At 60.5% G+C, this 42,315-nt stretch carries 37 protein-coding genes and 1 pseudogene; 26 read left to right on the top strand and 12 right to left on the bottom strand.

The features are described from left to right. The 4 genes and pseudogenes from ACIOYV_RS23530 to trxA all read left to right on the top strand — a co-directional run. Positions 1-192, top strand: a pseudogene (locus tag ACIOYV_RS23530) (hypothetical protein); the annotation flags it as partial. Between the two features lie 63 nt (positions 193-255). After that, positions 256-720: a hypothetical protein gene (locus tag ACIOYV_RS23525; protein ID WP_290024437.1), complete on the top strand. Its 465-nt coding sequence runs from the start codon at positions 256-258 to the stop codon at positions 718-720. Continuing rightward, a complete protein-coding gene (locus ACIOYV_RS23520) occupies positions 717-1,373 on the top strand; it encodes a class I SAM-dependent methyltransferase (RefSeq protein ID WP_401327445.1) in 657 nt (218 codons plus the stop codon). The genes ACIOYV_RS23525 and ACIOYV_RS23520 overlap by 4 nt, the downstream gene beginning before the upstream one ends. 371 nt (positions 1,374-1,744) lie before the next feature. After that, positions 1,745-2,617 carry a thioredoxin gene (trxA, locus tag ACIOYV_RS23515; protein ID WP_401327442.1) on the top strand — a complete coding sequence of 291 codons (873 nt, stop codon included), beginning with the start codon at positions 1,745-1,747 and terminating at the stop codon, positions 2,615-2,617. Positions 2,618-2,683: 66 nt separating this feature from the next. Here trxA and ACIOYV_RS23510 read toward each other — a convergent pair whose 3' ends face one another. After that, positions 2,684-3,034: a hypothetical protein gene (locus tag ACIOYV_RS23510; RefSeq protein ID WP_401327439.1), complete on the bottom strand. Its 351-nt coding sequence runs from the start codon at positions 3,032-3,034 to the stop codon at positions 2,684-2,686. Positions 3,035-3,169: 135 nt separating this feature from the next. On the opposite strand from ACIOYV_RS23510, the gene ACIOYV_RS23505 reads away from it, so the two are divergent. From ACIOYV_RS23505 to ACIOYV_RS23485, 5 genes are all read left to right on the top strand, one after another. Continuing rightward, positions 3,170-3,742, top strand: a complete 573-nt coding sequence (locus tag ACIOYV_RS23505; protein WP_265041174.1) for a DUF2796 domain-containing protein — start codon at positions 3,170-3,172, stop codon at positions 3,740-3,742. 136 nt (positions 3,743-3,878) lie between these two features. Beyond that, complete coding sequence (locus tag ACIOYV_RS23500; RefSeq protein ID WP_401327435.1) at positions 3,879-4,589, top strand: ABC transporter ATP-binding protein; 711 nt, start codon at positions 3,879-3,881, stop codon at positions 4,587-4,589. Between the two features lies 1 nt (position 4,590). Further along, positions 4,591-5,856 carry an ABC transporter permease gene (locus ACIOYV_RS23495; protein WP_054052304.1) on the top strand — a complete coding sequence of 422 codons (1,266 nt, stop codon included), beginning with the start codon at positions 4,591-4,593 and terminating at the stop codon, positions 5,854-5,856. A gap of 11 nt (positions 5,857-5,867) precedes the next feature. Continuing rightward, a complete protein-coding gene (locus ACIOYV_RS23490; protein ID WP_054052301.1) occupies positions 5,868-6,380 on the top strand; it encodes a DUF3299 domain-containing protein in 513 nt (170 codons plus the stop codon). A 245-nt stretch (positions 6,381-6,625) separates the two neighbouring features. Beyond that, entirely contained in the window at positions 6,626-7,324 is a 699-nt protein-coding gene (locus ACIOYV_RS23485; protein ID WP_163911435.1) for an OmpW family protein, read from the top strand. 235 nt (positions 7,325-7,559) lie between these two features. Here the strand turns inward: ACIOYV_RS23485 and ACIOYV_RS23480 are convergent, their stop codons facing one another. Together ACIOYV_RS23480 and ACIOYV_RS23475 are read right to left on the bottom strand one after the other, a co-directional pair. Then, positions 7,560-8,489, bottom strand: a complete 930-nt coding sequence (locus ACIOYV_RS23480) for an NAD-dependent epimerase/dehydratase family protein (RefSeq protein WP_401327430.1) — start codon at positions 8,487-8,489, stop codon at positions 7,560-7,562. Further along, complete coding sequence (locus ACIOYV_RS23475) at positions 8,482-9,366, bottom strand: sugar nucleotide-binding protein (RefSeq protein WP_054052295.1); 885 nt, start codon at positions 9,364-9,366, stop codon at positions 8,482-8,484. The genes ACIOYV_RS23480 and ACIOYV_RS23475 overlap by 8 nt, the downstream gene beginning before the upstream one ends. A gap of 345 nt (positions 9,367-9,711) precedes the next feature. On the opposite strand from ACIOYV_RS23475, the gene ACIOYV_RS23470 reads away from it, so the two are divergent. Beyond that, on the top strand, positions 9,712-14,037 hold the full coding sequence (locus tag ACIOYV_RS23470) for a DNA glycosylase AlkZ-like family protein (RefSeq protein ID WP_401327427.1): 4,326 nt from the start codon (positions 9,712-9,714) through the stop codon (positions 14,035-14,037). Positions 14,038-14,212: 175 nt separating this feature from the next. Here the strand turns inward: ACIOYV_RS23470 and ACIOYV_RS23465 are convergent, their stop codons facing one another. Then, entirely contained in the window at positions 14,213-16,333 is a 2,121-nt protein-coding gene (locus tag ACIOYV_RS23465; protein ID WP_401327425.1) for a mechanosensitive ion channel family protein, read from the bottom strand. A gap of 310 nt (positions 16,334-16,643) precedes the next feature. Here ACIOYV_RS23465 and ACIOYV_RS23460 point away from each other — a divergent pair, with 310 nt between their 5' ends. From ACIOYV_RS23460 to ACIOYV_RS23440, 5 genes are all read left to right on the top strand, one after another. After that, the gene (locus tag ACIOYV_RS23460) at positions 16,644-17,846 is read left to right on the top strand and encodes an MFS transporter (RefSeq protein ID WP_054052289.1); all 1,203 of its coding nucleotides are present in this window, start codon (positions 16,644-16,646) and stop codon (positions 17,844-17,846) included. 209 nt (positions 17,847-18,055) lie between these two features. Next, the gene (locus ACIOYV_RS23455; protein WP_401327422.1) at positions 18,056-18,982 is read left to right on the top strand and encodes a DUF72 domain-containing protein; all 927 of its coding nucleotides are present in this window, start codon (positions 18,056-18,058) and stop codon (positions 18,980-18,982) included. Further along, a complete protein-coding gene (locus tag ACIOYV_RS23450) occupies positions 18,979-19,776 on the top strand; it encodes an endonuclease/exonuclease/phosphatase family protein (protein ID WP_401327420.1) in 798 nt (265 codons plus the stop codon). Before ACIOYV_RS23455 ends, ACIOYV_RS23450 begins: the two co-directional genes overlap by 4 nt. Then, positions 19,773-21,065 carry a cardiolipin synthase ClsB gene (clsB, locus tag ACIOYV_RS23445; protein WP_401327417.1) on the top strand — a complete coding sequence of 431 codons (1,293 nt, stop codon included), beginning with the start codon at positions 19,773-19,775 and terminating at the stop codon, positions 21,063-21,065. The genes ACIOYV_RS23450 and clsB overlap by 4 nt, the downstream gene beginning before the upstream one ends. After that, entirely contained in the window at positions 21,052-22,047 is a 996-nt protein-coding gene (locus tag ACIOYV_RS23440; protein ID WP_401327414.1) for a lysylphosphatidylglycerol synthase domain-containing protein, read from the top strand. The genes clsB and ACIOYV_RS23440 overlap by 14 nt, the downstream gene beginning before the upstream one ends. Positions 22,048-22,154: 107 nt before the next feature. Here ACIOYV_RS23440 and ACIOYV_RS23435 read toward each other — a convergent pair whose 3' ends face one another. From ACIOYV_RS23435 to ACIOYV_RS23425, 3 genes are all read right to left on the bottom strand, one after another. Further along, positions 22,155-22,913, bottom strand: coding sequence for a S9 family peptidase (locus ACIOYV_RS23435; RefSeq protein WP_054052279.1), 759 nt, complete (start codon positions 22,911-22,913; stop codon positions 22,155-22,157). Next, positions 22,903-24,012 carry a DUF3182 family protein gene (locus ACIOYV_RS23430; protein WP_401327412.1) on the bottom strand — a complete coding sequence of 370 codons (1,110 nt, stop codon included), beginning with the start codon at positions 24,010-24,012 and terminating at the stop codon, positions 22,903-22,905. The genes ACIOYV_RS23435 and ACIOYV_RS23430 overlap by 11 nt, the downstream gene beginning before the upstream one ends. Positions 24,013-24,313: 301 nt before the next feature. Further along, a complete protein-coding gene (locus ACIOYV_RS23425; protein WP_401327410.1) occupies positions 24,314-25,309 on the bottom strand; it encodes a GlxA family transcriptional regulator in 996 nt (331 codons plus the stop codon). A gap of 101 nt (positions 25,310-25,410) precedes the next feature. On the opposite strand from ACIOYV_RS23425, the gene ACIOYV_RS23420 reads away from it, so the two are divergent. From ACIOYV_RS23420 to ACIOYV_RS23375, 10 genes are all read left to right on the top strand, one after another. Further along, entirely contained in the window at positions 25,411-25,959 is a 549-nt protein-coding gene (locus tag ACIOYV_RS23420; protein WP_401327408.1) for a cysteine hydrolase family protein, read from the top strand. A gap of 270 nt (positions 25,960-26,229) precedes the next feature. After that, positions 26,230-26,811 (top strand): YjfI family protein, encoded by a 582-nt coding sequence (locus ACIOYV_RS23415; RefSeq protein ID WP_152981122.1) that lies wholly within the window; start codon positions 26,230-26,232, stop codon positions 26,809-26,811. 24 nt (positions 26,812-26,835) lie between these two features. Next, positions 26,836-27,534, top strand: coding sequence for a PspA/IM30 family protein (locus ACIOYV_RS23410; protein ID WP_054052268.1), 699 nt, complete (start codon positions 26,836-26,838; stop codon positions 27,532-27,534). Positions 27,535-27,684: 150 nt separating this feature from the next. Further along, complete coding sequence (locus ACIOYV_RS23405; RefSeq protein ID WP_401327403.1) at positions 27,685-28,248, top strand: rhomboid family intramembrane serine protease; 564 nt, start codon at positions 27,685-27,687, stop codon at positions 28,246-28,248. Positions 28,249-28,308: 60 nt separating this feature from the next. Continuing rightward, on the top strand, positions 28,309-29,343 hold the full coding sequence (locus tag ACIOYV_RS23400; RefSeq protein WP_163911364.1) for an ion channel: 1,035 nt from the start codon (positions 28,309-28,311) through the stop codon (positions 29,341-29,343). Further along, complete coding sequence (locus ACIOYV_RS23395; RefSeq protein ID WP_401327400.1) at positions 29,330-30,010, top strand: DUF2491 family protein; 681 nt, start codon at positions 29,330-29,332, stop codon at positions 30,008-30,010. Before ACIOYV_RS23400 ends, ACIOYV_RS23395 begins: the two co-directional genes overlap by 14 nt. Positions 30,011-30,025: 15 nt before the next feature. Beyond that, entirely contained in the window at positions 30,026-30,454 is a 429-nt protein-coding gene (locus ACIOYV_RS23390; RefSeq protein WP_401327398.1) for a DUF350 domain-containing protein, read from the top strand. 21 nt (positions 30,455-30,475) lie between these two features. Further along, a complete protein-coding gene (locus ACIOYV_RS23385; RefSeq protein ID WP_265041201.1) occupies positions 30,476-31,204 on the top strand; it encodes a DUF1190 domain-containing protein in 729 nt (242 codons plus the stop codon). An 11-nt stretch (positions 31,205-31,215) separates the two neighbouring features. Beyond that, the gene (locus tag ACIOYV_RS23380; RefSeq protein ID WP_401327396.1) at positions 31,216-32,373 is read left to right on the top strand and encodes a glutathionylspermidine synthase family protein; all 1,158 of its coding nucleotides are present in this window, start codon (positions 31,216-31,218) and stop codon (positions 32,371-32,373) included. 147 nt (positions 32,374-32,520) lie between these two features. Next, a complete protein-coding gene (locus ACIOYV_RS23375) occupies positions 32,521-34,725 on the top strand; it encodes an OsmC domain/YcaO domain-containing protein (RefSeq protein ID WP_401327393.1) in 2,205 nt (734 codons plus the stop codon). Between the two features lie 73 nt (positions 34,726-34,798). On the opposite strand, the gene ACIOYV_RS23370 is transcribed toward ACIOYV_RS23375, so the two are convergent. Together ACIOYV_RS23370 and ACIOYV_RS23365 are read right to left on the bottom strand one after the other, a co-directional pair. Next, on the bottom strand, positions 34,799-35,326 hold the full coding sequence (locus ACIOYV_RS23370; protein ID WP_010467282.1) for a single-stranded DNA-binding protein: 528 nt from the start codon (positions 35,324-35,326) through the stop codon (positions 34,799-34,801). A gap of 9 nt (positions 35,327-35,335) precedes the next feature. Then, on the bottom strand, positions 35,336-36,733 hold the full coding sequence (locus ACIOYV_RS23365; RefSeq protein ID WP_163911352.1) for an MFS transporter: 1,398 nt from the start codon (positions 36,731-36,733) through the stop codon (positions 35,336-35,338). 191 nt (positions 36,734-36,924) lie between these two features. On the opposite strand from ACIOYV_RS23365, the gene uvrA reads away from it, so the two are divergent. Next, entirely contained in the window at positions 36,925-39,759 is a 2,835-nt protein-coding gene (uvrA, locus tag ACIOYV_RS23360) for an excinuclease ABC subunit UvrA (RefSeq protein ID WP_123509954.1), read from the top strand. Positions 39,760-39,834: 75 nt separating this feature from the next. Here uvrA and bfr read toward each other — a convergent pair whose 3' ends face one another. From bfr to ACIOYV_RS23345, 3 genes are all read right to left on the bottom strand, one after another. Beyond that, entirely contained in the window at positions 39,835-40,299 is a 465-nt protein-coding gene (bfr, locus tag ACIOYV_RS23355) for a bacterioferritin (RefSeq protein WP_007933692.1), read from the bottom strand. Positions 40,300-40,454: 155 nt separating this feature from the next. After that, positions 40,455-41,903, bottom strand: a complete 1,449-nt coding sequence (locus ACIOYV_RS23350) for a catalase (protein ID WP_163911349.1) — start codon at positions 41,901-41,903, stop codon at positions 40,455-40,457. Between the two features lie 241 nt (positions 41,904-42,144). Further along, positions 42,145-42,315, bottom strand: a 171-nt coding sequence (locus ACIOYV_RS23345) for a bL17 family ribosomal protein (RefSeq protein ID WP_401327572.1), incomplete at its 5' end; no start/stop codon positions are given.

Here is a 42,315-nt window from a genome sequence, read left to right as displayed (position 1 = left end):
TGGGTCGTGTTGTTCGGCGTGGCCATGTTGTACTTCGTGCCGCGCCTGGGGAAAGTCGGGCAGGAACAGGCGAATGCGCGGTCGATGATGACCTTGGTGTCGTTGGCACCGCAGAAGGGACAGTGCATGGTGGCAGGCAACAAAAAAAGGGAGGGCCATGGTAGCGCATCCCCGTGGCAAGACAAGCCATAGGGTTTGCGGTATACAGACGAGCTATATGTTTGATTCATGGATTTCACCTTGCTGGAGCCACACATGTCGCTACGACCGCTCGTCCTGCTCAGTGTTTTAAGCCTGCTGGTGGCCTGTGGCAGCGATGCGCCCAAGCCCCAGCCGCCGACACCCGGCCCCGCGCCGCAACAGGCGCAGAAGAAAGCCAAGGAATCGGCTGACCTCGGCCCGCTACCGGCCTTTCAGCGTGAATTGAGCGGCACCCTGCAAGGTGTGCCCGCCGGTGCCGAAGTCGAACTGGCGTTGCTGGTGATCGACGATAAATCCCGTCCGCAACAATTGCTCGCCAGTTCCAGCCTGATCGGCACGAACCAGGCGTTGCCGTTTCGCCTGCGTTTCAACCCGGAATCCTTCCCGGTCGGCGCCCGCGTTGAATTGCGCGGCCGCGCCAGCCAGTCCGGCCAGTTGATTCTGCACCTGCCGTCGCAAACCATTAGCCAACCGACGACCCAGGCTTTGGGCCAACTGCAATTCGTCAAAGCCCCATGATTGCACCGCTCGACCTGCAACAGGCGTTGGGTGAACTGCTGGGTGATGCGCAGCTCGTCGCCTGTGCGTTACCGGACACCGACCTGAAACTCTGGCTGATCGACGGCGACAACATGGACCGCGCCTTCAGCCAGGATGAAATCCAGCGGATTCTGCATGAACCGCCGTACTGGAGTTTTTGCTGGGCCAGTGGCCTGGCGGTGGCGCGCTATCTCGCTGAGTTTCCGCAATGGGTCAAAGGCAAGCGCGTGCTGGATTTCGGCGCCGGTTCCGGGGTGGCGGGGATTGCCGCATTGAAGGCCGGGGCGCTGGAAGTGGTGGCCTGTGACCTGGACCCGCTGGCGATTGCGGCGTGTCGGGCGAATGCTCGGCTTAATGACGTAGAACTCAATTATTCGACGGATTTCTTTGCCGAGGCAGATCGCTTTGATCTGATCCTCGTCGCCGACGTGTTGTACGACCGGGCGAATCTGCCGCTGCTCGATGAGTTTTTGAGTCGCGGCCAGGAAGCCTTGGTGGCGGATTCTCGGGTGAGGGATTTTCGTCATCCGTTGTACCGGCGCATCGAAATGCTGGAGGCGATGACCTTGCCTGATCTGGCCGAGCCTGAAGAGTTTCGGTATGTGAGCCTTTACCATGCGCGCCGCTCTTAAAAGCTTCGCGGGCAAGCCTCGCTCCTACAGGGTTTGTGGTGATTTCGAATTCGACGTGGACCTGGGTTTGTGGTGATTTCGAAAATCCGCGCGGCCCCGTGGTTTGTATTGATTCGAAATCCGCGCGGACCCTGGGTTTGTGGTGATTCGCAATCGGTGCAGACCCGGGGTTTGTATTGATTTCGAAATCCGCGCGGACCTGGGTTTGTGTTGATTCGAAATCGGTGCAGACCCGGGGTTTGTGTTGATATCGACGCGGACCTGTAGGAGCGAGGCTTGCCCGCGAAGGCGGCCTGTCAGACTGCCCACACTTCCGGCCGCACCCCGCCAAGCCTTATAGTGACCTCATTCACGCTTCCAAGAGATCCCCCATGAGTCAGGAAACGCCGTACATCTTCGACGCCACGACTGCTGATTTCGACCAGTCGGTGATCGAGAACTCTTTTCACAAACCGGTGCTGGTGGATTTCTGGGCCGAATGGTGTGCGCCGTGCAAGGCGTTGATGCCGATGCTGCAAACCATCGCCGAGAGCTATCAGGGCGAGTTGCTGCTGGCCAAGGTCAATTGCGACGTCGAGCCGGACATCGTCTCGCGCTTCGGCATTCGCAGCCTGCCGACCGTGGTGCTGTTCAAGGACGGTCAACCGGTGGACGGGTTTGCTGGTGCACAACCGGAATCCGCAGTCCGCGCCATGCTTGAACCGCATGTGCAGATGCCGCCACCGGCCGCTGCGGATCCGTTCGAACAGGCTCAGGCATTGTTCGACGAAGGTCGTTTTGCCGACGCCGAAGCCATTCTCAAAGTGCTGCTGGGCGAAGACAACACCAACGCCAAGGCGCTGATCCTGTATGCCCGCTGTCTCACCGAACGTGGCGAACTGGGCGAAGCGCAAACCGTGCTCGACGCGGTCAAGACCGATGAGCACAAGGCTGCGCTGGCTGGCGCCAAGGCGCAGATCCAGTTCCTCGGTCAGGCCAAGGATTTGCCGGATGCCGCCGATCTGAAAGCACGCCTGGCGAAAGACCCGCAGGACGATGAAGCGGTGTATCAACTGGCGATCCAGCAACTGGCCCGTCAACAATACGAACCGGCGCTGGATTCGTTGCTGAAGCTGTTCATCCGCAACCGCAGCTACAGAGAAGGCTTGCCGCACAAGACTTTGCTGCAGGTGTTCGAACTGCTGGGCAATGATCACCCGCTGGTGACCACGTACCGCCGCAAGTTGTTTGCAGCGTTGTATTGATTTTGTAGGAGCACGGCTTGCCAGCGAAGGCGTCCTCAAGATCGCCATCGCGAGCAAGCTTTGCTCTTACGCGGGGTTCACCCAGCTATACAGCGGCGTATCTCCACCGCTCACCACCTTCACATCCGCGCAATGGCGCAAGCGCACCAACAACCGCTTGCCCGACGCCGCGCTTCCCGTCAGCCCTTCCAGCTGTTCCAGCAAATCCGGCCCGCTCAATTGCCCGGCCTTGCGCAGCAGGTCCTTGGCGATCTGCCAAAGCGCGTCATCCTGATTCAACGGTTTGGCCGCTGGGGCACTGACTTCCTCGGTTTTGCTGACCTGCAACTGCGCGCCAAGCCGTGCCCAGTCGCCGTCGTCCATTTCCAGGGTCAAATCCACCGGCCAGTCGCCGATGCTTCCGCGTATTCGCAACATGAGTCTGCTCCTGCACATTTCTGACCTGCATGCTCCCATGGGTCTTGTGCAACGCCAAGCGGGCGGGCAAACTCTCCGCACTTTCGTTATAAGATTACATAACAAACCTTTCACTTTACTTTCCGGAGACCCGCCATGCGTCGTCTGCTTCTCGCTCTGCCGTTTGCCCTGTTGCCGCTGGCCGTCGCCCATGCCGCTGATGAACACGGTAGCCTCGGCGCTCATGAACATGGCGTCGGTCGCCTGAACGCGGCGCTGGACGGCCAGACCCTGGAACTGGAACTGGAAAGCCCGGCGATGAACCTGGTGGGCTTCGAACACGCCGCCACCAGCGACGCCGACAAAGCCAAAGTCGCCGCCGCCAAGGCGAAGCTGGAAAACCCGCTGGCGCTGTTCAATCTGCCAAAAGCCGCCGGTTGCAAAGTCGCAACCCAGGAACTGGAAAGCCCGCTGTTCGGTGACAAGCCGGACGCCGACGATGACCACGACGAAGCGGACAAGGACGGTCACGAGCATCACCACGACCACAGCGAAATCCACGCCCACTACCAATTCAGCTGCTCGGCACCCGGCGCGTTGAAAACCCTGGACCTGGCGACGATCTTCAACACCTTCCCGGCGACCCAGAAGATTCAGGTACAACTGATCAGCCCGAGCGGCCAGCAAGGCGTTGAAGTGACAGCCAAGGCTGCAGCCCTGAAGTTCTGATCCACCCCAACCCCCTGTAGGAGCGAGGCTTGCCCGCGAAGGCGTTCTGTCAGTCGACATCTCTGTTGAATGTTATGACCTCTTCGCGGGCAAGCCTCGCTCCTACAAAGGTTCACACTTACCTGACCGGTTTCACATGACCCAAGCACTCATCGAACTGTCCGACCTGGGCTTCAGTTGGCCCGGTCACCCGCCGCTGCTGGATATCCCGGCGTTTCGCCTGGAGCCCGGTGAAACCCTGTTCCTCAAAGGCCCCAGCGGCAGTGGCAAGACCACCCTGCTCGGCTTGCTCGGCGGAGTGCAGAAGCCGGATCGCGGCAGCATCCGTTTGCTCGGCCAGGAACTGACCGACCTCGGCGCCGGTGCGCGGGATCGTTTTCGTGTCGATCACACCGGCTACATCTTCCAGCAGTTCAACCTGCTGCCGTTTCTCTCGGTGCGCGAGAACGTCGAGTTGCCCTGCCACTTTTCCAAATTACGCGCCGAACGCGCGAAACAGCGCCACGGCAGCGTCGATCAGGCCGCCACCACCCTCCTCGCGCATTTGGGTTTGAAGGATGAAAGCATCCTCGGCCGTCGTGCCGATTCATTGTCCATCGGCCAGCAACAACGGGTTGCCGCCGCTCGGGCGTTGATCGGCCAACCGGAACTGGTGATCGCCGACGAACCGACTTCGGCGCTGGACTACGACGCTCGCGAGAATTTCATTCGCCTGCTGTTCGCCGAGTGCCGCGAGGCGGGTTCGAGCCTGCTGTTCGTCAGCCATGACCAGAGCCTCGCGCCGCTGTTCGACCGAAACCTGTCGCTGGCCGAGCTCAATCGCGCCGCCACCCCGTTCGAGGTCTGAGATGTATTTGTTTCGTCTAGCCCTGGCCAGCCTGGCTAACCGCCGCTTCACCGCGATCCTCACCGCGTTCGCCATCGCCCTGTCGGTCTGCCTGCTGCTGGCCGTAGAGCGCGTGCGCACCGAAGCTAAGGCCAGTTTCGCCAGCACCATCAGCGGCACCGACCTGATCGTCGGCGCCCGTTCCGGCTCGGTGAATCTGTTGCTGTACTCGGTGTTCCGCATCGGCAACGCCACCAACAACATCCGTTGGGACAGCTTCGAACACTTTGCCAACAACCCGAAAGTGAAGTGGGCAATCCCGATGTCCCTCGGCGATTCCCATCGCGGCTACCGCGTGATGGGCACCACCGAGGCCTACTTCGAGCACTACCAGTACGGCCATCAGCAACACCTGGAACTGGCCGACGGCCGTGCCTTCGCTACCGATCCGTTCGAAGTGGTGCTCGGCGCCGAAGTCGCAGATGCGCTGCATTACAAACTCGGCGACAAACTGGTGCTGTCCCACGGCGTGGCGGTGATCAGCCTGGTCAAGCACGACGATAAACCGTTCACCGTGGTCGGCATTCTCAAACGTACCGGCACCCCAGTGGACCGCACGTTGCACATCAGCCTCGGCGGAATGGAAGCGATCCATATCGACTGGCACAACGGCGTGCCCGCTCAGGGCAAAGGCCGGATCAGCGCCGATCAGGCGCGCAACATGGACCTGACGCCGCAAGCGATCACCGCGTTCATGCTCGGACTCAACAGCAAGATTTCGACCTTCGCGGTACAGCGTGAAATCAACGAATTCCGTGGCGAACCGATGCTGGCGATCCTGCCGGGCGTGGCGTTGCAGGAGCTGTGGAGTTTGATGAGCACCGCCGAAAAAGCCTTGTTTGTGGTCTCGCTGTTTGTGGTGTTGACCGGGTTGATCGGCATGCTCACGGCGATCCTCACCAGCCTCAACGAACGGCGCCGCGAGATGGCGATCCTGCGTTCGGTGGGCGCGCGGCCGTGGCATATCGCGACGCTGCTGGTGCTGGAAGCCTTTGCCTTGGCGCTGTCCGGGGTGATTGCCGGCGTGGCGTTGTTGTACGTGTGCATCGCCGCCGCCCAAGGTTATGTGCAAGCCAATTACGGCTTGTACCTGCCGCTGTCGTGGCCGAGCGAATATGAATGGACGCTGCTCGGTGGCATCCTGATCGCCGCGCTGCTGATGGGCAGCGTGCCGGCCTGGCGCGCGTATCGCCAATCATTGGCCGATGGCCTGTCGATCCGTTTATGAGGACGTTGAAGATGCCCCGCGCTCTGCTCGCGCTGTTGATGCTGGTCGCCCTGCCCCTGTGGGCGGCCGAGCCGAAGGATTTGACCTGGTCGGAAATGATCCCGCCAGACGCCCCGGCGGAAGTGCCGAACATGACGCCGCTGCACGATCTGTCGCAGATGAGCAGCACCCTGGAGTCGGCGCCCGCCGCCAAGCAAGACCTGCCGAATGCGCCGGTGGTGAAGAGCCTCGATGGCCAGAACATTCGCTTGCCGGGTTACATCGTGCCGCTGGAAGTGAGCGAGGAAGGACGCACGACGGAGTTTTTGCTGGTGCCGTATTTCGGCGCCTGCATCCACGTGCCACCACCGCCGTCGAACCAGATTGTGCATGTGAAAAGCGAAGTCGGCGTGAAGCTGGATGAGTTGTATCAGCCGTACTGGATTGAGGGTTCGTTGCAGGTTAAAGCGTCCAGCAGCGAGTTGGCGGATGCGGGTTATCAGATGGAGGCGGACAAGATTTATGTGTATGAACTGCCGGAGTGAATCCGTGGTTCTGTGTTGATTGTAAGGACGCCTTCGCGGGCAAGCCTCGCTCCTACAAGGGTGTGTCGTTCCCATTTTTGGCGATCGACACAACCCTGTAGGAGCGAGGCTTGCCCGCGAAGGGGCCCTCAAAGGTTCCACAAAAAACAGGCCCATCACTGTTTCATTGAGCTGCATCAAAAGACCGTATCAGATGGCTCTTTACCATTGGACATCGAACATTTTTAACGTCCTTTGGAGCCCCCATGAACAAGTCCTTGCTCAGCGCCTCGCTGTTTGCCCTCGCGCTCGCAGCCCCGCTCGCCCACGCCCACGAGGCCGGCGACATCATCGTTCGCGCCGGTGCGATCACCGTCAACCCGAAAGCCGACAGTTCCAGCGTCAAGGTTGACCAGGGTCCATTGGCGGGCGCCGATCTGGGTGGCAAGGCCACCATGAGCAGCGACACGCAACTGGGTTTGAACTTTGCCTACATGATCGACAGCCACTGGGGCATCGAATTGCTCGCGGCCTCGCCGTTCGAGCATGACGTGAAGATCAAAGGCACCGCCCTGGGCGCGGCCAACGGCAAACTCGGCACCCTCAAACACCTGCCGCCGACCTTGAGCGTCGTGTACTACCCACTCGACGCTAAGTCCGCGTTCCAACCGTATGTCGGCGCCGGCATCAACTACACCTGGATCTACGACGAACACGTCGGCAGCGAAGCCCAAGCTAACGGCTTCAGCAACTTCAAGGCTAAAAACTCTTGGGGTATGGCGTTCCAGGTCGGTGCCGACTACATGATCACCGACAACATCATGCTCAACGCCCAAATGCGCTACATCGACATCGACACCCGCGCGACCGTGGAAAACGACGCCGTAGCGCCGGGCACTCGGGCCAAGGTCAATGTGGACGTTGATCCATTCATCTACATGGTCGGGCTTGGTTACAAGTTCTAAGGCCCCTGCCCTAAGAATGCAGGAGATCCCTGTGGCGAGGGGACTTGCCCCCGTTCGGCTGCGCAGCAGTCGTAAATCCGGTTAGCGTGGTGTATCTGAAGAAACGAGGCGGATGGTTTTGGGTCCGCTTCGCAGCCCGACGGGGGCAAGCCCCCTCGCCACAGGTGTTGAGTCGGCCCAGGAAGTGAATTCCAAGCCATAAAAAAGGCGCCTCAACAGGCGCCTTTTTTTTCGATCAGCGGCCGAGCAACCGCGCCAGCCCCACACACATCGGAGTCTGCTCTGGATAGGTAAACCGCTCCAGCAACCGACGGTTGTTCGCCCGCGAGTGACGGATATCACCGGAACGCGCCGGGCCGTAACTCACTGGTGGCAACTCACCGACCACTTGCTGCAACGCTTCGAGCATCTGCTTGAGCGTCGTCGCCTGATTCCAGCCGACATTCACCGCGCCGACTTCGATCTGCGGCTTCTCGATGGCCTGCACCAGCAAATCCACCAGATCCTCGACGTAGACGAAATCCCGAGTCTGCTCACCATCGCCAAACACGGTGATCGGCAGGCCTTTCTGCGCGCGTTCGCTGAAGATGCTGATCACCCCGGAGTACGGCGAGGACGGGTCCTGGCGCGGGCCGAAGATGTTGAAGAAGCGGAACACCACCGGTTCCAGGCCATGCTGGCGGCGGTAGAAATCGAAGTAATACTCGCCGGCCAGTTTGTCCGAAGCGTATGGCGTCAGTGGCGCCTTGGCGGTTTCTTCGTCAATCGACTCGCCTTCGCCATTGTTGCCGTACACCGCCGCACTGGAGGCGAACAACACCCGCTTCACGCCGGCCTGGCGCATCGCCTCGCAGACATTCAGGGTGCCGATGAAGTTGCTCTGGTGGGTTTTCACCGGATCGTCCACCGATGCTTGCACCGAGGCCACCGCCGCCAGGTGCGCCACGGCGCTGCAACCGAGCATGGAACGGGCGACCAATGCCGCATCGGCGACGTCGCCGACGATCAGCTCGACCTTGGGGTTGTCCAGCGGCAGGTTGCTGCGTTTGCCGGTGGAGAGGTCATCGAGAATCCGCACCGAGTGGCCCTTGGCGAGCAAGGCATCCGTGAGGTGCGAACCGATGAAACCGGCGCCGCCGGTGATGAAAACTGGGCCGTCAGCCATGGCGATAGAACCTATCCAGTAAGCCCGGGAGCGCCGCGCGCCAGGCGCGGGGCTTGATCCCGAAGGTGTGCAGAATTTTCTTGCAGGCCAGCACCGCGTGTTGCGGCTCTTCGGCAGCGTCGGGCCGGGCGGCGTGAGCCTGGGCGGTCGGCGCGTCGATGGCCAGTTCATGCAGGTTGCGTGCTTCGGTGATGATCGCCTGCCCCAATGCCAGCGGCGTGGTCGCCTCATGTCCGGCGTAATGATAGGTGCCCCACAGCGGCGCCGCACAATCGAGTTGCTTGAGCACCGAGATGATCACCCGGGCCGCATCGTCCACCGGTGTCGGATTACCCCGGCGGTCGTCGGCCATCAGCAGTTCTTCCGGTGTTTCGGCCCGCGCGAGGAAGCGCCCGAGGGTGCCGTCGGGGCTGTCGTCGAGCAGCCAGCCGAAACGCAACAACACATGTTGCGGGCAGGTAGCGCGCACGCTTTGTTCGATCCGCCACAAGGCCTGACCACGCAGGCCCAGGGGCACCGGTTCGTCTTTTTCGCTGTAGGCCGTGGCCCGCGAGCCGTCGAATACCCGATAGCTCGACGGTTGCAGCAACACGATGTTGTGGTGCTGGCACAGTTCGGCCAGACGCTCGACCGCGCGTTCCTGCCCGGCCAGACGCTGTTCGCTGACCGCCTCCGCCTGGAACCAGTCAAAGTAATAGGCGAGGTTGATCAGCGCGTCCGGACGGGTGTCGTCGAGCAGTTGCGTCAAGCTCGCGGCGTCCCAGCCGTCTTGTGGTGGGCGGGGGGCGAGGAAGCCGATGTCTTCCTCCGCACCGAGGCGAATCAGCGCCTGCCCAAGGGCATTTCCGCCGCCCAGTAACATAAGGCGCATTCGCATAGAGTCAGCAGGCCCAGTCTGATTGGAACAATGGTTTTATCGACACCGCCCGCAGGCAATGTCGTCGATAGATGCCGGAATCGTTGCATTTTGCGGGTTTAGTGCGCAACCGTCATCCGTAAAGTGTAGATCCCCGATTTTCGCAGTGCCCCTGTGGCGAGGGGGCTTGCCCCCGTTGGGCTGCGCAGCAGCCCCAAAACAAGCAACCGCATTTCATCTGACGCACCGCGTCGTCAGGTTTTACGACTGCTGCGCAGCCGAACGGGGGCAAGCCCCCTCGCCACAGGGATACCGGTCGGCTTCCAAGACTTGCATCTTCCCCACCCCGCCCGCATAAATTAACCCATGAATCTGCCCATCCCTGCAGACAGCGCCCTGGCTGGCTTCCATCCCGCCGTCAGCGCCTGGTTCAGCAAGACCTTCCCGACGGTCACCGCCGCCCAGGCCCGAGCGTGGCCGTTGATTCGTCAGCATCGCTCGACGCTGATCGCCGCGCCCACTGGCTCCGGCAAAACCCTGACGGCGTTCCTCGCCGTGCTCGACGCGCTGGTGCACCAAGGCCTGGAAAACAACGGCGTGTTGCCCGACGAAACCCTGGTGGTCTACGTCTCGCCGCTCAAAGCGCTGTCCAACGACATCCAGATCAACCTGCAAAACCCGCTGGCCGGGATCACCGAGCAACTGCGCCTGATGGGCCTGCCCGAATTGCAGATCAACACCGCCGTGCGCACCGGCGACACCCCGCAAAAAGACCGCTCGGCGATGCGCAGGACGGCGCCGCACATTCTGGTGACCACCCCGGAATCCCTTTACGTGCTGCTCGGCTCCGATTCCGGGCGAAAAATGCTCGGCACCACGCGCACGGTGATTGTCGATGAAATCCACGCCATCGCCGCCAGCAAACGCGGCAGCCACCTGGCACTGAGCCTGGAGCGTTTGCAGGCGCTGTGTCCGCAACCGATGATGCGCATCGGCCTGTCCGCCACGCAGAAGCCTATCGAAGCGGTCTCACGGTTCCTGGTCGGGCGTGATCGTGAGTGCGAAATCATCGACATCGGCCACGCCCGCCCACGGGATCTGGGCATCGAAGTGCCGCCGGTGCCGCTCTCGGCAGTCATGGCCAATGACGTCTGGGAACTGGTCTACGACCGCCTCGCCGCCCTCGCCCGCGAACACCGCACCACGCTGATTTTCGTCAACACCCGGCGTCTCGCCGAACGCCTGAGCCGGCACCTGAGCGAGCGCCTCGGTAAAGAAGCGGTGGCCGCGCACCACGGCAGCCTGGCCAAGGAGTTTCGCCTCGACGCTGAACAACGGCTCAAGCGCGGCGACCTGCAAGTGCTGATCGCCACCGCGTCGCTGGAATTGGGCATCGATATCGGCGATGTCGATCTGGTCTGCCAGATCGCTTCGCCGCGCTCGATTGCCGGATTTCTGCAACGGGTTGGCCGTTCCGGGCACCAGGTCGGCGGCACGCCAAAAGGCCGCTTGTTCGCTACCACACGCGACGACTTGATCGAATGCGCCGCGTTGCTCGACTGCGTGCGCCGGGGCGAACTCGACACCTTGCTGATCCCGGTCGCGCCGCTAGACGTGCTCGCTCAGCAAATCATCGCCGAGGTCAGTTGCCAGGAATGGCACGAAGACGCGCTGCTGGCGCTGTTCCGCCAGGCCTCGCCCTACGCCAGTCTCGACGAGAAACACTACCTGGCGCTGCTGCAAATGCTCGCCGAGGGCTACAACGGGAGTCAGGGTGTCCGCAGCGCTTACCTGCATCGCGACGCGGTGAGTCGCACCTTGCGCGGGCGTCGCGGCGCCAAGCTGACGGCCGTGACCAGCGGCGGCACCATCCCGGACAACGCTGACTACAGCGTGCTGCTGGAGCCTCAAGGACTGAACATTGGCAGCGTCAACGAAGACTTCGCCGTGGAGAGCATCGCCGGGGATATCTTCCAACTCGGCAACACCTCGTACCGAATCCTGCGGGTCGACACCGGCAAGGTTCGGGTCGAAGACGCCCATGGCCAGCCACCGACCATTCCGTTCTGGCTCGGCGAAGCGCCGGGGCGCAGCGCGGAACTGTCGTTTGCCGTGGCGCGCCTGCAAGCACAACTCGATGAACTGCTCGGCGATACGCCCGGCAACTTGCAACCCGCCATCGACTGGCTGACCGATACACTCGGCCTCAACCTCGCCAGCGCCGATCAACTGGTGGATTACCTGGCCCGCGCACGCCTGACCTTGGGCGCCCTGCCGTCCCAGGACACGTTGCTGATGGAGCGGTTTTTCGACGAGTCTGGCGGCACCCAACTGATCATCCACACGCCGTTCGGCAGCCGCATCAACCGGGCCTGGGGCCTGGCCCTGCGCAAGCGCCTCTGCCGCACCTTCAACTTCGAATTGCAGGCCGCCGCCAGCGAAGATGCGATCGTGCTGTCGCTGTCCACCAGCCACAGCTTTGAACTTGATGACGTCTGGCGCTACCTGCACAGCAACAGCGCCGAGCACATCCTGATTCAAGCCGTGCTTGAGGCGCCGCTGTTTGGCGTGCGCTGGCGCTGGAATGCCGGGGTCGCCCTGGCGTTGCCGCGCTACACCGGCGGGCGCAAAGTCGCGCCGCAGATCCAGCGGATGAAAAGCGAAGACCTGATCGCCAGCGTCTTCCCCGACCAGATTGCCTGCGTAGAAAACCTCGCCGGCGAACGGGAAGTGCCCGAGCATCCGCTGGTGGAACAAACCCTCGACGATTGCCTGCACGAAGCCATGGACACCGAAGGCTGGCTCGCGCTGTTGCGACGCATGGAAAGCGGCGACGTGCGCCTGATCAGCCGCGACCTGCCGGCGCCTTCGCCGCTGGCCGCAGAAATCCTCAGCGCCCGGCCCTACACTTTTCTCGACGATGCACCGCTGGAAGAACGCCGCACGCAAGCGGTGCTCAACCGGCGCTGGAGCGATCCGCAATCCACCGACGACCTCGGCGCACTGGATGCCGAGGCGATTCAAGCGGTGCGCGATGAAGCCTGGCCGGCGCCCACTGGCGTCGATGAAATGCACGAGGCGCTGATGAGCCTGGCGTGTATTTCTGACTCTGAAGCTCAAGCCAACCCGCATTGGCTCGAATGGTTGAACACCCTGGCTGAGTCGGGGCGCGCCAGCCGATTACAGATCGATCACGGGCAATCGCTGTGGTTGGCGCTGGAGCGCTTGACCTGCCTGCGAGCGATTTATCCACAGGCGGTTTTAACGCCACCACTGCAAGCGTTGCCCGGTTTCGATGAAACCTGGGACACCGATGAAGCGGTGCTGGAAGTGATTCGTGCGCGGCTTAGCGGGTTTGGTCCGCTACCGCTGAAAGCGATCGCCGATCCGCTCGGATTACCGGCGACTCAAGTCACTCAAGCCCTGGCGCAACTGGAGCGCGAAGGTTATGTGCTGCGCGGGCAATTCACGCCGGGCGTTGATGAAGACGAGTGGTGCGAACGGCATTTGCTGGCGCGGATTCATCGCTATACGGTCAAGCGCCTGCGCCGGGAAATCGAGCCGGTGGCGTTGCAGGATTTCATGCGATTTCTGTTCGACTGGCAGCACCTGTCACCTGCCACCCAAGGCCAGGGCAGTGCGGTGTTGCCGGCGATTGTCAGTCAGTTAGAAGGCTACCCCGCCGCTGCATCGGCGTGGGACAGCGACCTCCTGCCGGCGCGGCTCAAGGACTATTCGCCGAGCTGGCTGGATGACCTGTGCCGCAGCGGCAAACTGGTGTGGACGCGCCTGACCGCGCGCAATAAAAGCACGGGCACGGCGCTGCGCAGCACACCGATTCTGCTGCTGCCGCGCAGTCAGGTCGGGTTGTGGAGCGGCTTGACCGAGCAAACACCGGCCAACGAACTCTCCCCGAAGACGCAAAAAGTTTTCGAGGCACTGAGCCAACACGGCGCGTTGTTTTTTGATGAATTGATCCATGAGGCGCACCTGCTGCGCGCGGAACTCGAAATCGCCTTGCAGGAACTGGTAGGCGCCGGGTTGGTGAACGCCGACAGCTTCGCCGGGTTGCGCGCACTGATCACCCCGGCGAGCAAACGCCAACAGCGCAGCAGTCGCCGTGGGCGCGGCGCGTTTGTCGGCGGCATGGACGACGCTGGGCGCTGGGCCCTGTTAAGACGCGGACCGCCAGCGCCGGTTGTGGATAACAAGCGACCGGCGCCGACGCCGAGCGACACCCTGGAACACATCGCCCTGACCTTGCTGCGCCGCTACGGAGTGGTGTTCTGGCGCTTGCTGGAACGCGAGGCGGATTGGTTGCCGAGCTGGCGCGAATTGCTGCGCACGTTTCATCGCCTGGAAGCACGGGGCGAGATTCGTGGTGGGCGGTTTGTTAGTGGTTTGGCGGGGGAGCAATTTGCGTTACCGGAGGCGATTCCGTTGCTGCGGGAGGTGCGGCGCCGGCCGCATGACGGGAGTCTGGTGGCGGTGTGCGGAGTGGATCCGCTTAACCTGGCCGGGACGCTGTTGCCGGGGGTGAAAGTGCCGGCGTTGGCGAGTAATCGGCTGGTGTATCGGGATGGCTTGCCGGCGGCCGCCGAGATTGCGGGGAAACAGGTTTTTTGGGTGGAGCTGGATCAGCAGGGTTCGGCTGAACTGCACACCAAGCTGACTCGCCACCGCCCTCTGTAGGAGCGAGGCTTGCCCGCGAAGGCGATCTGTCAGTCGACATCTTTATTGCCTGTAACGGCCTCTTCGCGGGCAAGCCTCGCTCCTACAGGTTGTGTGTTGATCGGAGAATGCAGCCAGGGACGCGGAGCGTCCGTTGAGGCATTCCCACGCAGAGCGTGGGAACGATCATCAGCCATCACTGGGTTCGTGGTTGATTCGGCAGCAACACTGGGGAATTTTCCGGTGCCGGCCCTTCCTCTTCCACGCCATCCACCGTCCGATGCGGCATCAAAACCTGCTGTGGATAAGTCTGCGCGAAGTGCACCCACGGACTGTTATCCACAAGCTTTTTCAAGCGCTGGTTGAACGCCCGGCTCACCGCGTATTGCCCGCCTGACACTGTGCGGAACTGCGCCGTCAGCACCACGCCGTTGAGGTCCATCTTGTCGACGCCGAATACGTCGAGCGGGCCTTGCAGGTTGTACTTGAGGAACGCGTCTTCGCGGATCGAATCTCCTGCCTCGCGGATCAGCTCAATCGCCTTGTCCACATCGGTGTCGTAGGTGAACTGCACCGAGAAGAACGCATAGGCGAATTGCCGCGATTGGTTGGTCACAGCCTTGATCTGCCCGAACGGCACCGAATGCACAAAGCCCTTGCCGTCGCGCAGGCGCAAGGTGCGGATGGTCAGGCCTTCGACGGTGCCGGCGTGGCCGGAGTCGAGCACCACCCAGTCGCCAATCGACAGCGTGTCTTCGATGATGATGAACAGCCCGGTGATCACGTCCTGCACCAGTTGCTGGGAACCGAAACCGATGGCCAGACCGACCACCCCGGCACCCGCCAGCAGCGGTGCAACGTTGATCCCCAGATTGGCCATGGTGGTGATCGCGCAGATCACCACCAGGATGATTTTGATCGCATTGCGCAGCAGCGGCAGGATGGTTTTGACCCGCGTGCTCGGTTGCCGCGTCGAGCGTTTGCTGACCGGTGGTTTCAGTGCTTCCTGAATCGCGGTGTCGAGCACCACCCACAGCAGCCAGGTCACCAGGAAGATCAATCCGATGCTGCTAAGCGCATTGCCAATCGCTCGGCCGACGGTGTTTTGCTCGGCGAATTCGAACAGCGAAATGCCCCAGATGCGCCCGAGGATTTCGATGAATGCCACGGCCATGACGATCCGCAGCAACGCGTGCAGCAGGCTGAGAAAGCGATCCTTGTAGGCGCTGCTGCGCTGGATTCTTTCGGCTTTTCGGGATTTGAACAAGTGCTGAAAAATCGTGCTCAGGAACACCGTGGCGATCAGCAAGATCGTGGTGAACAACGCGCAACGCAGGGCTTTTTGATTGTCTTCGCCGACGCCGATCAGGTTGATCGCCGAGACCATCACCATCAGCAAAATCGGCCAGTACCAGAGCCCGGAAAAGATCCGCAGGGATTCTTGCAGCGACGGTTGTTTCAGGCGTTGGGCCAACGGGCGGTTGCGGATCAGATGCGCCACCGGGCGTCGCAGGCGGATGACCAGATAACCGAAGATGATCGAGGCAAACAGCCCGGTAAACACCGCCACGCTGCTGGTGATGTTACCGCCCAGTTGCCGGGCGATCTGCGGGCTGGTCAACGCATCGCTGAGTGCCGCAAGGAAGCCGATCAGGAACAGCGGCTTGGGACAGAAATCGCGGATGATCTGCACCGCCGGACGTTTGTGGCCGGTGTTGAACATGACGACCACGCAAAGCAGCATCGAGGTCGAGAAAATACCGCTGCTGGTGGCGTAAGCAAAACACAGCGCCAACGCTCGCCCCGCCGAGGCTTGCAGGAAATGGCTGACGTAAAGGGTCAACGGCAGGCTGGCAATCGCCGGCAGCGTGTAGGGCAGCAGGTAGCCGAGCAGGTCCTGACTGCGTTGGCGGGTGCTTAGCCAACGGCCCTGGATCAGGCGTTTGGCCGCCAGACCGCCGAGCACCGTGAGCAAGGCAAAAGTGCCGAGCCAGACGCCGGACAGCATCAGGAAATCCCCGGTCACGCTCCAGCCGGAACGCGCGGATGGCTGGTTGACCAGTTTGTCGACTTCATCCGCTGCCCGATCCGCGCGCACGCGCCAGGCGTCCACCAGGTTGTCGTTGAGGTCGAGTTTGTCCTGCACGTCGTCGATGCTGGAACTGATGGCCCCGAGCAGGCCGCCCTGAACCAGTGGTTCGGGCGCGGCAGGCGCTTCAGCGGTGGCGGGAACGCCCGGCAGCGCGGCGGCTTCGAGCTCGCCGCTGCCCAGAATCAGCAACGCCCCCAGTAGTATCGCGGTCTTGAACTTGAACAAAACGCGGAGCTCCTTGCGAAGGGTCTGTAAGGAACTGATCGGCAAATGCCGGGCAAGTTCGGTTTTAGCCCGGATTAAACCAACACCGCAACCTCCCTGTGGGAGCGAGCCTGCTCGCGAAGGCGCCGGTACATTCAACATTGAGGTGCCTGAACCTCCGCTTTCGCGAGCAGGCTCGCTCCCACAGGGTTTGAGGTGTGATGTGGATATTTGATCTGAACGCAAATATCAAATGCCCATCCCCCTATTTTTCCGCACAACCCAAACCCCGACACTGCGCTCCATCAAATAACCCACCGGAGTTGCAGTCATGCCCATTGCCTTGCTCGCGCTGACGCTCAGCGCCTTCGCCATCGGGACGACCGAGTTCGTCATCGTTGGCCTGTTACCCACCATCGGCGCCGACCTCGGGGTCAGCCTGCCGTCCGCCGGCCTGCTGGTCAGCCTCTACGCCTTGGGCGTGGCGATCGGCGCGCCGGTGCTGACCGCCCTCACCGGCAAAGTCCCGCGTAAATTGCTGCTGTTGTCGCTGATGGTGCTGTTCACCCTCGGCAACCTGCTGGCCTGGAAAGCGCCGAGTTATGAATCGCTGATCATCGCGCGGATCGTTACCGGCCTGGCCCACGGGGTGTTTTTCTCGATTGGCTCGACCATCGCCACCAGCCTGGTGCCGAAGGAAAAAGCCGCCAGCGCGATTGCGATCATGTTCACCGGCCTGACCGTGGCGCTGGTCACCGGCGTGCCGTTGGGGACCTTTATCGGTCAGCATTTCGGCTGGCGTGAAACCTTCCTCGCCGTATCGGCGCTGGGCGTGATCGCGTTTATCGGCAGTCTGTTGTACGTGCCGAAAAACATTACCCACAGCAAACCTGCCTCGTTGCTCGAACAACTGCAAGTGCTGAAACAACCGCGCCTGTTGCTGGTGTACGCGATGACAGCGGTCGGTTACGGCGGCTCGTTTATCGCTTTCACTTTTCTGGCACCGATTCTTCAAGACATCTCGGGTTTCAGCGCCAGCACGGTCAGCCTGGTGCTGCTGGTGTACGGCATCTCGGTGGCGGTCGGTAATATCTGGGGCGGCAAACTGGCGGATAAACGTGGCCCGATCAGCGCCCTGAAAATCATCTTCGCCCTGCTCGCTGCCGTGCTGTTTGTACTGACCTTCACCGCCAGCAATCCATGGCTGGCCCTCGCCACCGTGCTGGTCTGGGGTGCGGTCGCCTTCGGCAACGTGCCGGGGCTGCAGGTGTATGTGGTGCGTCAGGCCGAACATCACACCCCGAATGCGGTGGACGTGGCGTCGGGCCTGAACATCGCGGCGTTCAACCTCGGGATTGCCGGGGGGGCGTGGGGCGGAGGCTTGATCGTGGCGAATATGGGTTTGATCCATACCGCGTGGATCGGTGGCCTGGTGGTGTTGGTGGCCCTGGCGCTGACGGCGTGGAGTGGCCGGCTTGATCGGCTGGGGCCGGTGTATGCCGAAAGCTCGACCCGCGTCGTCGCCGGACACTGATACACATCCCTTGTGGGAGCGGGCTTGCTCGCGAAGGCGGTGGATCAGTCAGCATTAATGTTGAATGAAAGACCGCTTTCGCGAGCAAGCCCGCTCCCACAGTTGATTTGTGGTGTCTTTCAGGAAACTTACCGTCCGTAGCCCCGTGGAAACTTTCTCGTTTGCCCGACAGTCATCAAAAGACGGAGGGTATTCGACGGGGAGGACACATGGCGGCGATTCATATTGGTATTTCAGGCTGGCGCTACACACCGTGGCGCGGGGGGTTTTACCCGAAGGGGTTGACCCAGAAGCGCGAACTGCAATTCGCCTCGCGGGCGGTCAACAGCATCGAAATCAATGGATCGTTCTATGCCCTGCAACGGCCTGAACGCTATCTGCAGTGGTACGACGAAACCCCGCAAGGCTTCGTCTTCAGCGTCAAGGCCCCGCGTTTCATCACCCACATCAGACGTCTACGAGACATCCACAAACCCCTGGCGAATTTCTTCGCGTCAGGGGTGTTGGAACTCAAGGAAAAACTCGGCCCGATCCTCTGGCAATTCCCGCCCAGCTTCAAATTTGACGCGGAGCTTTTTGAACACTTCCTCGAACAATTGCCGCACAACACAGAACAGGCCGCCGCCCTCGCCCGCCAGCACGATGCGCATGTGAATGGCCACGCGAGCCTGAAGGCCCACGGCAAAAAACCGTTGCGCCACGCGGTGGAAATTCGCCACGACAGCTTTGTCGACCCGGCCTTCACCCGTCTGCTGCGGCGCTACAACACCGCCTTGGTGATCGCCGACACCGCCGGCAAGTGGCCGTACCGCGAAGACATCACCAGCGATTTCGTCTACCTGCGCCTGCACGGTGCCGAAGAGCTCTACGCCAGCGGCTACACGCCCGAGGCGCTGGAACACTGGGGCGAGCGGATCGATGCCTGGAACCACGGCCAACAACCGGCGGACCCGCATTTGATCGCGCCGCGACAAAAACCCAAGGTGCGCAAATCCCGGGAAGTCTTCTGCTATTTCGATAACGACATCAAGGTTCGCGCCCCCTTCGACGCACGCAGCCTGCTGGAGCGCTTTCATCTCGACGATGACCTCGCCACCCGCCCCGGTGAGCCCGCCGCCGCAGGAGTGCTGTCATGAGCATTTCCGAACCGGTCGGCAGCACCGACGAGCAGGAAACCATCAGCACCGCAGTGCGCCGTTTTACCGTGCTGACGGTCAACACCCACAAGGGTTTCACCGCGCTCAACCGGCGTTTCATCCTGCCCGAGTTGCGCGAGGCCGTGCGTAGCGTGTCCGCCGACGTGGTGTTTTTGCAGGAAGTCCACGGCACCCACGAGCAGCATCCCCAGCGCTACAGCAACTGGCCGACGATGCCGCAATACGAATTCCTCGCCGACACCCTGTGGCCGCAGTTTGCTTACGGCCGCAACGCGGTGTACCCGGCGGGCGATCACGGCAATGCCTTACTGTCGAAATTCCAGATCGTGCGCCATGACAACCTCGACGTGTCCATCAGCGGCCACGAGAACCGCGGCATCCTGCATTGCGTGTTGCGCTTGCCCGGCGACGCTCAGGAAGTGCACGCGATTTGCGTCCACCTCGGGCTGCATGAAGCGCATCGCACCGAACAACTGAATTTGCTGACCCGGCGCCTCGCAGAGCTGCCGGAGGATGCGCGGGTGATCGTCGCCGGTGACTTCAACGATTGGCGCCAGCGCGCCGATGCACTGCTTAAACCTGCGGGCCTGCGCGAAGTCTTCGCCGAACACCACGGCAAACCGGCCCGTACCTTCCCGGCGCGCTGGCCGGCGTTGCGCCTGGACCGCATCTATGTGCGCAACCTCAAGGCCAGTCGTCCGCAAGTATTGGCCGCGCGACCCTGGTCCCACCTCTCTGACCACGCACCGCTTTCGGTGGAGATCGAGCTATGAGCAATCCCCCGATGGAGAAAGCCAGCGTGCAACAAATTCCCGCGCCACCGATGGTCGAGCCGGCGGCGGTTGACGTCGAATATGCGTGGCAGGGAAACAACCTTGTCGAGCTATTGGAAAACGGTGAAGCGTATTTCCCGCGGGTGTTCGAGGCCATGCGCGCGGCCAAGACTGAAATCCTCCTGGAAACTTTCATTGTTTTCGAAGACAAGGTCGGCAATGAGCTGCAGCAGGTGCTGATTGAAGCCGCACAAAGGGGCGTGCGCGTTACCGCCAGCCTCGACGGTTTCGGCTGTGGCGAGCTGACCACCGGTTATCTCACGGCCCTGAGCGAGGCTGGCGTGCACATCCAGATCTTCGACCCGGCGCCCAAGCATCTGGGCTTTCGCACCAACTGGTTCCGCCGCCTGCACCGCAAGATTGTGGTGGTCGATGGCACGATTGCGTTTATCGGCGGGATCAACTTTTCCGCCGACCACCTGGCCGACTTCGGCCCCGAGGCCAAGCAGGATTATTCCGTTGAAGTGCAAGGCCCGGCGGTAGCGGACATTCATCACTTCGCGTTGCTGCAAAGCGGTCGACCGGCTCGCGCCAAGTATTGGTGGCAACGCCGCCGCCAACGACGTTCGGAACTGGCCTTCAACGACCATGACGGTCAGGTCCGGCTGGTGTATCGCGACAACGGTGACCATCGCACCGACATCGAGGAGGTTTACCGACAAGTGCTGCGCAGCGCCCAGCGTCGCGTTGTCATCGCCAACGCTTACTTCTTTCCTGGTTATCGCCTGCTGCGAGAGATCCGCAACGCGGCCCGGCGTGGCGTCGAGGTGCGGCTGATTCTGCAAGGTCAGCCGGACATGCTGGTGGCCAAGCTTGCCGCACGCATGACCTACGACTACCTGCTCAAGTCCGGCGTACAGATTCATGAATATTGCGAGCGACCGCTGCACGGCAAAGTCGCCCTGGTGGATGAAGACTGGAGCACCGTCGGTTCGAGCAACCTCGACCCGTTGAGCCTGTCGATGAACCTGGAAGCCAATGTGTTGATCCGCGACCGGACCTTCAACCGCCTATTGTTTGAGCGCCTTGAAGACCTGAGCAACAACCATTGCAAAGCCATGTCGCCGGACAAGGCCCCACGCGGGCGGGTCTGGCACATGACCGTCGGCTTCCTGGTGTTCCACTTCCTGCGCCATTTTCCGGCGTGGGCCGGTTGGCTGCCGGCACACAAGCCGCGCCTGAAACCCTTCATCCACAAGGCCGGGAGCGATCATCATGAGCCACTCTGAGGCACCACCGGCGACCCACGCCGACAGCGCTGCGCCTGCAAAAAAATCCCGTTGGAGCCGTTGGAAAAAACCGCTGACGATGCTGTTTTTCCTGGCACTGATCGTGTTGTTCACGATGCTCGCCCAGCGCATTGAATGGAACGAGGTGTTCGACACCCTGGCCGATTTCAAGGTGCGCACACTGATCATCGCTTCCGGTCTGACGCTGGTGAGCTTCCTGGTCTACGCCTGCTTCGACCTGATCGGCCGCACCTACATCCGCCAGGACCTGACCTGGAAACAGATCCTGCCGGTGGGGATCATCAGCTACGCCTTCAACCTCAACTTGAGCGCGTGGGTCGGCGGTATTGCCATGCGTTATCGGTTGTATTCACGGCTGGGCGTGAGCAAAAGCAACATCGCGAAAATCCTCGGGCTGAGCCTGGCGACCAACTGGTTTGGCTACATGGTGATTGCCGGCGCGATCTTCAGCAGCGGCCTGGTGAGAATGCCGCCTGGCTGGAAGCTAAGCAGCGATGCGTTGCAAGTTGTCGGGGTGGTATTGCTGCTGGTGAGCGCGGGGTATCTGGCGGCGTGCCAGTTTTCCAAGCGTCGGGAATGGGCGATACGCGGGGTGGAAATCAACCTGCCGTCGCTGCGCATGGCGGTGCTGCAACTGGCGCTCGGAGCGTTGAACTGGTCGCTGATGGCGGCGGTGATTTTCACCCTGCTGCCGAGCAAGCTGGATTATCCGTTGGTGCTGGGGGTGTTGCTGATCAGCGCGATTGCCGGAGTCATTACGCACATTCCGGCGGGGCTTGGGGTGCTGGAAGCGGTATTCGTGGCGCTGCTGCAACATGAAGCGTCGCGGGGCAGCCTGGTGGCGGGGTTGCTGGCGTATCGGGCGATTTATTTCATATTGCCGTTGTTGATTACGCTGGTGATGTATTTGGTGGTGGAGGCCAAGGCCAAGTCGTTGCGGATTGCGAAGAAACCTTCTTGAGAATAGCGGTGCGGCGGATGACGCCTTCGCGGGCAAGCCTCGCTCCTACAGGGTTTGCGCAAGTCCTGTAGGAGCGAGGCTTGCCCGCGAAGCATTCACCGCCGACATTATGTCGATTGAATAATGCTCAACCGCTCACCCACCACCATTTCCGTGATCCAGTCCACGAGGATCGAGGTGTAGGCCTGTTGTGAAACGGGGTCGCTCAAGGCGTGATCGGCGCCGTCGATGATGCGGTGGGTCAGCGAGTGCGTCTGCTGGCATGCCGCGCGGTAACTCATGATCGTCGCGTGGGGAATGTGATCGTCAGTCTCCGACTCCACCAACAGCACATCCCCGGTAAACGCCGCGCAGGCATGCAGCGCCCGATTGTTCTCGGAATGCACCAGGGTGCTGCGGTAATCCAGCAAATCCACCTTATCCAGATCCCGTTTGGGCGTATGCCATTGCTCGTCGCGATACAGCGCCGGCACCCGCAGCGCCAGCCAGCGCACCGGGCGCAATGACGTGAGGATCGCCGCCAGGTAACCGCCATAGCTGGTGCCGACCACCGCAATCGCCGAGGTGTCTAGAGCCGGGTGGGCGAGCAAGCGGTCGTAAGCGGCCAACAAATCTCGCAGGTTGTCCTCGCGAGTCACCTGGGACAAGGCAATGCCGGTGCCCCCCGTGTGGCCGCGCAGGTCGAAGGTCAAACAGACACAGCCCAAACCGGCGATGCCTTTGGCGCGTTCCAGATCTCGTTCCTGACTGCCGCCCCAGCCGTGCACAAACAACACGCCGGGGACTTTCGATTTGGGGCTGAGGAAATGCCCGGTCATCTGTTCGCCGTCTATATCGATTTCAATCGTTTCGCTTCTAGCCGTCATAGGATTTGACCGTTACGTACTTGAGAAGAAAGTCGCTGTTTTCCGCCGGGCCGCGATACACCTCGATGGCATCCGCCGGCAGCGGTTGATCGATGTAGGTTTCTACCGACGACACGCGAATCGCGCTCATCCCCGGATCGTTGATAAAGCTCTGCAGCGCGGCGACTTCGGCGCTGCTGGCCCCGCCCATGCGCCAGGATTGTTCGAGTACGCCGCTGCGTTGTTTGCCGTTGCTGTCCAGCCCTTGGGCGATGTCGTAATTGCGTCGCGAAGCGTAGAAACCGGGGTAAGCCTCGTCCGCTGCGTTGTCGAATACCTGGGCTTGCTGGATTGCCAGGCGCACATCGTCAGGTAGCTCCAGCTCCAACAAATCCTCGTAGTAACCCTGCACCACCAGCAAGTTGGAACCTCCGTAAACCTGCTCGCCTCGACCGTCTTCGGTCAAGTATTGATCGCCGCAGTAACTCAGCACTTTGTCGCCGATAAAGGTCTGGCCGACGCTGTGGGTAATCACCTGGTCGAGGTCCTGCTCCAGCACGACGCCCTCGGTGAACAGCTGCTCGGCATCAGGCCGAGCGAGGATGGCGTCGAACTCGTTCAGGCTTTTGATCACTTCCTGACCGCGCCCGGCGCAGGCATGAATCGGTTTGAGGCGGATCGGGCCGCTCTCGAGCAAATGTTCCGCCGCCGGGCGCGCGTCCTCCAGAGAAAATACGCTGAGGCCATCGAGCACGACGTTGCGCACGCGCTCGGAAAACAACGGAGACCAGCCTTCCGGTGCATGGGCATCTCGATTGAGTAAACCGTGGCTGATGGCTTTGGTGCAGATGAAGTCGTGGTCGACGTAACCACCCCACAAATCCTCCGGGCCTCTGACCCCCAGTTGCCGAGCGTTGGCGACGCCCACCAGGGTCTGGGTCGGCAATAGGTACAGGTCGCGGCCGCTATGCTGCTCGGGATCGTAGCTGCCGCCGTATTTGAGCCCGAGGATCTGCGCCAGCCACTTGGCCAGCGCCCGATTGGTTTCGACTTCGTGCAGCGGGGCTTCAGGCCGCACGGAATGGGCGACGACCAGTTTTTTGCGATTTGTTGGGGTCATGCGTCCCCCTTCAATCTGCGTTGATGAATGTGGCTTGAGGGGTGCAGGGATCAAGCCAACGGTGTCTGAAAATAAATGGCTTTCAGATCAGGTGTTTGCTCAAACGATGGTGGCGTTAGGCCTGTTTGATTCTGCACGACCTCTCCCGGGACTCCGGCATATTGCACGACCAAAAGTCACACGCCGTCCCCTGTGGGAGCGAGCTTGCTCGCGATGGCGGTGTATCAGTCAGCATAGATAGCGACTGGCAGATCGCAATCGCGAGCAAGCTCGCTCCCACAGGGGATTTTCAGTGAATTCGTTACCGTGCAACGGCAACAGGCGGGGTTACACCAAATCTTGCCCGATAATCACTCGGCGCCAGCCCGGTGATTTTCTTGAACGTGGCGCGAAACGCACTCGGGTCTTGATAGCCGACGGTCCAGGCGATGTGGTCGATGGTGCCATTGGTGAACTCGAGCATTTCCCGCGCCTTGCCGACTCGCAAATGCTGGCAGTACTCGGTGGGTTTGAGCCCGGTCGCCGCGCGGAACCGGCGCAGGAAGGTGCGCTCTTCCAGCCCTGCGCGCTCGGCCATCGCGGTCAGCGACACGTCGATCGCGCCGGTGCTTTGCAGCCAGTGCTGGACCTTGAGAATCGACGCATCGCCATGGCTGAGAATCGGCGCAAAGTTGCTGCCGCACTGGCTCGCGCTGTCGCTGTGTTCCACCACCAGAAACCGTGCAGTGCCGCTGGCGATGCTCGGCCCGAGCAAGCGATCGACCATGCGCAAACCCAGCTCGGACCAGGCCATCAGCCCGGCGGTGGTGATCAGGTCGCCGTCATCGACGATGGGCGTATCGGCCAAGAGCTTGATCGCCGGGTAACGCTCGGCAAACGTTTTGGCCGAGGTCCAGTGAGTGGTGGCGCTACGACCGTCGAGCAGCCCGCTTTCCGCCAGCAGGATCGAGCCCACGCAAACGCCGCCCAGGGTCGCACCTTGGGCATGTTGCTGGCGAATCCAGCGAATCACGCCTTGTGGCGCCTGGCTCTCGGAAAATCCGCCAATCGATGGCGGGATCATCACCGCGACTAACGCGCCATCCGGGCCGGGATGACTGTCGTACACCCGCTCGGGCACCTGATCGCCCTCACCGCGCCAATGACTGATGCGCAGCATCGGCAATTGCGCCGCCTGATGCTCGGCGGCGATCCGGTTGGCGACCCCGAACAGGTCCGTCAACCCATGCACCGCCGCCATCTGCGCGCCGGGATAGATCAACACGCCCAATTCGGCGACTGGCCTTTCTACGCCCATTGTCAGTTTTCCCCCTTCTATTGTCGGTGCGGCCAATCCTCGGCGGGCCGGCCAGCGCCGATACTTCATTCCACACCCACACACACTTCGAGGAAACACTCATGGCCAAGCAAGCGCTCATCGTAGTCGATATCCAGAACGACTACTTCCCCCAAGGCAAGTGGCCGCTGGTCGGCGCCGACGCGGCGGCGGACAAGGCCGTACGGCTGATCAACGCCTTCCGCGAGGCCGGTGATCCGGTGGTGCATATCCGCCACGAGTTCACCTCCGACGCGGCACCCTTCTTCACCCCTGGTTCTGACGGCGCGAAGCTGCACCCCAAAGTCCTCAACCGCGCCGACGAACCGGTGGTACTCAAGCATTTCGTCAACTCGTTCCGCGAAACCGAGCTGGAAGCCATCCTTGACCAGCAAGGCATCGAAAATCTGGTGGTAGTCGGCAGCATGAGCCACATGTGCGTCGACGGCATCACCCGCGCCGCCGCTGACCTGGGCTACAGCGTGACAGTGATCCACGACGCCTGCGCCAGCCGCGATCTGGAGTTCAACGGTGTGACGGTGCCTGCCGCCCACGTTCATGCAGCTTTCATGTCGGCACTGGGATTCGCTTATGCGAACGTGGTATCCGCCGACGAATTCCTCGCCAGCTGACACCATCGAAACAATTGGTTAAATAAAAAGGCCCGCAGCGTTCTCGCGCTGCGGGCCTTTGTATTTCCATCCGTAAAAAATCTCACGCGTGAGCTATTGAGGGCCTCGAAAATTCACTGTAGTGTTTATCACGCGTGAGATTTTCACTACGGAGTCACCAGTATGAAAAGTAGCTCTCCGTCAGGTCCGCCTGCCGAGCCTGTTACCGATACAGCGAGCCGCAAGGGAGAGCGCTCGAAGCCGTCCGCGAAAAAACCGTCGAGCTTCTACATGAAGCAGATGCGTGCGGGCCTGGGTGCCGCCGGTTATGTGAAACACGAGACTTGGGTGCTTCCCGAAAACCGAAGCCTGCTCAAGCAGATGGAGAAACAGCTACGCCAACCGATCCTGGCTGGCTCATTCATGTCGGAGAATTACATGAGCGCAGGTACAAACTGGAACATCGACCGCCTCTTCAGCGCCCTCCAGGCCCTTGATGAAGTGGTTTCCAACGACATCACCCTTTCCCTCGTTCAGGGCTCCGAGCCGAGCATCAAGCTGGAGATGAACGACTTCGGCGGCCTGCCGATTTACATCGCGGTGGTGGGCGAGCAGATCATCGTCGACACCGTGCTGGTGGACGTCGAGTCGATCAAGGACGTGCCGGCCTTCAATGACGCCGTACTGCGCAGCCGCGAGCTGTTCCCGTTGTCCTCGATCGGTATCGAGTCGATGCCGAACGGGCAGACCGTCTACAACATGTTTGGCGCATTGAGCTCCGATTCCAGCCTGACCAACGTCGTGACCGAGGTCAAAACCCTCGTCGACAACGTGCAGCGCGCCAGCGAAGCCTTTGAACGGTTCTTCCATTAATTTTTCAGGAATAGGCGATATCCAATGACTCAGTCCATTTGGAGCAAATTGTTCACCGCGCTGCGCGGCGGCGCCAGTGAAGTCGGCGAGTCCATCGTCGACCAACAGGCCCTGCGTATCCTCGATCAGGAAATCCGCGACGCTGATGGCGCCCTGGCCAACGCCAAGCGCGAGCTGGTCACCATCATGGCCAAGCACAAGCTGTCGGCCGATCGCGTGGCCGAGTACAACGCCAAGATCAAGGACCTGGAATCCAAGGCCATGGCCGCGATCCAGGCCAACCGCGAAGACCTGGCGCTGGAAGTGGCCGAAGCCATTTCGACCCTGACCAACGAACTCGACGTCGAGCAGAAGCAAGCCACCGAATTCGGCGGTTACGCGGACAGCATGCGCAAAGACATCACCAAGGCCGAAAGCCGGATCAAAAGCCTGCGCCAGCAAGTGGACATGGCCAAGGCTCGCGAAAGCGTGCAGAAAGCCCAGGTCAGCGCTTCGATCGCCAGTGGCGGCGCCAACGGCAAGCTGGAAACCGCCGTCGGTACGCTGAACCGTTTGCAGGCCAAGCAGCAGCAACGTGCAGCCGAGCTGCAAGCCCAGGACGAACTGGCCGACGTATCGACCGGCACTGACCTGGAACGCAAACTGCGCGAAGCCGGCATTACGCCGGACACCGGCAGCGCCAATGCGATCCTGGAACGCCTGAAGCAAAAATCGGCTGAGTAATCAGGCCGGGCGCAAAACCTGTGGGAGCGAGCCTGCTCGCGAAGAGGGAGTGTCAGTCGACATCAATGTTGTCTGATACATCGCTTTCGCGAGCAGGCTCGCTCCCACATGGGTTGTGGTGATCAACTTTTTATCGAGTCGAGGTCAAGGATGGATGCCCTGAAGGGTTTCAAGATAATCGCCGGCCTGGCGATTTTCATGGTCGCGCTGCAAGTGTTCAACGCCGTCAGCGGCTACAGCCTCCTTTCATTTGGCCTGGTCCCGAGAACCCTCTACGGACTGCCCGGCATCTTCACCTCGCCTTTTCTTCACGCGTCTTTCGCGCACCTGAGCGCCAACCTGATTCCCTTCTTGATCCTCGGCACGTTGGTTATCGTCGACGGACTCAACCGTTTCATCGCCGCCAGCGCGATCATCATCGGCCTGGGCGGCTTGCTGGTCTGGCTGTTCGGTTTTTCCGGCGTGCACATTGGCGCCAGCGGCTGGGTCTTCGGGCTGTGGGCGTACATCTTGTCGCGCGCCTGGTTCCAGCACAGTTGGGGCAACCTGATCACGGCGATTGTCGTCGCGTTGTTGTATGGCGGATTGGTCTTTGGCTTCCTGCCGCGCCAGGGTGTTTCCTTCGAAGGTCATATCGCCGGGGCTTTTGCCGGATTTATTGCAGCCAAGGTACTTCTCTCGGCGCCGCGCAACAGGTTTAATGCCGCCCGGTAACTGCAGATTCGGGCCACGAGCATTACCTGGAACTAGCCTTCCCAAGGAGTCAGGGACGTCATGTCGATTTTTCTTCTATTACGCGTGTACGCCTCGACCTTCTTCCACCGTTTCGGCTGGGCGGGACTGGCGATTGCCTTGGGCGTTCACCTGAGCACGGCGTATCTCGGCCTGGTGCTGCTGGGCGAGCAACATCTCACCGCCCCCGCCACATTTACCTACTTCTATCTCACCACCACGCTGACTGTCGGCTATGGCGATCTCGCGCCACAAACTGCGGCCGGGCGCATTTTCGTGGCTACCTGGGTCATGCTCGGGGGCATTGCGCTGTTGACGGCAGCCATCGGCAAGACCACCAGCAGCGTTATCGATGTATGGAGAAAAGGCATGAAGGGCAAAGGCGATTTCACCGGCAAGACCGGCCATACGGTACTCATCGGCTGGGAAGGTTCGTCCAGTGAGCGGGTCATTGAGTTGCTGCTGGAGGATGAAACCTCCAACGACAACCTGATCGTCATTTGCGATTGCGACCTTGAAGAAAACCCGATGCCGGGCAAAGCCGCGTTTATCAAAGGCGAAAGCCTGTCCTCCGGTGCGCTGTTGGTGCGCGCCGGCGTGCCCGGGGCCGAACGCGTGCTGGTGCGTACTCACTCCGACGACTTGACCCTCGCCACCGTGCTGGCGGTCAATCAACTGAAACCGGTCGGACACGTGGTCGCCCACTTCAACGAAAGCGAAATCGCCGCCCTCGCCAGTTCCTACGCGCCGAGCCTGGAATGCACGTCGAGCATGGCCATCGAAATGCTGGTGCGCGCCTCCCAGGATCCGGGCTCCTCTGTCGTGATCAACGAGTTACTGTGTGTGGGCCAAGGCGCCACGCAATACCTGATGAAATTGCCCGAGACCTATGTGGCAACCTTCGGCGAGCTGTACACGCGGATGAAAGATCGCCACAACGCGACCCTCATCGGCTACCGCGCCAAGGGTGCGCAGCAACCTTCGATCAATCCGCCCAACGCCACGCGCATTGAGGGCGGTGAACTCTTCTACATCGCCTCCACTCGTCTGAAGGAAATCTCCAATGGGATGGTTTAAACAGTTGATGGGGCTTGAGGCCCCGGCCGCGAATTCCAACTCGAACTCGAAGTGGACCGCCAACGACACGCCACCGGTTGTCGGCCCGCTGGGGCTGGCGCAGGGCAAAGGCGTGATGTTCGACAGCACCCTGAAATTGCTGCTCGACGAAAAAACCAGCGTGACCATCCCCGGTTCCCAGCAGATCTGGAGCGTCGGCCATGTCGACCTCGGGCAGTCGACCTGGCTCTCGCGCTATTACATGAACGACGAAGACTACTGGCTGCAAGTCCACACCACCGGTGAAATCGACGGGCAGGTAGAGTCAGTGATCCTGTTCAATTACCTCAGCTACGTGACCATCACCAGCGAAGCGGAATTGCGCCGATTGGCCGGGCCGCAAAGCCTGATCGGGTTGCCGACCTACACCCACAACGGCGTCGAATACACCCGTGAATGGGGAACCGAGGAAGGGCAAACGGAACTGGTGCCCCTTAGCGAACACGTCAGGAATCCGGACGAGTCCTACACCATCGAGCACCGTTCGATGCTGTATGCCCGTGATACCGGCCTGACCGATCGTCGCGAGTTGCTGCTGTTTTCCGTGGAGGAAGACGCTGAAGGCACCATCAGCCTGAGCAGTTCGCTGGGTATTTCGCTGTACACCACCGACTTGAACACACTTTAAAAAAGGAAGATTCCCATGCTTGAAGCGCTCTCCATCTCCCTGAACAAGGCCGCCGTCCTCGGGTTTGTGTCGTACATCATCGGCGCCGCCGTGTTGTTCGCGCTGTTCCAGTTCATCTACACCCGCATCACGCCGCACAAGGAGTTCGAACTGATTCGCGCCGGCAACGTGGCCGCGGCGATTGCCCTCGGTGGCGCGATCATTGGCTTTGCCATTCCAGCGAGCAACGTGATTGCCTATTCGATCAACATCCTCGATTTCGTGGTCTGGGCCGTGATCGCAGCGTTCGTTCAACTGCTGGCGTTCCTGATGACCACACTGGTGCTCAAGGGCACGTCCGAGCGTATCCGCAATGGTGAAGTCGCTGCCGGCATCTACGTGGCAGCCGTGGCCATCAGCGTCGGCATGCTCAACGCCGCGTGCATGACCCCTTCCCAGAACTGATCGCGCGCAACGGAGATTGTGATGAAACGAAGCAAGTACGTTCAGCTCTCCCTGGCCGCGTCAGTCGCCATGGCGATCTCAGGCTGCGGGCCGACGGAAAAAACCTACGAGATACACAAGAAGTACAACTTCCAGTCCGTCCAGCAGTGCGCCGATGAAAAGCTGCCGGTCGACATCTGTTCCGACGCCTACATGAAGGCCATGGCCGAACATCGCCAAATCGCGCCGGTGTACGACAACCAGGCCGATTGCGACGCCGACTTTGTCGCCGACTGGTGCCAACAGGACTCCGCCGGCAAGTTCATCCCCAAGCTCGGCGGTTTCGAACTGAACGCCGATGGCGAAGTGACGCAATCCGAAGTGGATGCGGCCAAGGCCAAGCTGCCCGCATCGGAAGCCAGCGCCGTCAGTGGCTCGGGGTTCTCTGGCAGCAGCCTGCTGACCGGTTTGCTGATCGGCAACATGCTGAGCAACAACCGCAACAGCTACTACTCCGAACCGGTCTACCGCTATCGCGATGATCGCGGCAGCTACTCGAACTCGACACTCAGCCAGCGAGTTTCGAGCGGTTCGACCTTCAACCGGTCCAACCAGGCGCGCTACGGCAGCAGCAACTACAGCGACACCATCACCCGCAGCAAAGCGGCGACGGTTGCCTCGGCCACCTCGCGCGGCGGCTTCGGTAGCCAGGCCAGCGCACGCAGTGGCTGGGGCGGTTCGAGCAAGAGTTCTGGCGGTTCGAGCAGTTAAGGAGCAGGGCCATGAAGAAAATCCTCTGCGCCGAACGTCATGACTGGAAACAGACGGCCGAAAGTCTCGGCTTTCTGTTCCACACCATCGACGACGAACCCTATTGGGATGAGAGTGCGTACTACCAGTTCACGCTCAAGCAGATCGAAAACGACCTGGAAGACCCGACCACCGAGCTGCATCACATGTGCATGGACCTGGTGGCCCGCGTGGTGCAGAGCGAGGAATTGCTGGAGCGCCTGAGCATTCCCGCGCCGTTCTTCGACCTGGTTCGTACTTCATGGCTCGAAGGCCATCCGCACCTCTACGGGCGTATGGACTTCTCCTACAACGGCACCGGGCCGGCCAAGTTGCTGGAACTCAACTACGACACGCCGACCAGTCTGTACGAAGCGGCGGCGTTTCAGTGGGGCTGGCTGGAGCAATGCATCGAACGCGGTCTGCTGCCCAAGCATGCCGACCAGTTCAACAGCATCGACACCAAGCTGCATCAGGCCTTTGCCCAATTACAGCTCAAGCAACCGTTCTATTTTGCTTCGATGAAAGACTCGGTCGAAGACAAAGGCACCACCGACTACCTGCGCCTGATCGCGGAAAAAGTCGGCATCGAATCACGCCACATCGACCTCGAAGACATTGGCCTCACCAATGACGGACGTTTCGTCGATCTCGAAGATCGCTGGATCCCGCACCTGTTCAAGCTGCATGCCTGGGAGTTCATCTTCCACGAGCCGTTTGGCGCGGCAATCGCCCAGAGCGACACGCAGTTTTTCGAGCCGGCCTGGAAATCGATCATCTCCAACAAGGGCATCCTGCCGTTGCTGTGGGAATTCAACAAAGGTCATCCGAACCTGCTCGCGGCGCACGTGGATACCGATCCGAGCAAAGCGGTGCCGAAAGGCTGGGTGCGCAAGCCCTACTTCTCCCGGGAAGGCGCCAACATCGAGTTGCAAACTGCCGACGGTCTGATCGTGAAAGAGGACGGCCCCTACACGGATGCGCCGTTTATCCTTCAGGAGTTCGCCCCCCTGCCCCGGTTTGGCGACAGCTTCACGCTGGTCGGTTCGTGGGTGATTGGCGACCAGGCCGCCGGCATCGGCGTGCGCGAAGACAACAGCCTGATCACCAAGGATTCGAGCCGGTTTCTGCCGCACCTGATTCTTGATTGATCGATCCATCGCCCACAAAAAAAGCCCGGTGCCGTGCATCGGGCTTCAGGGTGAAACAGGGACAAACCAGGCACAGGACGAGACTTACGACTGAAAAGCCGGATAATGGCGGCCAATTCGTCTATCCCGTTATTCTGGTAATCCCCCATGGAAATCAAGGTCAACTTTCTCGACAACCTTCGGCTTGAAGCAAAGTTCGATGACTTCACGGTGGTGGCCGATCAACCTATCCGCTACAAGGGCGATGGCTCGGCACCGGGCCCGTTCGATTACTTCCTGGCTTCATCGGCGCTGTGTGCAGCGTATTTTGTGAAGTTGTACTGCGACACTCGCAGTATTCCCACCGAAAATATCCGCCTGTCGCAGAACAACATTGTTGATCCGGAAAACCGCTACAACCAGATTTTCAAGATTCAGGTCGAACTGCCTGCGGATATTTCCGACAAGGACCGCCAGGGCATCCTGCGCTCCATCGACCGTTGTACCGTGAAAAAAGTGGTGCAAGCCGGGCCAGAGTTTGTCATCGAAGAAGTGGAAAACCTCGACGCCGACGCCCAGGCGTTGTTGATGCCGGCGTCCAGTTCAGAGGCGAGCACTTTTATTGCTGGCAAGGACCTGCCGCTGGAACAGACCATCGCCAACATGTCGGCCATTCTGGCGGACCTGGGCATGAAGATTGAAATCGCCTCGTGGCGCAATATCGTGCCCAACGTGTGGTCGCTGCACATCCGCGACGCGCACTCGCCGATGTGTTTCACCAACGGCAAGGGCGCGACCAAAGAAGGCGCGCTGGCGTCGGCACTGGGCGAGTTTATCGAGCGCCTCAACTGCAACTTCTTCTACAACGACCAGTTCTGGGGCGAAGACATCGCCAACGCAGCATTCGTGCATTACCCGGACGAACGCTGGTTCAAGCCTGGTCGTAAAGACGCACTGCCGAGCGAAATCCTCGACGAGTACTGCCTGAAGATTTACAACCGCGACGGCGAGCTGCGTGGCTCCCACCTGATCGACACCAACTCGGGCAACGAAGAACGCGGCATCTGCTCGCTGCCGTTCGTGCGCCAGTCGGACGGCGAAGTCGTGTATTTCCCATCCAACCTGATTGAAAACCTGTTCCTGAGTAACGGCATGAGCGCCGGTAACACGCTGGCCGAAGCCCAGGTGCAGTGCCTGTCGGAGATCTTCGAGCGTGCGGTAAAACGCGAAATCATCGAAGGCGAATTTGCCCTGCCGGACGTGCCGGCGGAAGTGCTGGCGAAATACCCTGGGATTCTGGCCGGGATTCAGGCACTGGAAGAACAAGGATTCCCCGTGCTGGTGAAGGATGCGTCCCTGGGCGGTGAATTCCCGGTGATGTGCGTCACGCTGATGAACCCGCGCACTGGCGGCGTGTTCGCCTCGTTCGGCGCACACCCGAGCCTGGAGGTGGCGCTGGAACGCAGCCTCACCGAATTGCTCCAGGGCCGCAGCTTCGAAGGCCTCAACGACTTGCCGCAGCCGACGTTCGAAGGCCATGCGGTGACCGAACCGAATAACTTCGTCGAGCACTTTATTGACTCCAGCGGCGTGGTGTCGTGGCGCTTCTTCAGCTCCAAGTCGGATTACGAATTCGTGGAGTGGGACTTCTCCGGCCAGGGTGAAAACTCGAATGCCGAGGAAGCCGCGACCTTGTTCGGCATTCTCAAAGACATGGGCAAAGAAGTGTATATGGCGGTCTACGAGCATATCGGCGCGAAGGCCTGCCGGATCCTGGTGCCGGACTATTCGGAAATCTATCCTGCCGACGACTTGATCTGGGATAACACCAACAAAGCGCTGTTCTTCCGCGCCGACATCCTCAACCTGCATCGCTTGGACGAAGAAGAACTGCGAGCGTTGGTTGAGCGTCTGGTGGAAAGTGAGCTGGACGACTACACCGACATCACTTCGTTGATCGGCATTGAATTCGACGACAACACGGCGTGGGGTCAGCTGACGATCCTGGAGTTGAAGCTGCTGATTTATCTCGCCCTGCAGCAATACGAAGAAGCGAAGGAAGCGGTGGAAATGTTCCTGCAGTACAACGACAACACGGTTGAGCGCGGCTTGTTCTACCAAGCGGTCAACGTGGTGCTGGAGATGAAACTGGACGAAGACCTGGAACTGGAAGACTACGAGGCCAATTTCCGCCGGATGTTTGGCAACGAGCGCACGGATGCAGCGATTGGTTCGGTGGACGGTAGCGTACGCTTCCATGGCCTGGCGCCGACCAGCATGAAACTGGAGGGGCTCGACCGGCACCTGCGGTTGATCGAGAGCTACAAGAAACTGCACTCAGCACGGGCTAATGTGGCCGCGTTAACCCGTTAAACAACGCCAACAAAAAAGCGAAGCCAGATGAATGGCTTCGCTTTTTTTGTTTACGGTTCTGAGAAGCTACAAATCAGAACGGGATATCGTCGTCAAAGCTGTCGAAATCCGGAGCCGGTTGCGGCGCTGCCTGCTGTGGAGGCGGAGCCTGGCGCGACTGCTGTGGAGCCGACTGCTGCGGACGCGGAGCCTGTTGGCGTGGGGCTGGAGCGGACTGCTGGTAGTTGTTGCCCCCGCCTTGTTGGTCGCCCTGTTGTGGACGGCCGCCGAGCAGTTGCATGGTGCCTTGCATGTCGACCACGATTTCAGTGGTGTAACGCTTGATACCGTCTTTTTCCCACTCGCGGGTTTGCAGCTTGCCTTCGATGTAGACCTGCGAACCTTTACGCAGGTATTCGCCGGCGATTTCGGCAACCTTGCCGAACATCGAAACACGGTGCCATTCGGTCTTCTCGACCTTCTGACCGGTTTGCTTGTCGGTCCACTGTTCGCTGGTCGCCAGACTCAGGTTGGTCACGGCGTTACCGTTAGGCAAGTAGCGAACTTCGGGATCCTGGCCGCAAGTACCGACCAATATGACTTTGTTAACCCCACGGGCCATAACGTTCTCCTAGGCTACGCACGCTGCCTCGGGCGGGTTGTTCACCAGGCGCTCGAGGGTGGTGCGATCCAATAGTTCTGTGTCCAATTTGATGTAAATCGCCGCTTCGTCTGCAACGATCACTGCATCTGTTACCCCTACGACGGCCTTGAGGCGCTCGACCAGACCCGCTTCGCGGATCGCCTCGGCCGACAACGGCAAGCGCAGACTCGTCACGTAGGGAGGTTCGCGCATGGTAACAGCAAAGGCTAGCCAAAGTGCAGCCAGGCCGGCGCATCCAAGGAACACAACCGACAAACCGCCATGCTGGAAAAGCCAGCCTCCGAGGATGCCACCGAGCGCCGAACCCAGGAACTGGCTGGTGGAATAAACCCCCATCGCAGTGCCTTTGCCGCCCGCCGGTGAAACCTTGCTGATCAGCGACGGCAAGGAAGCTTCCAGCAAATTGAACGCGGTAAAGAACACCACCGTCCCGATCACCAGAGCCCGCAAGCTGTCACCGAACTGCCAGAAGAATAGCTCAGTGAGCATCAGCGTCGCGACGGCGCCCAATAAAACTCGTTTCATTTTGCGTTTCTTCTCGCCGTAGATGATGAACGGGATCATGGCGAAGAAGGAGATCAGCAGCGCGGTCAGGTAGACCCACCAGTGCTGTTCTTTGGGCAACCCGGCTTTTTCGACCAGGGCCAAGGGCAATGCAACGAAGCTCGACATCAACATCGCATGTAACACAAATATGCCCAGGTCCAGGCGCAGCAGGTCCGGGTGTTTGAGTGTCGGCAGCAGAGCCTGGCGCGCGACGCCGGATTCGCGATGCTGCAACGGCCCGGTGGATTTCGGCACCATGAACATCACGATCACGATGCCGAACAGCGCCATGCCGCCGGTGGCGAGGAACAGTCCGGACAGTCCGAAGGCGCGGGTCAGTAACGGCCCTACCACCATGGCGACGGCGAACGACAGACCGATCGTCATGCCGATCATGGCCATGGCTTTGGTCCGGTGCTGCTCGCGGGTCAGGTCTGACAGCAAGGCCATGACCGCTGCGGAAATCGCGCCGGCGCCTTGCAGGATGCGCCCGGCGATAACGCCCCAGATCGAATCGGCGTTGGCCGCCAGCACGCTGCCCAGGGCGAAGACGATCAGCCCCAGGTAAATCACCGGACGTCGGCCAATACGGTCGGAAATGATCCCGAACGGAATCTGGAAAAGCGCCTGGGTCAGGCCGTAAGCGCCAATCGCCAACCCGATAAGGGCCGGGGTCGCTCCCGCCAGATCCATCCCATAGGTCGCCAGTACCGGCAACACCATGAACATGCCAAGCATACGGAAGGCGAACACCAGGGCCAGACCGCTTGCTGCGCGGGTCTCACTGCCACTCATGCGTTCGCTGTGGGGATCGTGCATGGAAAAACCTCATGTGAACCGGCGGCGATTCTACCAGTCCCATCGATTGACGGGGTATATCGCGACGCTATGACGCGCATAGATGACGCAGTCTTCATGTAAGCCTGCGCACCCCGCATTTGATAGTGTGCATCCATCCAGTATTTGGCCGTATACTCCTACGTTTTCGACGCCCGCCGAGCGAGGCCACTTTGGACAAGATCCTGATTCGTGGGGCCCGAACCCACAACCTGAAGAACATCGACCTGACCCTGCCACGGGACAAACTGATCGTCATCACCGGCCTGTCCGGATCCGGCAAGTCTTCCCTGGCATTCGACACGCTGTACGCCGAAGGCCAGCGCCGCTATGTCGAATCGCTGTCGGCCTACGCCCGGCAGTTCCTGTCGATGATGGAAAAGCCTGACGTCGACACCATCGAAGGCCTGTCGCCAGCGATCTCCATCGAACAAAAGTCGACGTCGCATAACCCGCGTTCGACCGTCGGCACCATCACCGAAATCTACGACTACCTGCGCCTGCTCTACGCCCGCGTCGGTATTCCGCGCTGCCCGGATCACGACATTCCGCTGGAAGCCCAGACCGTCAGTCAGATGGTCGACCTGGTCCTCGCGCAACCGGAAGGCAGCAAGTTGATGTTGCTGGCGCCGGTGATTCGCGAGCGTAAAGGCGAGCATCTGTCGGTCTTCGAAGAACTGCGCGCCCAGGGTTTTGTGCGTGCGCGGGTCAACGGCCGGCTGTGCGAGCTCGACGAGTTGCCGAAGCTGGATAAACAGAAGAAGCATTCGATTGATGTTGTCGTCGACCGCTTCAAGGTCCGCGCCGATCTGCAACAGCGCCTGGCCGAATCCTTCGAGACCGCGCTGAAACTGGCGGACGGTATTGCGTTGGTGGCACCGATGGACGACGAGCCTGGCGAAGAGATCATCTTCTCCGCGCGCTTCGCCTGCCCGATCTGCGGCCATGCGATCAGCGAGCTGGAACCCAAGCTGTTCTCCTTCAACAACCCGGCCGGTGCCTGCCCGACGTGCGATGGCCTGGGGGTTAAACAATTCTTCGACATCAAGCGATTGGTGAATGGCGAACTGACCCTGGCCGAAGGTGCGATTCGCGGCTGGGACAGGCGCAACGTCTATTACTTCCAGATGCTCGGGTCGCTGGCGTCCCACTACAAGTTCAGCCTGGAAGTGCCGTTCAACGACCTGCCGGCCGATCAGCAGAAATTCATCCTGCACGGCAGCGGTTCGCAGAACGTCGACTTCAAGTACCTGAACGACCGTGGCGACATCGTCAAACGTTCGCACCCGTTCGAAGGCATCGTGCCGAATCTGGAACGCCGCTACCGCGAAACCGAGTCTGCCTCGGTGCGCGAAGAACTGGCGAAATTCCTCAGCACCCAGCCTTGCCCGGATTGCCGTGGCACGCGTCTGCGTCGTGAGGCGCGGCACGTCTGGGTGGGTGAGAAGACTTTGCCGGCGGTGACCAATCTGCCGATTGGCGATGCTTGCGAATATTTCGGCGTGTTGAAGCTGACGGGCCGTCGCGGCGAAATTGCCGACAAGATTCTCAAGGAAATCCGCGAGCGCCTGCAGTTCCTGGTTAACGTCGGTCTCGACTATTTGTCGCTGGATCGCAGCGCGGACACCTTGTCCGGCGGTGAGGCCCAACGGATTCGCCTGGCCAGCCAGATCGGCGCGGGCCTGGTGGGGGTTCTGTACATCCTCGACGAACCGTCGATTGGCCTGCACCAGCGAGACAACGACCGTTTGCTCGGCACCCTCAAGCACCTGCGCGACATCGGCAACACAGTGATCGTGGTCGAGCACGACGAAGATGCGATTCGTCTGGCGGACTACGTGGTCGACATCGGTCCTGGTGCCGGTGTGCACGGCGGGCATATCGTCGCCGAAGGTACGCCAGCCGAAGTCATGGCGCACCCGGACTCGCTGACCGGCAAGTACCTGTCGGGCCGCGTGAAGATTGCCGTGCCGGCCAAACGTACGCCGCGCAACAAGAAGATGACCCTGTCGCTTAAGGGCGCTCGCGGCAACAACCTGCGCAATGTCGATCTGGAAATTCCGCTGGGCCTGCTGACGTGCGTGACTGGCGTCTCCGGCTCGGGCAAATCGACGCTGATCAACAACACCCTGTTCCCGTTGAGCGCGACGGCACTCAACGGTGCAACGACCCTCGAAGCTGCCGCTCACGACAGCATCAAGGGCCTGGAGCATCTGGACAAGGTTGTGGACATCGACCAGAGCCCGATTGGTCGGACGCCGCGTTCCAACCCGGCAACTTACACCGGGCTGTTTACGCCGATTCGCGAACTCTTCGCCGGCGTGCCTGAGTCCCGCTCCCGTGGTTACGGCCCGGGGCGTTTCTCTTTCAACGTGAAGGGCGGGCGCTGCGAGGCTTGTCAGGGCGATGGCCTGATCAAGGTGGAAATGCACTTCCTGCCGGACATTTACGTGCCGTGCGACGTGTGCAAGAGCAAGCGCTACAACCGCGAAACCCTGGAAATCAAGTACAAGGGCAAGAACATCCACGAAACCCTCGAGATGACCATTGAGGAAGCGCGGGTGTTCTTCGACGCGGTGCCAGCCCTGGCGCGCAAGCTTCAGACGCTGATGGATGTCGGTCTGTCGTACATCAAGCTTGGTCAATCCGCGACGACGCTGTCCGGCGGTGAAGCCCAGCGGGTGAAACTGTCCCGCGAGCTGTCCAAGCGTGATACGGGCAAGACCCTGTACATCCTCGATGAGCCGACCACCGGCCTGCACTTCGCGGATATCCAGCAATTGCTCGACGTGCTGCATCGCCTGCGCGACCACGGCAACACGGTGGTGGTGATCGAGCACAACCTGGACGTGATCAAGACTGCCGACTGGTTGGTGGATCTTGGGCCGGAAGGCGGCTCCAAAGGCGGGCAGATCATTGCGGTCGGTACGCCGGAAGAAGTCTCGGAGATGAAGCAGTCGCACACCGGCTTCTACCTCAAGCCGCTACTGGCTCGCGACAAGGCCTGATCCAGGCCCATGAAAAAGCCCCTGTCACTTTGTCGGTGACAGGGGCTTTTTTGTATCCGGGGGTTTTTCCGGGAATCAAAACTGCGATTGCAGGTAATTCTCCAGACCGATCAATTTGATCAGACCCAACTGCTTCTCCAGCCAGTAGGTGTGATCTTCTTCGGTATCGTTCAACTGAATGCGCAGAATCTCGCGGCTGACGTAGTCCTTGTGCAACTCGCAGAGCTCGATGCCCTTGCAGAGTGCGGCGCGGACCTTGTATTCCAGTCGCAGGTCGGCAGCGAGCATGTCAGGCACTGTGGTGCCCACATCCAGGTCGTCCGGACGCATGCGCGGCGTGCCTTCGAGCATCAGGATGCGACGCATCAAAGCGTCCGCGTGCTGAGCTTCTTCTTCCATCTCGTGGTTGATACGTTCGTAGAGCTCGGTGAAACCCCAGTCCTCGTACATCCGCGAATGGATGAAATATTGATCACGCGCCGCCAGTTCGCCGGTCAGCAACGTGTTGAGGTAATCGATTACGTCTGGGTGGCCTTGCATCGCCCTACATCTCCCTGCTTGAAAGTCTGTAGTTTGAACCAAGGAGACTGTTTGGTCACGCCGAATGCCCGATAAAAGCGAAGATATTCTGAGAAAAGTGGTTTAAATAACGCAAAAACCGCCCAAATGAGGGCGGTTCTGCTTCTCGTTTAGACTTAGTTAAGCTGTACGCCCAACGCCTTTGCGATTGCTTCTCCGTACGCAGGGTCGGCGCGGAAGAAATGTTGCAATTGACGATCTACCACATCGCTGGAAACCCCGGCCATCGCGCCGGCAATGTTGTTGATCAGCAGGGTCTTCTGCTCATCACTCATCAGGCGGAACAGCGCACCGGCGTGGCTGTAGTAATCGGTATCTTCGCGGTGATCGTAGCGATCCGCCGCACCACTCAGCGCCAATGCAGGTTCGGCGTAACGAGGCGCTTGCTTTGGCGACTCCACGTAGCTGTTTGGCTCGTAGTTCGGCGCCGCACCACCATTGCTGCCGAATGCCATCGAACCGTCGCGCTGGTAGGTATTGACCTGATTGCGCGGAGCATTCACCGGCAGTTGCTGGTGATTGGTGCCGACACGGTAGCGGTGTGCATCAGCGTAAGCGAACACACGGCCTTGCAGCATGCGATCCGGCGACAGACCAACACCCGGGACCATGTTGCTCGGACCGAATGCCGCTTGCTCCACTTCAGCGAAATAGTTCTGCGGATTGCGGTTGAGCTCCAGCTCACCGACTTCGATCAACGGGAATTCTTTCTGCGACCAGGTCTTGGTCACGTCGAACGGGTTCTCGTAGTGCGCCGCGGCCTGGGCTTCGGTCATGACCTGAATGCACACGCGCCATTTCGGGAAGTCACCGCGCTCGATCGCACCGAACAGATCCCGCTGGGCGTAATCCGGGTCGGTACCGGCCAGGCGTGCAGCGTCTGCCGGCGCAAGGTTCTTGATCCCTTGCTGGGTCTTGTAGTGCCATTTCACCCAGTGACGCTCGCCCACGGCGTTGATCAGGCTGTAAGTGTGGCTGCCGAAGCCGTGCATGTGACGGTAGCCGTCAGGGATGCCGCGGTCCGAGAACAGGATAGTGACCTGGTGCAGCGCCTCTGGAGAGTGCGACCAGAAGTCCCACATCATCTGAGCGCTTTTCAGGTTGCTTTGCGGCAGGCGTTTTTGGGTGTGGATAAAGTCAGGGAATTTCAGTGGATCGCGAATAAAGAACACTGGCGTGTTGTTGCCAACGATGTCCCAGTTACCTTCTTCGGTGTAGAACTTGAGCGCGAAGCCGCGAGGATCGCGCTCGGTATCCGCCGAACCGCGCTCACCACCTACGGTGGAAAACCGCAGGAAGGTAGGTGTTTGCTTGCCAACGGATTCGAACAGCTTGGCGCTGGTGTATTGAGTGATGTCGCGAGTGACGGTGAACGTGCCGTAAGCGCCCGAACCTTTGGCGTGTACGCGACGCTCAGGAATGTTTTCACGGTTGAAGTGGGCAAGCTTCTCGATCAGATGAAAATCGTCGAGCAGCAGCGGACCACGAGGGCCGGCGGAGCGGGAATTCTGGTTGTCGGCGACAGGAGCGCCACTGGCGGTCGTAAGCGTTTTGTTTTGGCTCATGCGATCTTCTTCCTCTGTCAGTTTTGGAACTGCCGGCTAATCGGCTTGGGACGGAGTATTGACCATTCATCAGGAAGGCTACAAATTCATTAATTTGTAGTGATCAATAGAAAAATACTACCAACGAAACCCGTTCGCATCATGACGGTAGAGACCGCGGTGAAGCTTGTATAAACAGCGCGTTTCTTACAGGCACAAAAAACCGGGCACTAGGCCCGGTTCTTCGTTTCAGACTGACGTCTTACTCAGCGGATACTGCTTCACCGCCAACTGGACGATCAACCAACTCGACGTACGCCATAGGCGCGTTGTCGCCAGTGCGGAAGCCGCACTTGAGGATGCGCAGGTAGCCACCCTCACGGGTAGCGTAACGCTTGCCCAGGTCGTTGAAGAGCTTACCAACGATAGCTTT

Source organism: Pseudomonas sp. NPDC087342, from assembly GCF_044744265.1.
GTDB classification, from domain to species: domain Bacteria; phylum Pseudomonadota; class Gammaproteobacteria; order Pseudomonadales; family Pseudomonadaceae; genus Aquipseudomonas; species Aquipseudomonas nunensis.
Note: the sequence above shows the minus strand (reverse complement) of the source record. Positions and strands in the feature narration are given on the sequence as shown.

Excerpts from the sequence above, each read along its gene's own strand:
- ACIOYV_RS23350 (WP_163911349.1), bottom strand. The coding sequence starts at position 41,903 with ATGAGCCAAAACAAAACGCTTACGACCGCCAGTGGCGCTCCTGTCGCC.
- ACIOYV_RS23420 (WP_401327408.1), top strand. The coding sequence starts at position 25,411 with ATGGCCAAGCAAGCGCTCATCGTAGTCGATATCCAGAACGACTACTTC.
- ACIOYV_RS23375 (WP_401327393.1), top strand. The coding sequence starts at position 32,521 with ATGGAAATCAAGGTCAACTTTCTCGACAACCTTCGGCTTGAAGCAAAG.
- ACIOYV_RS23485 (WP_163911435.1), top strand. The coding sequence starts at position 6,626 with ATGAACAAGTCCTTGCTCAGCGCCTCGCTGTTTGCCCTCGCGCTCGCA.
- ACIOYV_RS23495 (WP_054052304.1), top strand. The coding sequence starts at position 4,591 with ATGTATTTGTTTCGTCTAGCCCTGGCCAGCCTGGCTAACCGCCGCTTC.
- ACIOYV_RS23460 (WP_054052289.1), top strand. The coding sequence starts at position 16,644 with ATGCCCATTGCCTTGCTCGCGCTGACGCTCAGCGCCTTCGCCATCGGG.
- ACIOYV_RS23520 (WP_401327445.1), top strand. The coding sequence starts at position 717 with ATGATTGCACCGCTCGACCTGCAACAGGCGTTGGGTGAACTGCTGGGT.
- ACIOYV_RS23430 (WP_401327412.1), bottom strand. The coding sequence starts at position 24,012 with ATGACCCCAACAAATCGCAAAAAACTGGTCGTCGCCCATTCCGTGCGG.
- ACIOYV_RS23440 (WP_401327414.1), top strand. The coding sequence starts at position 21,052 with ATGAGCCACTCTGAGGCACCACCGGCGACCCACGCCGACAGCGCTGCG.
- ACIOYV_RS23505 (WP_265041174.1), top strand. The coding sequence starts at position 3,170 with ATGCGTCGTCTGCTTCTCGCTCTGCCGTTTGCCCTGTTGCCGCTGGCC.
- ACIOYV_RS23390 (WP_401327398.1), top strand. The coding sequence starts at position 30,026 with ATGCTTGAAGCGCTCTCCATCTCCCTGAACAAGGCCGCCGTCCTCGGG.
- ACIOYV_RS23480 (WP_401327430.1), bottom strand. The coding sequence starts at position 8,489 with ATGGCTGACGGCCCAGTTTTCATCACCGGCGGCGCCGGTTTCATCGGT.
- ACIOYV_RS23455 (WP_401327422.1), top strand. The coding sequence starts at position 18,056 with ATGGCGGCGATTCATATTGGTATTTCAGGCTGGCGCTACACACCGTGG.
- ACIOYV_RS23500 (WP_401327435.1), top strand. The coding sequence starts at position 3,879 with ATGACCCAAGCACTCATCGAACTGTCCGACCTGGGCTTCAGTTGGCCC.
- bfr (WP_007933692.1), bottom strand. The coding sequence starts at position 40,299 with ATGCAAGGCCACCCAGACGTAATCGATTACCTCAACACGTTGCTGACC.
- ACIOYV_RS23405 (WP_401327403.1), top strand. The coding sequence starts at position 27,685 with ATGGATGCCCTGAAGGGTTTCAAGATAATCGCCGGCCTGGCGATTTTC.
- clsB (WP_401327417.1), top strand. The coding sequence starts at position 19,773 with ATGAGCAATCCCCCGATGGAGAAAGCCAGCGTGCAACAAATTCCCGCG.
- ACIOYV_RS23450 (WP_401327420.1), top strand. The coding sequence starts at position 18,979 with ATGAGCATTTCCGAACCGGTCGGCAGCACCGACGAGCAGGAAACCATC.
- ACIOYV_RS23470 (WP_401327427.1), top strand. The coding sequence starts at position 9,712 with ATGAATCTGCCCATCCCTGCAGACAGCGCCCTGGCTGGCTTCCATCCC.
- ACIOYV_RS23400 (WP_163911364.1), top strand. The coding sequence starts at position 28,309 with ATGTCGATTTTTCTTCTATTACGCGTGTACGCCTCGACCTTCTTCCAC.
- ACIOYV_RS23415 (WP_152981122.1), top strand. The coding sequence starts at position 26,230 with ATGAAGCAGATGCGTGCGGGCCTGGGTGCCGCCGGTTATGTGAAACAC.
- ACIOYV_RS23435 (WP_054052279.1), bottom strand. The coding sequence starts at position 22,913 with ATGACGGCTAGAAGCGAAACGATTGAAATCGATATAGACGGCGAACAG.
- ACIOYV_RS23395 (WP_401327400.1), top strand. The coding sequence starts at position 29,330 with ATGGGATGGTTTAAACAGTTGATGGGGCTTGAGGCCCCGGCCGCGAAT.
- ACIOYV_RS23425 (WP_401327410.1), bottom strand. The coding sequence starts at position 25,309 with ATGGGCGTAGAAAGGCCAGTCGCCGAATTGGGCGTGTTGATCTATCCC.
- ACIOYV_RS23380 (WP_401327396.1), top strand. The coding sequence starts at position 31,216 with ATGAAGAAAATCCTCTGCGCCGAACGTCATGACTGGAAACAGACGGCC.
- ACIOYV_RS23410 (WP_054052268.1), top strand. The coding sequence starts at position 26,836 with ATGACTCAGTCCATTTGGAGCAAATTGTTCACCGCGCTGCGCGGCGGC.
- ACIOYV_RS23510 (WP_401327439.1), bottom strand. The coding sequence starts at position 3,034 with ATGTTGCGAATACGCGGAAGCATCGGCGACTGGCCGGTGGATTTGACC.
- ACIOYV_RS23370 (WP_010467282.1), bottom strand. The coding sequence starts at position 35,326 with ATGGCCCGTGGGGTTAACAAAGTCATATTGGTCGGTACTTGCGGCCAG.
- ACIOYV_RS23365 (WP_163911352.1), bottom strand. The coding sequence starts at position 36,733 with ATGCACGATCCCCACAGCGAACGCATGAGTGGCAGTGAGACCCGCGCA.
- ACIOYV_RS23490 (WP_054052301.1), top strand. The coding sequence starts at position 5,868 with ATGCCCCGCGCTCTGCTCGCGCTGTTGATGCTGGTCGCCCTGCCCCTG.
- ACIOYV_RS23475 (WP_054052295.1), bottom strand. The coding sequence starts at position 9,366 with ATGCGAATGCGCCTTATGTTACTGGGCGGCGGAAATGCCCTTGGGCAG.
- trxA (WP_401327442.1), top strand. The coding sequence starts at position 1,745 with ATGAGTCAGGAAACGCCGTACATCTTCGACGCCACGACTGCTGATTTC.
- ACIOYV_RS23385 (WP_265041201.1), top strand. The coding sequence starts at position 30,476 with ATGAAACGAAGCAAGTACGTTCAGCTCTCCCTGGCCGCGTCAGTCGCC.
- ACIOYV_RS23525 (WP_290024437.1), top strand. The coding sequence starts at position 256 with ATGTCGCTACGACCGCTCGTCCTGCTCAGTGTTTTAAGCCTGCTGGTG.